The sequence below is a fragment of the Serratia sp. Z4 genome (assembly GCF_009900725.1).
GTDB classification, from domain to species: Bacteria; Pseudomonadota; Gammaproteobacteria; order Enterobacterales; family Enterobacteriaceae; genus Serratia; species Serratia nematodiphila.
Genome location: NZ_JAAABD010000001.1, coordinates 280,628 through 337,332 on the forward strand (window position 1 = coordinate 280,628; position 56,705 = coordinate 337,332).

Sequence of the window (56,705 nt, forward strand, 5' to 3'; positions counted from 1 at the left end):
AGCATCTGCCCGATCCTTTGCTACGCGTGAGCCGGGTTCACATTTTTGGGTGTGAACGTTCATTCTCAATTGTAGTGTAACCGACCGGAAAGACGCAAGATGAACGCGTGCTGCGATAAAAGGCGTTTAAGCGAACAGGTAGGATTTGATAAAGGCGGCGACGATCAGCACGCACAGCGCAACGGCGATCGCTTCGGCGGCGGTTTTCGGCAGGCTAAACATAGCGATTTCTCATCCAGTCAGGGGTACTGGATGAGATTATGCGCATGCAAGATTAAGGAAACATTAAGGCCTTATCGCCCGTTGACCCACATCACCAGCATAAAGGCCAGCAGCGTCATCGCCAGCGAGCCGGCCAGGTTGAGCAGCATGTTGGCCAGCGCCCAGCCGAAGCGGCCATCCTGCATCAGGTATACCACCTCCAGCGAAAAGGTGGAGAAGGTGGTCAGGCCGCCGCAGAATCCGGTGGTGATCAGTAATTTCCAGGTGGGATCCAGATGCGTCATGCGGGTGAAAATCGCCATCGCCAGGCCGATGATAAAACCGCCGATCAGATTGACCATCAGCGTACCGAGCGGAATGTGGGCGTTCAGCGGATTCATTTTCATACTTACCGCCCAGCGCAAAACGCTGCCGACGCCGCCGCCGATAAATACGGCCAGTAAAGAGCTCAACATGGGGCAACTACCTTTCAATCAGAGAAATTCACGAGGCTCGGAAAGGGACAGGCGTAACGCTACGCGCCTCTCTCCGAGAGGTTACGTAGACATCATCAGCCTGTGAAGGCGGTTAGGGAGGAATGTCATCTCCAGCGTGCCGCACGGCCTTTTTCGCCGCACCCGGTGGATGTTACACCTAATGCCGCCTATTTTGTAGTATCGACACTCTGCGAGGTAAAACGGATGGAAATCAGAACGGCGCGTCTGAGCGACCGGCACGCTATCGCTGAATTAATGGCGGCGCTGGATTATCCTGGCACCGAGGCGTTTCTGACACAGCGGATGCACCAACTTCTGGCGCACCCGGACGAGGCGTTGCTGGTGGCGGAGCAGGGCGAACAAGTGCTGGGCGTGTTGTCGCTGCATTTTCTGCCGCAGTTGGCGTTGGCCGGCGACATTGGCCGCATCAGCTATTTTTGCGTCGACGATCGGGCGCGCGGCGCGGGCGTAGGGCGGCGGTTGCTGGCGGCAGGCGAGGCGCTGGCGCACCGTCGCGGCTGCGATCGGCTGGAAGTCCATTGCCACAGCCGCCGCGAGCGGGCGCATGCGTTTTACCGGCGTGAAGGCTTTGTCGAAGCGCCGAAGTATTTTGCCAAGTTATTAAGTCAGTAAGTTACTCCCCTGGCGGCGCTGCCGTTTCCAGCCGGTTGCGGCCATTCTGCTTCGCCCGATAGAGCGCGCCGTCGGCCGCTTTCAGCCAGTCCAGATAGCCGCCCAGCGCGGGGTGGAAGTTAGCGATGCCGGCGCTGATCTGCAGCCGCAGCTGCGGCGCCTCCTTGAAGCTGACCGCGTCCAGCCGCTGCTGGATACGGCGCAGAACGATTTCCGCCTGTTCAGCGCTGGTGTTCGGCAGCACTGCGCCAAACTCGTCGCCGCCGTAGCGCCCGACGATATCCACGTTGCGCATGCCGATCAGCAGCTCTTCCGCCAACGCCGCCAGGGCTTCATCTCCCAGCGGATGGCCGAAGGTGTCGTTGATGGTTTTGAAGCGATCGATATCCATCAGGATCAGCGTGGCGTTGTCCTGGTAGCGGCGGCAGCTGTCGAACTGGCGATGCAGCAGGTGCTCCCAGTGGCGGCGGTTATACAGGCCGGTCAGCCCATCGCGGGTGCTGATGCGCTGCAGCTCCTGTTTCTTTTCCGCCAACCGTTTGGCGGTGCGGTAGGTCACCAGCCCAAGCAGCGTCGGATAAAGGTAGATCATCGGCAGGCACAGATAGATTTGCAGCGCCGTGCTGTGCGGGTGAAATGGGAAGCCGAGCAGCGCGGCGGTGAGCATCGCCGTAGCCAGTTGAATGGCCAATCCTTTGACAAACAGCGCTTTGCCGGCTGAAGCGATGTTATTCATGCTCATCATCGACAGGATGACGATGGCGGGCAGCGCGTTGAACGCCATCATCGCCGCCCAGAAGCCGCCGAAAGCGGAGTCGATCAACAGGTTGCGAATTTCGGCTTTGAACGGATCTTTGGCGCGGCAGGCCAGGCGGTACGCGAGATGCGGCCAGAGAAAGCCGTGAAAGGCCAGCAAGAGCCAGACCGCCGTGGGCGGAGCCAAGGGGTAGAGCGCGGCGCAAACGCAGATAAAGCCGAGCCCCAGACCGGCGACGCGGGGCAGATAGGTGCGTTTGGCGAAGCTGAGGCCGGATTTTCGGGCATCGAAAATGGGTGGAGCAATATACATCCGGCATCTCCCTGATAAGCATCACGGCAGAGTAGCATGCGGGTGATAAACTAAGAATAGTCTGGGATTCACGCCGTGAAGCCGTGTGGCATTCCTGCGACGGATCTCACTCTGTTACATGTTGCGGTTGTGCGAGCTGAAGGAAAGTCGCTAAATATTCGCAGGCAAGGTCAGTTTTTCTCGCTGTTCACGCAGCGCTCTATGATAAGAAGGTGAGTATGGAAGGTATCAGCATTACCAAACTTCTGGTGATTGCGGTGTTGGTGATTTTACTGTTCGGCACCAGCAAACTGCGCACGCTCGGCGCCGATCTTGGCGCGGCGCTGAAAGGCTTTAAAAAAGCCGTAGGCGACGACAGTACGCCGCCGGCCGCCGGCAACAATGCCGCCGAAAGCCAGTCCGCGCAGCAGAGCGTCGAGAAGAAAGACGTTTAATCTCGTCTGATGGCGCACAATAAAAAACGGATGCCTTGCGGACATCCGTTTTTTGGCGTTTTCGCCGTCTTTAGCGTAACAAACTATTACGCGTTATTTCACTTCCATCCCTTTGGCCTGCAGATCGGCGTGGTAAGACGAACGCACGAACGGGCCACAGGCGGCATGGGTGAAGCCCATCGCCATCGCTTCTTCTTTCATCTCGTCAAACTCGGCCGGGCTGACGTAGCGCTGCACCGGCAGGTGGTGACGGCTCGGCTGCAGGTACTGGCCCAGCGTCAGCATGGTCACGCCGTGGCGACGCAGATCGCGCATCACTTCAATGATTTCCGCGTTGGTTTCGCCCAGGCCAACCATCAGGCCTGATTTGGTCGGGATATCCGGGTGCGCTTCTTTAAAGCGCTCCAGCAGCTTCAACGACCACTCGTAGTTGGCGCCCGGGCGCACCTGGCGGTATACGCGCGGCACGTTTTCCAGGTTGTGGTTGAACACGTCCGGCGGCGTGGCGGTGAGGATCTCCAGCGCGCGATCCATACGGCCGCGGAAGTCCGGCACCAGCGTTTCAATTTTGATGTTCGGGCTCTTGGCGCGGATGGCCGAGATGCAGTCGGCAAAGTGCTGAGCGCCGCCGTCGCGCAGATCGTCGCGGTCAACCGAGGTGATCACCACATAACGCAGCGCCATGTCGGCGATGGTTTGCGCCAGCTTTTCCGGCTCGTTGGCGTCCGGCGCGATCGGGCGGCCGTGAGCCACGTCGCAGAACGGGCAGCGACGGGTGCAGATGGCGCCGAGGATCATAAAGGTGGCGGTACCGTGGTTGAAACACTCGGACAGGTTAGGGCACGAGGCTTCCTCACAGACGGAGTGCAGGCCGTTTTTACGCATGGCGGCTTTGATGCCCTGAATACGCGTTGAGTCGGCAGGCAGTTTGATCTTCATCCACTCGGGTTTACGCAACAGCTCCTGCCGTTCGGTGACCACCGTTTTGACCGGGATCAGCGCCATTTTGTCAGCATCGCGGTATTTGACGCCGCGTTCCATCTGAATTGGTTTACTCATAATCGTGCAGGTTCCAGTTACGAAGCTCGACCGTCTGGTAGCCGAGTAAATGAACAAATTCCTGTACCAGGATTGGGTGTATGTCTTCAATGCCAACGCCGGGCGCCAGCGCGCTGACCTGCGTCATCTGCATGCCGGCGTAACCGCAAGGGTTGATGCGTTGGAAAGGGCTGAGATCCATCGCCACATTCAGGGCCAGGCCGTGGAATGAGCTGCCTTTGCGGATCCGCAAACCCAACGAACAGATTTTCTGCTCCCCCACGTACACGCCGGGCGCATCCGGACGGGCGCGCGATGCGAGGCGGAAGTGGGCGAGGGTGTTGATAACCGTATCTTCTATCGCCGTGACCAATTGGCGTACGCCGACCTTATTGCGCTTCAGATCGACCATCACGTACATCACCTGCTGGCCCGGCCCGTGGTAGGTCACCTGGCCGCCGCGATCGCTCTGGACAACCGGGATATCGCCGGGCATCAGCACGTGTTCGGCTTTGCCGGCCTGGCCCTGGGTGAATACCGGGTGATGCTGCACCAGCCACAGCTCGTCCGGCGTAGTCTCGGTACGACTGTCGGTGAAGTTATGCATGGCTTGGGATACAGGCGCGTAGGGCTGCAACCCCAGCTGACGCAAAATGATCTTGTCTGGTTGCAAAAGAGTCATCGTCAGGTTACAGAAGTGGTAAAGCCATTATACCGGGCGCTCCGGCTGGCGGCCAGCCTTTCGCTGACCAAAAATGCGCAACCCGGGAAGACGCTGCGCCATCCCGGGTTGATAAGCAGGGTTTTATGCTGGAATTACAGCACCATGCGAACAATTTCAATGTTGCCCAACTCCTCGTACAGGGTTTCGACCTGCTCGATGTGAGTGGCGTTGATGGTGATGGAGACCGAGTGGTAGTTGCCTTTGCTGCTTGGCTTAACCTGCGGGTTGTAATCGCCCGGCGCATGGCGCTGCACCACTTCAACTACCTGGTCAACCAGCTCAGGCTGCGCCAGGCCCATCACCTTGTAGGTAAACGAGCAAGGGAATTCGAGCAGTTCGTTCAGTTTAGTTTTTTGCATGTGCGTGCGCTCCAGAGTGCTAGCTAATCTATAAATTATAACTCCCGCCGGGGCGGGAGTTAATGTTATTCAGTATATGGGGGCAATTTCGCCCGTTTCAACCGTTAACCGAACCAGTGGTGGAACATCAGTTTGATGTAGTCCACGATGCGGCTGAAGAAACCACCTTCTTTCACTTCGTTCATCACCACCAGCGGACGCTGGTCGATGGTTTTGCCGTCCAGCTGGAAGTTGATGCTGCCCACCACCTGGTTTTTCGCCAGCGGCGCGTGAATTTCCGGCGTGTTCAGCACATAGCTGGCCTTCAGATCTTTCATGCGGCCGCGCGGGATGGTCAGGTAAACGTCTTTATCCACGCCCAGCTCAACGCGATCGGCATCGCCGAACCAGACCGGCTCAGAGGCGAACTCTTTACCGACTTTCAGCGGCGCCACGGTTTCGAAGAAGCGGAAGCCCCAGGTCAGCAGTTTCTTGCTCTCGGCTTCGCGGCCTTTGTAGGTGCGGCCGCCCATCACGGCAGAGATCAGACGCATCTGGCCTTCGGTCGCCGAAGCCACCAGGTTGTAGCCTGCCGCGTCGGTGTGGCCGGTTTTGATGCCGTCGACGTTCAGGCTGTTATCCCACAGCAGACCGTTGCGGTTCATCTGGCGGATGTTGTTGAAAGTGAACTCTTTTTCTTTGTAAATCGCGTACTCTTCCGGCACGTCGCGGATCAGCGCCTGGCCGATCAGCGCCATGTCGCGCGCCGAGCTGTACTGGCCCTGGGCATCCAGGCCGTGTACCGTCTGGAAGTGAGTGTTCTGCAGGCCCAGCTTGCTGACGTAGGTGTTCATCAGGTTGACGAACGCATCCTGGCTGCCGGCGACGTAGTCGGCCATCGCCACGCAGGCGTCGTTACCGGACTGCAGGTTGATGCCGCGGGTCAGTTTGGAGACCGGCACGCGATCGCCCGGCTTCAGGAACATCAGCGAGGAACCTTTGAACACCGGGTTGCCGGTCGCCCAGGCGTCCTGGCCGACGGTCACCAGATCGTCCTGGCCGATTTTACCCGCTTTCAGCGCCTGGCCGATGACGTAGCTGGTCATCATTTTGGTCAGGCTGGCCGGATCGCGACGCGCATCGGCGTTCATCTCGGCCAGCACCTTGCCGGAGTTGTAATCAATCAGGATGTACGCTTCCGCATCGATCTGCGGGACACCTGGGATCATGGTTTTGATGTTAACGTCATCGGCATGTGCAACGGAGGCTGCGCTCATTGCGATAACGGTGCCGAGTGCGATGCTTTTGATTAAGCGAAAAGAAGTTACTTGTTTCATGATCGGGACTACAACATCCGTGAAAGTAAAGTTAAAAAACGAGCCACACTATAGCAGATGCGATCCCGGCAGGCATTATCCATTCATCTGACTAATTGCGGTTAGTGCCCTTTTAGCTGCAAGAAAATGTTTCAGCTAAATAACCGCTTAACAGCCGTGAATGCCCGCCGGGTTTAACGCTCAGGGTGCAGCAGTAACGAAAGACTGTTGTTGCGCTTCGCTGGCCAGGCGTTGTTGCAGTTGGGCCGCCTGCTGACGGCTGCTGAACGGGCCGAGCTGGACGCGGTAAACATTGCCGTTGGCCGCTACTTTGCCCGGTACGCCAAACTGTTGGCTCAGGCTTTGCTGCCAGCTCTGGGCGCGCTCGGCGCTGCTCAACGCACCGACCTGCACCACGTAGCCGCCGGAGGAGGAAGCGGCAGCCATGCCGGCAGCGGCAGCGCCGGCCGCGACCGGTGAGGCTACTGCGGCGGCTTCAGGCTCGGTACTTTCCAGCACGCCGGCCGGTAATGCGCTTGGCGCGCCGAGGAAACCACTGCGGCCGTTGGCGGCGTTGCCGGCATTCGCAGGCGCGTCGTCATCGGTGCGCAGGGTGCTGTTATCAATAGGGCGCACCGCCGCGCCGCTGGCGACCGGCACGTCCTGTTGGATCGGGGTGCCCATGCCGCTGGAGCCAAGATCCGGGCGCGCCGGCAATGCGTAGCTCTGTTTCGCCACGATGGTGCCGATGGTGCCAGGGCCGCTCAGCGTGCCGTCCGGCGCCACGTTGATGAAATCGACCTTGACCTTGGTGTTGTTGGACAGGTTGAGGCGATCGGCGGCGGCTTTCGACAGATCGATGATACGGCCCTTGGTGTAAGGCCCGCGATCGTTGACGCGCACCACCAACTGACGGCCGTTGGCCAGATTGGTGACGCGCACGTAGCTTGGGATCGGCAGCGTTGGGTGGGCCGCCGTCAGGCCATTAGGATCGAACTGCTCGCCCAGCGCGGTGGTGTTGCCGTTGGCCTCTTCGCCATACCAGGCCGCCAGGCCGGTCTGCGAGAAGTTCTGCGGATCTTTTACGATGCGGTAAGTATCGCCATTAACCTTATAATCCTGCATGTTATTAGGGTTATAGGGTTCATATTGAGGCTCGACGCCGCCGATTTCCACCACCGGGCCGTTGTACGGCTGCGGAGGGGCTTGCTGTTCCGTGGTCGGAGCGGTACAGGCGGAGAGCAACACCGCCGCGACGCCGATCCAAAGCCATTCCTTACGCATTACTCACCTCTTATAAACTTTTAGACAGCATTTTCCGATGCGTGTGGATCGACATGATGATGCCGAAACCGGCCATCAACACTATCAGCGCCGAACCCCCGTAACTGACCAGAGGCAAAGGTACGCCAACTACCGGCAAAATGCCACTGACCATACCGATGTTAACAAAGACATAAACGAACAAAATCAGCATCAAGCCGCCGACCATCACGCGGCCGAAGGTGGTTTGCGCCTTGGCGGCGATCATCAGCCCGCGAATGATCACCAGCAGGTAGAGCGCCAGCAGCACCAACACCCCGATCAGCCCCAGCTCTTCGGCCAACACGGCGAAGATAAAGTCGGTATGGCGCTCCGGCAGGAACTCCAGCTGCGACTGGGTGCCGTGCAGCCAGCCCTTGCCGGACAGGCCGCCGGAGCCGATGGCGATCTTGGATTGAATGATGTGATAACCGGCGCCGAGCGGGTCGCTTTCCGGATCGAGCAGCATCATCACGCGGTCGCGCTGATAGCCGTGCATCAGGAAGAACCACAGCACCGGGATAAAGGCCGCCAGCGCGACGGCGGCGACGGCGATCAGTTTCCAGCTCATGCCCGACAGAAACAGCACGAACAGGCCGGAGGCGGCGATCAGGATCGACGTGCCGAGATCCGGCTGCGCGGCCACCAGCAGCGTCGGCAGGAAGATCAGCACCAGCGCGATGGCGGTGTTTTTCAGCGAAGGCGGGCAGACATCGCGGTTCATAAAGCGCGCCACCATCAGCGGCACGGCGATCTTGGCGATTTCCGACGGCTGGAAGCGCACCACGCCGAGATCCAGCCAGCGCTGCGCGCCTTTACTGATCTGCCCGAAGGCGTCCACCAGGATCAGCAAAATCACGCAGAAGATATACAGATAGGGCGCCCAGCTTTCGTACACGCGCGGCGGGATCTGCGCCATGACGGCCATCACGATCAGCCCCATGACGATCTGCCCGATCTTGCGCTCCATCATGCCGATGTCCTGGCCGCTGGCGCTCCACATCACGAAGGCGCTGTAGACCAGCAGAGCCAGGATCAGCAGCAGGAACGTCGGATCAATGTGGATTTTGGTCCAGATCGAGCCTTTTTGTTGGCTTTCAGTCATGTTCTACCTTAGTCACCTTCTACGCCAGGCGGCAGCGGGGCCTCGCTTGGCAATTGCGTATTGTTGTCGCCCAGCAGAATATGGTCGAGGATCTGGCGGGTGATGGTGCCCACTGCCGGACCGGAGCCGCCGTTTTCCAGAATGATGGCGACCGACACCGTCGGGTTATTGAACGGCGCAAAGGCGGTCATCAGCTTGTGATCGCGCAGGTGCTCCGCCAGTTTATGGGCGTTGTAGGTTTCGTAACCGAAGACCTGTGCGGTGCCCGATTTCGCCGCGGCTTTATAAGATGCGTCCGCAAAGTACTTGCGCGCCGTCCCGTTCGGACGGTTGGCCACACCGTACATGCCGTCTTTGGCGATTTCCCAGAAGCCGGAGTGAATATCGCCGATCTGCGTGCTCTCTTCCTGTTTGAACGGCACCAGCGCGCCGTTGACGCGGGTGCTCTGCAGCAGGTGCGGCGTTTTGACGGTACCGTCGTTGATCAGGGTGTTCAGCGCCTTGGCCATCTGGATCGGCGTGGCGGTCCAGTAACCCTGGCCGATGCCCACCGGAATGGTGTCGCCCTGATACCACGGTTTTTTATAGCGTTTCAGCTTCCATTCACGCGTCGGCATCAGGCCGGAGCGCTCTTCGGCCAGATCGATGCCGGTGTACTGGCCGTAACCGAATTTGGTCAGCCAGCTCGACAGCCGATCGATCCCCATATCATAGGCGACCTGATAGAAGTAGGTATCCGCGGATTCTTCCAGCGCTTTGGTGACGTTCAGGCGGCCGTGACCCCATTTTTTCCAGTCGCGAAAGCGTTTTTCCGAGCCGGGCAGTTGCCACCAGCCGGGATCGAACACTACGGTGTTCTTGGTGATCACGCCGGCGCTGAGTGCCGACACGGCGATATAAGGTTTCACCGTTGACGCGGGCGGATAAACCCCCTGCGTGGCGCGGTTGATCAGCGGGCGATTCGGATCGTTCAGCAGACCCTGATAGTCCTTGCTGGAAATGCCGTCCACGAACAGGTTCGGATCGTAGCTCGGATTGGACACCATCGCCAGGATGGCGCCGGTGCGCGGATCGCTCACCACCACCGCGGCGCGGCTGCCAACCAGCAGCTGTTCGATATAGCGCTGCAGATCAAGATCGAGCGTCAGGTAGACGTCCTGGCCGGCGGAAGGCGGCTGCTCGTGCAATTGGCGGATCACCCGGCCGCGGTTGTTGACTTCAACCTCTTCGTAACCGGTTTTACCGTGCAGCGTGTCTTCGTAATAGCGTTCGATGCCCAGCTTGCCGATATCGTGGGTGGCGGCGTAGTTGGCCAGCTTGCCGTCTTTGTCCAGACGTTCAACGTCGCGGTCGTTGATCTTCGACACATAGCCGGTGACGTGGGTGAGGGCGGATCCGTAAGGATAGTAGCGGCGCTGATAGCCTTTCACTTCCACGCCGGGGAAGCGGAACTGATTGACCGCAAAGCGGGCGACCTGCACCTCGGTCAGCGCGGTTTTCACCGGAATGGAGACGAAACGGCGCGAGCGCTTGCGCTCTTTTTCGAAATTGGCGATGTCGTCGTCAGTCAGATCGACCACCGTGCGCAGCGCCTGCAGCGTGGCCTTGAGATCGTCGACCTTCTCCGGCATCAGCTCCAGCTGATAAATGGTGCGGTTGAGCGCCAGCGGGGTGCCGTTGCGATCGTAGATAATGCCGCGGCTGGGCGCGATGGGCACCAGTTTGATGCGGTTTTCGTTGGAGCGGGTGCGGTAATCCTCGACGCGGACCACTTGCAGATTATACAGGTTGGCGATCAGGATGCCGGACAGCACCAGGATGACCAGGAACGCCACCAGGGCGCGGCGTACAAACAGGGCGGATTCAGCCGTATAGTCGCGAAAAGGGTTACGTTCTATTTTCATCCCGCTGCTTTATTTCACTCTGTCACGGTCACCACCGGCTATTCCCGGTGGTAAGGATGATTTGTTGTAATACTCCAGGCGCGGTAGAGGCTTTCGGCCACCAGGACGCGCACCAAAGGATGCGGCAGCGTCAACGGAGAAAGTGACCAGCTCTGCTCGGCAGCGGCTTTGCAGGCGGGCGCCAGCCCTTCCGGGCCGCCGATCAGCAAGCTGACATTGCGGCCATCCTGCTTCCAGCGCTCAAGCTGCTGCGCCAGCTGCGGCGTTTCCCACGGCGTGCCTGGGATATCCAGCGTAACGATGCGGTTGCCTTTGCCCACCGCTGCCAGCATCTGTTCGCCTTCCTTGTCCAGAATGCGCTTGATGTCGGCGTTTTTGCCGCGTTTGCCGGCCGGGATCTCGGTCAACTCAAACGGCATGTCTTTGGGAAAGCGGTGCAGGTAATCCATAAAGCCGGTTTGCACCCAGTCTGGCATTTTGGTGCCGACCGCCACCAATTGCAGTTTCACCGCTTAGCTCCAGAGTTTTTCCAGCTCGTACAGGCGACGGCTCTCTTCCTGCATCACGTGCACGATCACTTCGCCCAGATCGACCACGATCCAGTCGGAGGCTTCCTGGCCTTTCATGCCGTACAGCTCCATGCCCGCGGCGCGGGATTCCTGCACCACGTGGCTGGCGATCGACATCACGTGGCGCGTTGAGGTGCCGGTGCAGATGATCATGCAATCGGTGATGCTGGATTTGCCCTGGACGTCCAGAGCGACAATGTCTTGGCCTTTCAGATCATCGATTTTATCGATGACGAAATCTTGGAGCGCTTTACCTTGCAAAGGTTCCCCCTCGGGTGTGTTCTGTTCAGTCGGCTGCGGCGGGCAAAATGCGCGCGCCGCGGCGTAACCGGATAATGGTTTCGGCAGGCTGCCGCTGAAAGCCAGCTAACTGGTGACTGCCCGGCCAGCTAAGGTTTCCGGGGTTTTCAGCGGATACCTGAAAAATAGCGGCGCAGTATATCACGCACCTTTCACTAGCGATATAAACCCTGCAACTCGATATAGCGCTGCACCGGGCGCGGCAGCAGGTCGTCGCAGTTGAGGCCCTGATGGCGGCGCTGGCGGATCTCGGTGGCGGAAATTTCCAGCTCCGGCGTATCGGCCAGATAGATATAGCCGTGCGGGCGACGGCTGAGCAGCGCCGGGTCGGCGGTGCGATGGCGTTCCAGCCACTGCTGCAGTTCCGGCGTGTCCATGCGATCGTTATAGCCCGGGCGCGCCAGCACCAGCAGGTGGCAGACGTCCAACAGCGCCTGCCAGCGGTGCCACTTATGCAGCGTCAGCAGCGAGTCCTGGCCAATAATAAACGCCAGCGGCTGGGCGGCGCCACGCTCTTTACGAATCGTTTCCAACGTCTCGATGGTGTAGGAGGGCGTGGTGCGGTGCAGTTCGCGATCGTCGACCGCAAACAGCGGGTTGCCGGCGATCGCCAGCTCGACCATCTTCAGGCGCTGTTGCGCATTGGCCTCCGGCTGCGGGCGGTGCGGCGGCACATGGTTAGGCAGCAGCGTGACGCGATTCAGGCCCACTTCGGCGGCCAGCGCCTCCACCGGCCGCAGGTGGCCATAGTGGATCGGATCAAAGGTGCCGCCGAACAGCGCGTGCAAAACGGTGGGGTGTTCCGGGTTAGTGGGCATCGCTAAAACTCGTGGCCAGGGGTTTGCCGCACAGCAGCATCGACAGGGTTTCCAGTTCCGGCCAGACCGACTGGCCATAGTCCTGCTTGAGGGTCAGCTCGATTTGCGTCAGCAGCTGTACCGCCTGCTGCAGCTGGGGGCCGGACAGGCGTTGCAACGCCTGGGTCACCAACGGGCGGCGGTTCTGCCAGACCTTGTGCTGATCGAACAGCGAGCGCAGCGGCGCAGACGCCATGCGGCGCTGCAGCGTCAGCAGCAGCAGCAGTTCGCGCTGCAGGGTGCGCAGCAGGATCACCGGCTCCACGTCCTCTTGCTGCAACTGCTGCAAGATATGCCAGGCGCGCTTGCTCTTGCCGGCCAGCAGGGCATCCAGCCAGTGGAACGGCGTGAAGTGGGCGGCGTCGTTCACCGCCTGCTCGACGCGCGGCAGGGTGAGCTTGCCGTCCGGGTGCAGCAGCGACAGCCGCTCCAGCGCCTGCGACAGCGCCAGCAGGTTGCCTTCGTAGCAGTAACACAGCAGCTGATTGGCAGCGTCGTCCAACTCCAGCTTCATCGCTTTGGCGCGCGCGGCGACCCAGCGTGGCAGCTGCGCCTGTTCAGGCGTCTGGCAACTGACGAGAGCGCCGTGCGGGCTGAGCGCCTTGAACCAGGCGCTGTTTTCCTGCGCTTTGGTGAGGCGCGGGCCGCGCAGGATCAGCAGAATATCCTCGTGCAGCAGCGTGGCGAGTTTGCTCAACTGCTCACCGATCGGCGCCGTCGGGCCGTTTTCCGGGAAGATCAGCAGCAGCGTCTGGCGGCTGGCGAACAGGCTCATCGCCTGGCAGATGCCGAAGATGGCGTCCCAGTCAGTATGGGCGTCGAGGGAAATGCTGTAGTGCTCGCTGAACTGCTGCTGTTGCGCGGCCTGCCGGAGTAAATCCTGGCTTTCCTGCAGCAGCAGCGGTTCATTGCCGCTCAATAAATAACAAGCGCGCAGCCCCTCTCGGAGCTGCGCGGCAAGTTGTTCCGGATAAATGCGGATCATTGTGCGGTTTGGCTTGCCGCTCGTTCGCCGACGGCAGCGGCTTTCTGCCGGTTCTCTTCTTCCGCCGCATGCACGGTCAGCAGTTTACGCACCAGTTGCTGCGCCGCCTGCTCACGCATTTCCTGGCGAATGATCTCCTGCTCGGAGTCCTTGGCCAGCGCGGTCAGCGGGTTGTCGAAGAACGAACGGAACACTTTCACCGACAGCGGATACAGGTCGTGGCCCGGGAGCAGCACCTGCGCCTGCACGGTCAGCACCAGCTGGTACTCGGCGGTTTTACCGTCCTGGAAGATCGAGGCGGTATCCTGGCTTTCCGTCGCGCCGACGATGCGCAGGGAAGGCACGTCTTTACGCTTCGGATCGCTGACGATGGTCACGGCGTTCAAACGCAGCTGCTCACGCACCGCGCGCGTCAATGGCCCGTAAGGATCCGAACTGTCCAGGATCAGCGTTTTCATTTCATTAGGCACCTGCGTGGTGCCACGCAGGTGAAAACCGCAGCCGGCGGTGACCAGCACCGCCAACCCCAGCAACAGCGTCAGAATACGTTGTCGCACAACTCCTCCTTGTGTTAACCCACAACCAGGTTAAGCAGTTTGCCCGGAACGTAAATCACTTTGCGAATCGTGACGCCGTCCAGATATTTAGCCACCAGATGCTCTTCGGCAGCGCGCGCGCGCACTTGCTCTTCGGTCGCATCGGCAGATACGGTGATTTTAGCGCGAACCTTGCCGTTCACTTGCACCACCACCAGCTTGGAGTCCTCGACCATCGCCTGTTCGTCGGCAACCGGCCATGGCGCGGTGTCCACGTCGCCTTCGCCACCCAGCGCCTGCCACAGGGTGAAGCACACGTGAGGGGTGAACGGATACAGCATGCGCACCACGGCCAGCAGCGCTTCTTGCAGCAGCGCGCGATCCTGCTCGCTCTCCTGCGGCGCGCGGGCCAGCTTGTTCATCAGCTCCATCACGGCGGCGATTGCGGTGTTGAAGGTCTGACGGCGGCCGATATCGTCGGTCACCTTGGCGATGGTTTTGTGCAGATCGCGGCGCAGCGCTTTCTGATCTTCGTTCAGCGACGCCACGTTCAGCGGCTGCACCGCGCCTTTTTCCACGTGATCATAGGCCAGTTTCCACACGCGTTTCAGGAAGCGGTTAGCCCCTTCCACGCCGGATTCCTGCCACTCCAGCGTCATTTCTGCCGGTGAAGCGAACATCATGAACAGACGCACGGTGTCCGCGCCGTATTTTTCCACCATCTCCTGCGGGTCGATGCCGTTGTTCTTCGACTTCGACATTTTGCTCATGCCAGCATAGACCAGTTCACGGCCTTGCGGATCCGTAGCCTTGATGATGCGGCCCTTGTCGTCGCGCTCGACGGTGGCGTCAACCGGGGATACCCAGACGCGCTCGCCGCTGTTGCCGGTGTAGTAGAAGGCGTCGGCCAGCACCATGCCCTGACACAGCAGGCGCTTGGCCGGTTCATCGGAATCCACCAGGCCCGCATCGCGCATCAGCTTGTGGAAGAAGCGGAAGTACATCAGGTGCATGATGGCGTGCTCGATGCCGCCGATATATTGATCGACCGGCAGCCAGTAGTTGGCGGCGGCCGGATCCAGCATGCCCTGGTCATACTGCGGGCAGGTGTAGCGCGCGTAGTACCAGGAGGATTCCATAAAGGTGTCGAAGGTGTCGGTTTCGCGCAGCGCCGGCTGGCCGTCGACGGTGGTTTTCGCCCACTCAGGGTCGGCCTTGATCGGGCTGGTGATGCCGTCCATGACCACGTCTTCCGGCAGGATCACCGGCAGCTGGTCTTCCGGCGTCGGCATTACGGTGCCGTCTTCCAGCGTCACCATCGGGATTGGCGCGCCCCAGTAACGCTGGCGGGAGACACCCCAGTCGCGCAGACGGTAGTTAACCTTACGCTGGCCTACGCCCTTGGCGACCAGTTTGTCGGCGATGGCGTTGAAGCCCGCTTCATTGTCCAGACCGTCGAACTCGCCGGAGTTGAACAGCGCGCCTTTGTCGGTCATCGCTTCGGCGCTCACGTCAGGCTGGCTGCCGTCGAGGTTCAGGATCACCGGTTTGATCGGCAAATCATATTTGGTGGCGAATTCCCAGTCGCGCTGGTCGTGCGCCGGCACCGCCATCACGGCGCCGGTGCCGTATTCCATCAGCACGAAGTTGGCGACCCACACCGGCAGCTTCTCGCCGCTCAGCGGGTGGACCACGAACAGGCCGGTCGGCATGCCTTTCTTCTCCATCGTCGCCATTTCTGCTTCGGCCACTTTGGTGTTGCGGCATTCGTCGATGAACTCGGTCAGCGCCGGGTTGTTGCGCGCGCCCTGTTGCGCCAGCGGGTGGCCCGCGGCGACCGCCACGTAGGTGGCGCCCATGAAGGTGTCCGGGCGGGTGGTGTAAACCGTCAGCTTCTCTTCGCTGTCCGCCACGTCGAAGGTGATTTCCACGCCTTCGGAGCGGCCAATCCAGTTGCGCTGCATGGTTTTCACCTGCTCCGGCCAGCTTTCAAGCGTGTCCAGATCGTTCAGCAGCTGATCGGCGTAAGCGGTGATTTTGATGAACCACTGCGGGATCTCTTTACGCTCGACCTTGGTGTCGCAGCGCCAGCAGCAGCCATCGATAACCTGTTCGTTGGCCAGCACGGTCAGATCGTGCGGGCACCAGTTCACCGCCGAAGTCTTCTTGTAGACCAGGCCTTTTTCATACAGCTTGGTGAAGAACCACTGTTCCCAGCGGTAGTATTCCGGCTGGCAGGTGGCGATTTCGCGATCCCAGTCGTAGCCGAAGCCCAGCAGTTTCAGCTGGTTCTTCATGTATTCGATGTTGTCGTAGGTCCACGGGGCCGGCGCGGTGTTGTTTTTCACCGCTGCGCCTTCCGCCGGCAGGCCGAACGCATCCCAGCCGATCGGCTGCAGTACGTTTTTGCCCAGCATGCGCTGATAGCGCGAGATCACGTCGCCGATAGTGTAGTTACGAACGTGGCCCATGTGCAGTCGGCCGGACGGGTAAGGCAGCATGGATAGGCAGTAGTACTTTTCCTTGCTGTCGTCTTCGGTAACTTTGAAAGTCTGCTTCTCTTGCCAGTGAAGCTGTACGTTCGATTCTATGTCTTCTGGACGGTATTGCTCTTGCATGGCGGCCGGTGGTCCTGTAGGTGTAAACCGTTGCCCCGGTCAGAGGCAACGCAATGAACATTTAGTATTCGTAGATCCGCATAGCATAGCTGATAAGACCTCCCGGCAACAACTCCAAGCGCCTGACTCGGCGCATTTAAAAAAAACGCCGTCATGACGCGGCTCACAACCTGCGGATCCCGCGTCTTGCCAAGTGACATCAGTCATTTACGGCTAAAATAAGAACAAGTAGCTTAGGGGGGATCCCTACAGCCAAGTCCGGCGCAGCGTTTATTGAGGAGAGTCTATGAACAAGGTTGCTCAGTATTACCGCGAATTGGTGGCATCGCTGAGCGAACGCCTGAAAAACGGCGAACGCGATATCGATGAACTGGTGGCCAGCGCGGAGCGGCGCTTGAACGAGGCCGAAGATTTGACCCGCGACGAAGTGCGGCAGGTGACGCAGGCGGTGCGGCGCGATCTGGAGGAGTTCGCTCGCAGCTATCAGGAGAGCCGGGACGAGTTTACCGACAGCGTGTTTATGCGCGTGATCAAAGAGAGCCTGTGGCAGGAACTGGCGGATATCACCGACAAAACCCAACTGGAGTGGCGCGAGGTGTTCAAGGATGTCAGCCACCACGGCGTTTACCACAGCGGTGAAGTGGTGGGGCTGGGCAATCTGGTGTGCGAGCAGTGTCACTACCATTTGGCGTTTTACACGCCGGAGGTGCTGCCGCTCTGCCCGAAATGCGGTCACGACCAGTTCCAGCGCCGGCCGTTTGAACCTTGATGACGTTCCCCGCCAGGGCGGGGAACGCTAAGGCCGGCGTTTAACGGAACAGTTTCTTCAGCAGGTTGCTCAGGAAACCGCCGCTAACGGTTGCCGGGGCAACGTCCGCCTGCGCCGGTGCGCTGGCCGGTACGGCGACGCCGGCCGGGATTTTCTGCACGACTGCGATGCGGCTGTCCTGGGCGGCTTTCTCCGCCGCTTCCGGGCCATAGGCGAAGCCTTCCGCCAGCACGAATTCAACGTCGGTGATGCCGATAAAGCCCAGGAACAACTTCACGTACGGCGTGATCAGATCCGTCGGCGTGTCGGCGTGGATGCCACCGCGGCTGGAGATGACGATCGCTTTCTTGCCCGTCACCAGCCCTTCGGCGCCGGCGGAGGTATAGCGGAACGTCTGGCCGGCGCGGGCGATAAGATCGAAGTAGATCTTCAGCTGCGTCGGGATGTTGAAGTTGTACATCGGGGCGCTGATGATCAGCGTGTCGTGCGATTTCAGCTCGGCAATCAGCTCATCGGACAGCGCCAGGGTGCTTTGCTGATGCGGCGTCAGCGGTTTGTCGCCGGCGGTAAAGCCGGCCATCACTTCACCATCCAGCTCCGGCAGCGTTGGGTTGGCCAAATCGCGCACGGTGAACGTGTCTTCAGGGTGAGTTTCACGCCATTGTTCAACAAAAAAATCGACTAATTTTCCAGACTGGGAATATTCACCCAGAATGCTTGATTTCAGGACCAGTACGCGGCTCATTGGCTTATCTCCAGGCGAAGGCTAATCGGTAACGATGTCAGTCGGTGTAAACGCATGGTAGAGGCAAGCCATGAACAGTGATAGCGCAAAAATTCGCTGAGTTAAATCAAAAAAGTTGAACGAGGGGCGCGAGCGCGCCCCGATAGGATCAATAACGCGCTACGCGCTCGGCCAGCAGATCGATAAAGCCCTCGCGGTTGATGCCGGTCAGCACTTCCACGTTGGCCGCGTTGCCGGTTTGCTGGAAATAGTCCACCACCGTCATGCCGACGGTGTATTCCCCTTTGGTCTCCACGCCGACCCAGCGTTCTACGCCGGTGAACAGCTGTGGCGCCAGCAGCCAGGCGATGGTGCAGGGATCGTGCATCGCTGCGCCGGGCAGGCCGCGCGGATGGCTGAGGTACAGCGGCAGATAAAAATCGAGCATCTCCGCGACCGCCTGCGCGACCGGATTGTCTATCTGACGAATGCGCTCGATATCCTGCGGCAACACCAGCGCCTGATGGGTGACATTCAGCCCGGCCATGGTCAGCGGCACGCCGGATTTCAGCACCATTTCGGCGGCTTCGGGATCGACGAAGATGTTGAACTCCGCCACCGGCGTAGTATTGCCGGCGTTCATGCCGCCGCCCATGAATACGATGCGCTCGATGCGGCTTTTCAACTCGGCATGCTGGGCCAGTAGCAGGGCGATATTGGTCATCGGGCCGGTCACCACCAGGGTTATCGGCTGTGGGCTGGCGCGCAGCAGGTCGGCGATCAGCTCGACGGCGCCGCGGGGATCGGGTTTGAGGGTCGGCGTCGGCAGGTGGGTGTTGCCCATGCCGGTTTTGCCGTGGACATAGTCGGCGATCACCAGCTCGCGCATCAGCGGGCCGCCGGCGCCGGCGGCGACCGGGATGTCCTCGCGCTGCATCAGGGTCAGCAGGCCCAGCGCATTATGCAGGGTTTTCTCCGGCGTCTGGTTGCCGGCGGAGGTGGTAATGGCTTTGACGTCCAGCTCCGGCGAACGCAGCGCCATGGCCAGCGCGATGGCGTCGTCGAGGCCGGGATCGCAATCGATGATAATAGGGCGGGGCATGTTCTTTCTCCTCTGTTTGTTATCCAGCGAGCATCGGATCAAAACCGGGGAGAAACAAGCGCTTTTAGTGCCGGGAGAAAAGATGCGCCCCTGGCGGGGCGCATCGAGAGCGTTTAGTGCAGGATCTTGGCCAGGAAGTCCTTGGCGCGATCGGACTCGGGGTTGTTGAAGAAATCGTCTTTGTTGCGGTCTTCGACGATTTTGCCTTCGTCCATAAAGATTACCCGATTCGCCACCTTGCGGGCGAAGCCCATTTCGTGGGTTACCACCATCATGGTCATGCCTTCGTTCGCCAGTTCGACCATCACGTCCAGCACTTCGTTGATCATTTCCGGATCGAGCGCCGAGGTCGGTTCATCGAACAGCATGGCGATAGGATCCATGCACAGTGCGCGGGCGATGGCGACGCGCTGCTGCTGGCCGCCGGACAGCTGGCCGGGGAACTTGTTGGCATGGGCGGAGAGGCCGACGCGTTCAAGCAGCTTCAGGCCCTTCTCGCGTGAGGCGGTCTTATCGCGCTTGAGCACTTTCACCTGCGCCAGCGTCAGGTTGTCGATAATGGACAGGTGCGGGAACAGCTCAAAGTGTTGGAACACCATGCCGACTTTGGCACGCAGCTGCGCCAAGTTGGTTTTCTTGTCGTTGACCGAGGTGCCGTTCACCAGGATGCTTCCCTGCTGGATCGGCTCCAGGCCGTTGACGGTTTTAATCAGGGTGGATTTGCCGGAACCTGAAGGACCGCAGACGACGACCACTTCGCCTTTTTTCACTTCGGTGGTGCAATCGGTCAACACTTGGAAGTGACCGTACCACTTGGAAACATTTTTCAGGGATATCATCAAACAGTCCTTTTCTTCAAATAGCTTACCAGCGCAGAGGCGGCGAGGCTGATAACAAAATAGACAAAACCGGCGAACAGGATCATTTCAACCTGGGTGCCGTCGCGTTCGCCGATGGTCGACGCGGTGCGGAAGAAGTCGGCCAGGCTCAGTACGTAAACCAGCGAGGTATCCTGGAACAGTACGATGCCCTGGGTCAGCAGCAGTGGCACCATGGCGCGGAACGCCTGCGGCAGGATCACCAGCCGCATGGACTGCCAGTGGGTCATGCCCAGCGCCAGCGCGGCGGAGGATTGGCCACGCGAGATGCTGATGATACCGGCGCGGATGATTTCCGAATAATAGGCCGCTTCAAACAGGGAAAAGGCTACCATAGCCGAGATCAGGCGAATATCGGTTTTCGGCGACAGCCCTAGAACCTGTTGTAATAAGCTTGGAACCACCAGATAGAACCACAGCAGCACCATCACCAGCGGCACCGAACGGAACAGGTTGACGTACAGGGTGGCGAACCAGCTTATCGGCTTGAACGGCGACAGACGCATCACCGCCAGCACGGTGCCCCACAGGATGCCGACCACGATGGCGGTCACGGTGATCTTCAGCGTGATCACCATGCCTTGCAGCAGATAAGGGAAGCTTGGGACGATCGACGCCCAGTCAAATTCGTACATTATTTACTCCCCAGGTTGCCAGGCAACTGCACTTTCTTTTCGACCAGACGCATAAACAGCATGATAACGGCGTTGATGCCGATATAAGCCAGCGTGATGGCGGTAAAGGATTCATAGGCGTGTGCGGAGTAATCCAACAGCTTGCCGGCCTGCGCGGCCATGTCCACCAGCCCGATGGTGGAGGCGATGGCGGAGTTTTTGACCAGGTTGAGCATCTCCGAGGTCATCGGCGGCACGATCACCCGGTAGGCGTTCGGCAGCAGCACGTAGCGGTAGGTTTGCGGCAGCGTCAGGCCCATCGCCAGCCCGGCGGCTTTCTGACCGCGCGGCAGGGATTGAATGGCGGCGCGAACCTGTTCGCAAACGCGGGCGGCGGTAAACAGCCCAAGGCAGAGCATGGAAGAAACGAAGAACTGCACGTTGGGATCCAGCTCGGTTTTGAACCAGGTGCCGATATTGGCCGGCAGCAGCTCGGGGATCACCAGATACCAGGTAAAGAATTGCACGATCAGCGGCACGTTGCGGAACAGTTCGACGTAACAGGTGCCGAGGGTGGAAAGAAAGCGGTTGGGCACGGTACGCAAGATACCGAACAGTGAACCGACGAAGAAAGCGATAATCCAGGCACAGACGGAGAGGGCCACCGTGACCTGAAAGCCGGACCAGATCCAGCCGAGGTAAGTGGTGTTCCCAAACGGGGCCTGCTGCAGGAAGATACCCCAGTTCCAATCTATTGACATAACAAACTCCGATAAACGGGCGCAGGGCGCCGAAGATTGATGACTTGATGAGCGCCGATCGCCGCGCGGCCAGTCTGGCTGGCTTGTTGTGTACGGGTGTCGGTGATGCGCCTTGGGGAAAATGAGGGAGGGGAACGGCCCCCCTCATTCCTGTCTGTCCCAGTCATCAACTGGGCCGGTTTGGCCTGGCGGCCGCGCCGGCTTTTGTTCTATTTAGTTCAACGCTTTGTCGTTTGGCTCTTTGAACAGTTGCTTCATGTCGTCCGACAGTTCGAAGTTCATGTTGAGGTTTTTCGGTGGAATAGGCTGCTTGAACCATTTCTCAAACCACTTGGCCGCTTCACCGGAGGTTTGCGCCTGGGCGATGGTGTCATCGACCAGCTTTTTAAACTCAGGATCGTCTTTGCGCAGCATGCAGCCGTAGGCCTCTTTCGACTGCGGCGTGCCGATGATTTCCCACTGATCCGGTTTCTTGGCCTTGGCGCGTTCGCCCGCCAGCAGGGCATCATCCATCATGAAGGCCACGGCGCGGCCGCTTTCCAGCGTGCGGAAGGAATCGCCGTGGTCTTTGGCGCTGATGATGCGCATGTTCATCTTGTCGCTGTCGTTCAGCTTGTTCAGCAGCACTTCGGAGGTGGTGCCGGAGGTGACCACCACCGGTTTGCCGGCCAGGTCTTTAAAGTCTTTGATGTCGGAGCCCTTTTTCACCAGCAAGCGGGTGCCGACCACGAAAATGGTGTCGGAGAAGGCGGCCTGTTTCTGGCGCTCGAGGTTATTGGTGGTGGATCCGCACTCGAAATCATAGGTGCCGTTTTGCAGCAGCGGGATGCGGTTCTGCGAGGTAATCGGCAGCATTTTCACCTGCAGATTCGGCGCATTCAGCTTTTTCTTAACGGCTTCAACGATTTGGTTGGAGTAGTCCTGAGAGTAGCCCACAACTTTTTGTTGGTTGTCGTAGTAGGAGAACGGCACTGACGATTCGCGGTGGCCGACAACGATCACGCCATTGTCTTTGATTTTCTTCAGCGTACCGGTCAGGTCTTCCGCATGCGCCACGCTACCTGCCGCACCGAGCAGCAGTAACGATAACGCCAATTTACGCATTTGCATGGTCCAACTCCTTTGCTGTTGTTGTGGCTCTGACTAAAGAGCGTCAGGTTAAATCGACTGTTTATTGCTCAAGTTATAAAGATAGTCTTATGAACTGAACGCTGTTAAAAAATAACCGATTGTGAACACCTTGAAACTAAAATGTTTCATTTTTTGAGACGCCGCGCGCACCAAATCAATGCAACAAAACGTCGGCGCACCCGCGCGGTGCGCTTAATGCACCCAAAATGTGCGCAGGTGCGACAAAACGTCAGCAAAAGTAAACCGGCGCGCGATGTCGCCATAGATAAAAGCAAGGAGTGTGCCAGCCGCGTTGATTTAACGACGTTTTCTGACTGAGGCGGGGATATTGACGGGAACGCGGGGCGCGGCGGGCGCGCCCCGGCGAAGAGGATTATTTGCGGCGCAAGCCCAACATCAGCGCCCAGCCGCCCAGCAGCAGGGTAATCACCCACAGCGGTGTGGCGCCGAAACGCGCATAAGGCGTGACGCCGGTGGTCGGCGTGACCTTCACTTCGAGCACCTGGCGGGTAAACTGCGGGATCTCGGCGATCACCTCGCCGTTCGCATCCACCGCGGCGGTGACGCCGTTATTGGTGCTGCGCAGCAGCGGCCGGCCGAGCTCCAGCGCCCGCATGCGCGCCATCTGGAAGTGCTGCCACGGGCCGATGGAGTGGCCGAACCAGGCGTCGTTGGAGATGGTCAGCAGGAAGTTGGTGTCCGGGCGGAAGTTATCGCGCACCTGCTGGCCCAGCACGATCTCGTAACAGATGGCCGCCGTCAGGTTGTAGCCGCGTACGCTGAGCTGCGGCTGCACGTAGTCGCCGCGGCTGAAACCGGACATCGGCAGATTGAAGAACGGCGCGATAGGGCGCAGCAGTTCACCCAGCGGCACGAATTCGCCGAACGGCACCAGGTGATGCTTGTTGTAGCGATCTTTGGCCGGGTAGCTGTACGGCGTCGGTTCGCCCAGCACGATGGCGCTGTTGTATTCCTGCACGCCTTGTGGGGTGGCGCGCGCATCGACGATGCCGGTGATCAGGCTGCTGTTCTTCGCCCGCATCAGGTCATCCATCATGGTCAGGAAGCCGTTCTGACGCGGCTCGAAGTCAGGGATGGCGGACTCTGGCCAGATGATGATCGGCGCCTTGCCCATGTAGGGGCGGGTTTCGTCCAGATAGGTTTGCAGCGTGCTGAGCAGAATGCTCGGATCCCACTTCATTGACTGGGGAATGTTGCCTTGCACCATGGCGACGTTCACCGCTTTCTCCGGCTGCGGGGTAAACCACTGCAGCTGGCGCAGCGGCCACGGCAACAGCAGCAGCGCGGCGGCGATCACGGCTGCCGACAGGCGCCGTTGATTGACGGCGTACACCAGCAGGCCGGCGATGGCCATCAGCACAAAGGTGATGGCGTCAACACCCAGCAGCGGCGCGATGCCCTTCAGCGGGCCGTTGATCTGGCTGTAGCCGAACTGCAGCCACGGGAAGCCGGTCAGCACCCAGCCGCGCAGGAATTCGGTCACCTGCCACAGCGCCGGCGCGGCGATGGCCAGCCGCCACCAACTGGTGGCCGGCCACAGGCGCGTCAGCAGCCCGGCGAACAGCCCGGTGTACAGCGACAGGTAAGCGGCGAGCAGTACCACCAGGAAGACGTTGACGGCGAACGGCATGCCGCCGAAATCGGCGATGCTGACATACACCCAGTTGATGCCGCTGCCGAACAGCCCGAAGCCCCAGACAAAGCCGAGCAGGGCGGATTGTTTGGTGGTGCGATTGAGGGTAACGGCCAGCAGGCCGAACAGGGAGACGATGGCCGCGGGCCAGAAGTCGTAGGGCGAGAACGCCAGCGTCCCGCCGGCACCTGACAACAGCGCCAGCAGGGCGCGAACCCGCTGGCGTTCAAGTAATGAGGCTTTAGCCATGTTGGATTTAATCTTCCAGTTTCGGTGGTGGAGAATCGTCCGGAATTTTTACATGAACCTGGATGATACGTCGACTGTCGGCCATGGCAACTTTAAATAGGTAACCTTCGATTTCAATGGTTTCCCCGCGCGCCGGCAGGTGGCCGAAGGCCTGCATCACCAGACCGCCGATGGTATCGACCTCGTCATCGCTGAAGTGGGTGCCGAAGGCTTCGTTGAAGTCTTCGATCGGGGCCAGTGCGCGCACGGTGTACATGTGGCGGCTGAGCTGGCGGATATCCAGATCGTCTTCGTCGTCATATTCGTCTTCGATCTCGCCGACGATCAGTTCCAGGATATCTTCGATGGTGACCAGGCCGGACACGCCGCCGAATTCGTCAATGACAATCGCCATGTGATAGCGCTGGGAGCGGAATTCTTTCAGCATCCGGTCGACGCGCTTGCTTTCCGGCACCACCACCGCGGTGCGCAGCACCTTGTCGATGCTGAACGGCTCGGAATCTGCGCGCATGAACGGCAGCAGATCCTTGGCCATCAGGATGCCTTCGATGTGATCTTTGTCTTCGCTGATCACCGGGAAACGCGAGTGGGCGGAGTCGATAATCACGTCCAGGCACTCTTCCAGCGTCTGGTTGCGCTTGAGCGTCACCATCTGGGAGCGGGGGATCATGATGTCGCGCACGCGCTGTTCGGCGATATCCATCACGCCTTCCAGCATGTCGCGGGTATCGGGATCGATCAGGTCGTTTTGTTCGGAATCGCGGATCAGCTCGACCAGATCGCCACGGTTTTTGGGCTCGCCGTGGAACAACTGGTTAAGGATAAGAGTAAAGAACCCCTTCTTGGGACTGGGGCTGTCATTGCTTTGTGAATGGTCGTCGCTCATGGCGTTTTCGTTACTGTCACTCATGTCAGAGTTAAGGGGCGTCAGCGACAGCCCCGCAGAGGGGCTGTAGGGTAAACGGCTGACGTCAGACGGGGTCTTTTTCCGCCAGGTACGGATCAGGATAGCCCAGTCCGTGCATGATTTCGGTTTCCAAAGACTCCATTTCTTCGGCTTCATCGTCTTCGATGTGGTCATACCCTAGCAGATGGAGGCTGCCGTGGACAACCATATGCGCCCAGTGGGCCTCCAGCGCCTTGCCTTGCTCAATCGCTTCCTGTTCAACCACCTGGCGGCAGATGATCAGATCGCCGAGCAGCGGCAGCTCGATGCCCGGCGGGGCTTCGAACGGGAAAGAGAGCACGTTGGTCGGCTTGTCTTTACCGCGGTAGGTCAGGTTCAGCTCGTGGCTTTCCGCTTCGTCCACCAGACGCACGGTCACCTCGGCCTCTTCCTGAAATTGCGGCAGCACGCCTTCCAGCCAGCGCTGGAAGGTGGCCTCGTCCGGCAGGCCGTCGCTGCTTTCACAGGCAATCTGCAGATCCAAAATCACCTGACTCATGGTGTCTCCTGCTCGGAGGCGGCGAGCGCCTCGCGCTTACGTTGTTCGGCAATCGCGTCTTTGCGTTTCTGTTCGGCCGCTTCCCAGGCCTCATAGGCGATGACCACGCGGGCCACCACCGGGTGGCGCACCACGTCTTCGCTGTGGAAGAAGTTGAAGCTCAGCTCTTCCACGTCCGACAGCACTTCCACCGCGTGGCGCAGGCCGGATTTCTGGTTGCGCGGCAGGTCGATCTGGGTGACGTCGCCGGTGATGACCGCCTTCGAGTTGAAACCGATGCGCGTCAGGAACATCTTCATCTGTTCGATGGTGGTGTTCTGGCTCTCATCCAGAATGATAAAGGCGTCGTTCAGCGTGCGGCCGCGCATATAGGCCAGCGGTGCGACTTCGATCACGTTGCGTTCGATGAGCTTCTCCACGCGCTCGAAGCCCAGCATTTCGAACAGGGCGTCGTACAGCGGGCGCAGATAAGGATCGACCTTCTGGCTCAGATCGCCCGGCAGGAAGCCCAGCTTTTCGCCGGCTTCGACTGCGGGGCGGGTCAGCAGAATGCGGCGAATTTCCTGGCGTTCCAGCGCATCCACCGCGGCGGCGACCGCCAGGTAGGTTTTGCCGGTGCCCGCCGGGCCGATGCCGAAGGTGATGTCGTGATCGAGAATGTTGGCGATGTATTGCGCCTGGTTAGGCGTGCGCGGTTTCACCATGCCGCGCTTGGTTTTAATGGTGACCGCCTTGCCGTAATCCGGCACGCTGTCGGCCACCTGTTCCAGCACCCGGCTCTCTTTGATCGCCAGATGGATTTGCTCCGGATCGATATCCGGGATCACGCCGCGAATCGGCGCGGTATCCACGTAAAGATGGCGCAGGATATCGGCGGCGGCGACCACGCACAGGTTCTTGCCGACCAGCTTGAAACGGTTGTCGCGGCGATTGATTTCGATGCCCAATCGGCGCTCGAGTTGCTTGATGTTGTCATCAAACGGGCCGCACAGGCTGAGCAAACGCTGGTTGTCTGCGGGCTCTAACAAAATTTCTTGTGTTGCGACGTTCAAACTATTCCTCTAGGTCACATCGGGCCTGGTTGATGTCACATAGCGCGTCCGGGACGCGCGCGTTCAGGACGAGCCTGAATACTCTCTTTCTTGAATTATTCATGGTGCGCCGCAACGGCGCAAGTTTACCGCTGATCTATCTGTGCGCCGTCGGCGGAATTCAAGGGAAGACAAGGAAAAAACGCGGCGGGGCGCAAAGCCCGCCGCGTCATCACAGGACAAGACAGCTGGGAATCAGTTCTTTTTCACGAATTCGGATTTCAGTTTCATCGGGCCGAAACCGTCGATTTTGCAGTCGATGTTGTGATCGCCTTCCACCAGACGAATGTTTTTCACCTTGGTGCCGATTTTCAGCATCGAGGAACTGCCTTTGACCTTCAGGTCCTTGATCACGGTGACCGCGTCGCCGTCCGCCAGCAGGTTGCCGTTGGCGTCTTTGACGATCAGCGCGTCCTGATCTTCCGCCGGGGCGCTGTCGCTCCACTCATGGGCGCACTCAGGGCAGATGAACAGGGCATTGTCCTGGTAGGTGTATTCGGAGTTGCACTTCGGGCAGTGTGGGAGTTGCATGTTATGTCGCCTCTTCAACAATAAAAAAATAAAAAAGAACATCACCGGGCGCGGACGCCCGGCGGAGAAACGGTAAGGAGTAGCGCGAACGGGCGGCGATAAGGCGGCCGCCGCGGCGTCAGGGCTGGTAAATGCCGACGCCCAGCGCGTTTTCTTTGCGGGTACGGGCGATCACCGACTGCGGGGATTCATGTACGCGCAGATCCATCTGCTGCTCGGTGCGCACCACTGCGCCACGCAGGGTGTTGGTCAGCACCTCGGTAATTTCCACGTCGACAAACTGGCCGATCATGTCAGGCGTGCCTTCGAAGTTTACCACACGGTTGCATTCCGTGCGCCCGGCCAGTTCCATCACGCTTTTGCGCGAGGTGCCTTCCACCAGAATGCGCTGGACGGTGCCGAGCATGCGGCGGCTGAACTGCAGCGCCTGCTGGTTGATGCGATCCTGCAGAATGTACAGCCGCTGCTTTTTCTCTTCTTCGCTGACGTCGTCAACCATGTCCGCCGCCGGGGTGCCCGGGCGCGACGAATAGATGAAGCTGAAGCTGACGTCGAAGTTGACGTCGGCGATCAGGTTCATGGTCTGTTCAAAGTCGGCCTGGCTCTCGCCCGGGAAACCGACGATGAAATCGGAGCTGAGCTGAATGTTCGGGCGCGCCTTGCGCAGCTTGCGGATAATCGCCTTGTACTCCAGCGCGGTATGCGCGCGTTTCATCATGGTCAGGATGCGATCCGAACCGCTCTGCACCGGCAGATGCAGGAAGCTGACCAGCTCCGGCGTGTCTTCGTACACCGCGATGATATCGTCGGTGAACTCGATCGGGTGGCTGGTGGTGAAGCGAATGCGATCGATGCCGTCGATGGCCGCCACCAGGCGCAGCAGTTCGGCGAACGAGCAGATATCGCCGTCATGCGTGGCGCCGCGGTAAGCGTTGACGTTTTGGCCGAGCAGGTTGACCTCGCGCACGCCCTGCGCCGCCAGCTGGGCGATTTCGAACAGCACGTCGTCGCTCGGACGGCTCACTTCTTCACCGCGGGTGTAAGGCACCACGCAGAAAGTGCAGTATTTGTTGCAGCCTTCCATGATCGACACGAACGCGGTCGGGCCTTCGGCGCGCGGTTCCGGCAAACGGTCGAATTTTTCGATCTCCGGGAAGCTGATATCAACCACCGGGCTGCGGGTGCCCTGAACGTGGTTGATCATTTCCGGCAGGCGGTGCAAGGTCTGCGGGCCGAATACCACGTCGACGCACGGCGCGCGGCTGCGGATCAGTTCCCCTTCTTGCGAGGCCACGCAACCGCCGACCCCGATGATGACAGACGGGTTCTTTTCTTTCAGCAAGCGCCAGCGCCCCAGCATGGCGAAAACTTTCTCCTGCGCTTTTTCACGGATCGAGCAGGTGTTCAGCAACAGCACGTCCGCTTCTTCGGCGTTTTCGGTCCACTCGAAGCCGTGCGTGCTGTTCAACAGGTCGGCCATTTTCGATGAATCGTACTCATTCATCTGGCAGCCCCAGGTTTTGATATGTAGTTTTTTCGTCATTGACTTGCCATTACTCAGTGCGGAGCGAAAGTTGCGTTACGCGACATGCAGGGCGCGTATTGTAATCATTTGCCGCCGTTGTGACCAGCGCGGGGGAAAATGGCACGCAACCTGAAGCCGAAGCGAAAATCCGGTACACTGCGCAAAACGCCATGCCGGGTGGGATGGCGAGCATTCACACAGAAAACATAGCCAATATGAAGACATCTCAAAATCGGTATGACGCGGTGGTGGTGGGCGGCGGCATGGTCGGCGCGGCGGCGGCCCTCGGGCTGGCGCAGGCGGGCTGGTCGGTGGCGTTGCTGGAACATCAGGCGCCGCAGGCGTTCGAGGCGCAAAGCCCGCCGGATCTGCGCATTTCCGCTATCGGCTGCACCTCGGTGGGGCTGCTGAAACAGCTCGGCGCCTGGCCGGCCGTGACGGCGATGCGCACGGCGCCGTATCGCCGGCTGGAGACCTGGGAATGGGCATCGTCGCGGGTGGCGTTCGACGCGGTGTCACTGGGGTTGCCGGAGCTGGGCTTTATGGTGGAAAACCGTATTCTGCAGTTGGCGCTGTGGCAGCAGTTCGCGCAGTGCGCCAACCTGACGTTGCTGTGCCCCGCCAGGCTGCAATCGCTGCAGCGGGCGGACAAGGCCTGGCAGTTGACGCTGGACAGCGGTGAAACGCTGCAGGCGCGGCTGGTTATCGGCGCCGATGGCGCCAACTCGCAGGTGCGCAAGCTGGCGGCGATCGGCACCAACGGCTGGCAGTATCGTCAGGCGTGCATGTTGATCACCGTCGATACCGGCGCGCCGCAGCAGGATGTGACCTGGCAGCGCTTCTTCCCGTCCGGGCCGCGCGCCTTCCTGCCGCTGTACGACAGCTGGGCATCGCTGGTGTGGTATGACAGCCCGCAGCGCATTCGCCAACTGCAGGCGATGCCGCCGGCGCAGCTGGAGCGTGAGATCGCCACCGCTTTTCCAGCGCGGCTGGGCCCGGTCAAGGTGCACGCCGCCGGATCGTTCCCGTTGACGCGGCGTCATGCGCAGCGTTACGTGCTGCCGGGGTTGGCGCTGCTGGGGGATGCGGCGCATACCATCAACCCGCTGGCCGGGCAGGGCGTCAATCTGGGATATCGCGACGTGGATGCCTTGCTGAGCGTGTTGAGCGAGGCGCGGGAGCAGGGAGAGGACTGGAGCAGCGAGGCGGTGCTGCTGCGTTATCAGCGCCGTCGCCGTACCGACAATCTGCTGATGCAGAGCGGCATGGATCTATTTTATACCGCCTTCAGCAATAATCTGGCTCCGCTGAACGTGGCGCGCAATCTGGCGCTGATGGCCGCGCAGCGGGCGGGCAAGCTGAAAGAACATGCGTTGAAGTACGCGTTAGGATTGTAACCGACAGGGCTCAGCGGCGGCTGGGCCTATTAAGGATGGCTGAACGCCAGACAGCAAAAAGCCCGCCGAAGCGGGCTTTTCTAAATATGGCTGGGGTGCCAGGATTCGAACCTGGGTATGCTGGTATCAGAAACCAGAGCCTTACCGCTTGGCGACACCCCAATTATGGTGGCTACGACGGGATTTGAACCTGTGACCCCATCATTATGAGTGATGTGCTCTAACCAGCTGAGCTACGTAGCCGATGTTACTTTTTACTTCTTTGATTTGCAAGCAGTTTGTTATGGCTGGGGTACCTGGATTCGAACCAGGGAATGCCGGTATCAAAAACCGGTGCCTTACCGCTTGGCGATACCCCACCTGCAAACAAATCTTATGTTGAAACCCCGTTCCCGAAAGAATATGGCTGGGGTACCTGGATTCGAACCAGGGAATGCCGGTATCAAAAACCGGTGCCTTACCGCTTGGCGATACCCCATCAACATACTGCGCCGACGATGAAGAGAAATGGTGCGGGAGGCGAGACTTGAACTCGCACACCTTGCGGCGCCAGAACCTAAATCTGGTGCGTCTACCAATTTCGCCACTCCCGCAAATGCAAAAAAGAGATGGTGGCTACGACGGGATTCGAACCTGTGACCCCATCATTATGAGTGATGTGCTCTAACCAGCTGAGCTACGTAGCCCTCTTTTTTTGCTTTGCCTTCATCGGCGTTGCGGGGCGCATTATGCGTATATGACCGATTTGCGTCAACAAGTTTTTTCCCGAAAAAGCGCCCGGAAGCGCCGTTTGTCTGGGTTGTGAACATTATGGCGATAAAATCGGCAATTCAGGCAGTTGGCGGGCGGAAAAGGCAACAAAAAGGCGGGCCAAAAGGCCCGCCCCAAGGGAAAACGCCGCGCGTTTATTTATAGGCGGCCTGGTGCACGCCGACGGCGCGGCCGGAAGGATCGTCCATCTTCTTGAACGATTCATCCCATTCGATGGCCTTGGCGGACGAGCAGGCGACGGACGGGCCGCCCGGCACGCATTCGGCGGCGCTCGGCAGCGGGAACAGCTCTTCGAAGATCTCGCGGTACAGGTAGCCTTCTTTCGAGGTCGGCGTGTTGTACGGGAAGCGGAAACGCGCGGTTTCGAGCTGTTGATCGCTGATTTGCTGCGCAGCCACCTCTTTTAGCGTGTCGATCCAGCTGTAGCCGACGCCGTCGGAGAACTGCTCTTTCTGGCGCCAGGCCACGCTGGCCGGCAAATAGGACTCGAAACATTCGCGAACGATGTGTTTTTCCATTTTGCCGTTGCCGCACATTTTATCTTTCGGGTTGATGCGCATCGCCACGTCGAGGAATTTCTTGTCCAGGAACGGCACGCGGGCTTCGACGCCCCAGGCGGACATCGCCTTGTTGGCGCGCGCGCAGTCGAACATGTGCAGCGCCAGCAGTTTGCGTACGGTCTCTTCGTGGAATTCGCGGGCGTCCGGCGCCTTATGGAAGTACAGGTAGCCGCCGAACACTTCGTCCGCGCCTTCACCGGAAAGCACCATCTTGATGCCCATCGCCTTGATTTTGCGCGACATCAGGTACATTGGCGTCGAGGCGCGAATGGTGGTGACGTCGTAGGTTTCGATGTGATAAATCACGTCGCGGATGGCGTCCAGGCCTTCCTGTACGGTGAAGTGGATTTCATGGTGCACGGTGCCCAGATGGTTGGCCACCTCTTGCGCGGCGCGCAGATCCGGCGAGCCCTCCAGGCCTACGGCGAAGGAGTGCAGCTGTGGCCACCAGGCCTCGCTGCGTTCCTGATCTTCCACGCGGCGCGCGGCGTACTTCTTGGTGATCGCCGAAATGACCGAGGAATCCAGCCCGCCCGACAGCAGCACGCCGTAAGGTACGTCGGACATCAGGTGGCTTTTCACCGACTCTTCCAGCGCGGTGCGCAGGGTGGCGGCGTCGGTCACGTTGTCCTTGACGCTGTCGTAATCGAACCAATCGCGGCGATAATATTCACGAATCTCACCGTCCTGGCTCCACAGGTAGCTGCCGGCCGGGAATTCCTTGATGGTGCGGCACACCGGCACCAGCGCTTTCATTTCCGAGGCGACGTACAGGTTGCCGTGCTCGTCGTGGCCCATGTACAGCGGAATGATGCCCAGGTGATCGCGGCCGATCAGGTAGGCGTCTTTTTCGGTGTCATACAGGGCGAAGGCGAACATGCCTTGCAGATCGTCGAGGAAGTCCGGGCCTTTCTCCTGGTACAGCGCCAGGATCACTTCACAGTCGGAACCGGTCTGGAACGCGTAGCGTTCGCTCAGCTGTTGGCGCAGCGCCTGATGGTTGTAAATTTCGCCGTTGACCGCCAGAACGTGGGTGTGCGCAGCGTTGTACAGCGGTTGAGCGCCATTGTTGACGTCGACGATCGACAGGCGTTCGTGAGCCAGAATGGCTTTGTCGCTGGCGTAAACGCCGGACCAATCCGGGCCGCGGTGGCGCATCAGACGTGACAGTTCCAGCGCTTTCTTACGCAGTTCAACGGGATCGGACTTCAGATCGAGCACACCGAAAATAGAACACATACAACTCTCCTAACGGGCTTTTATGACTGTGATGTTGTTTTTTACTGTTATGGGCAGCATTGCCGATTTATCAGCGATAACCCGGTTTTGCTGCGCTGTGGTTATGAAAATGCGCCAAAAGCTGCGGGAGATGCAAGCGTTTTAGCCATGCGTTGAGAAATAGTTGTTTGCTTAGGTGTGGTTTTTAACGGATGTTCAGTTATCGACGTGAAAAATTATCGATTATGCAATTTTTAGCGTGATGGCGGGATTGCCGGCCAGTTTGGCCGGCAATCGATTAGCGATTAGGCGATGAGCTGCCACAGGGTGAAGGCGGCGTCCGGCGTCCAGCCGGCGTTGGAGGTGTGCGCCTGGATACAGGTATATTTCTTGCCTTTATAGCTCACCACGTCGCCAGCCTTGTAGCTGTGGTTGTTCTGCCACTCGGGCACCCCCGGATCGGGCGGCGTGCCGTCGTTGGCGGTTTTGACCGCCAGCGCGCTGCTCGGCAGCGAGGTATTGCCCTGGCTATCGGTTGCGGTAACGAAGTAGCTGTACTGGGTCGCCGGCGTCAGACCGCCGTCAGCCAGCGACAGACCGGCGGTCTGGCCGATCGAGTTGCCGTTGCGGTAGACGGTGTAACTGGCGATCGGGAAAGCGCCGGTGGCGGCGGCCCAGCTCAGTTTCAGCGAGGTGGCGCCCAGTTCGGCGACCGTCAGCGCCGTCGGCGCATTAGGCTTTCCCGGCGGCGGGGTGACGCCGCCCTGAATCAGCGGCGCATAGCGGGTTTTGAACTCCCAATTGTAGGCGACGCCGGCTTTGCTCTTGCCGTTATCCCAGTTGATTGACCAGGTCATCAGGCCCTTGATCGACAGGTTTTTGGCGTCGAGACGCGAGAAAGCGTTATACACCGCCTGTTTGTTGACCACGTAGCCGGTGGCGGCGGCATCGTTGTTGCTTGGCAGGCCGATGACGAATTTCGCCGCCGGGATCTTCGCATAGCCGCGGGTGCCGGTAACCAGGCTTTCCGTCAGGTAGTAGAGGAAGTCCTCTTTCATGGCGTCGTTATTCTGCGTGATCCAGGCATTGAGTTCATCCACCCAAATACCGTCGCCGCCCTGGTTATAATATTGCGGCGCGATAAAGTCGTAATAGCCTTCGAGGGCATTAATATAATCCAGGTAGGTGCCGTTGGTGCGTAAATACGGGAATTCCGGCGCCATGCTGATAATAAAATTTTTTCCCTGCGCGGCGTAATGGTCTTTTACTTTTTTCAACGCCGCAGGCAAGACGGTTTTATTATTGGCGGCGCCGATCGCCGCCTGTTCCAGATCGATATCCAGGCCGTCGAAGCCATAGACTTCCACCAGGCGAATAATCTCGTCTTTCAGCTTGTCTTCGTCGCCGGTTTTCAGCTCGATATGCGCGTCTGCGCCGCCGAGGGAGATCAGCACCGCGCGGCCCTGGCTGTTCAGCACGCCCACCTGGCGGCGGAACTCGGTGTCGGACAGGTTGTAAGGCTTGAAGGTCGGGATGCCCTGGCCTTTCATAAAGGCGACGGCCACCACGTTGTACTCGGTGGGAATGTCGGTCAGGTTCATATTGGCGAACTGCCCTTGCTGGTAGCCGTCACTGGCGCCGGCGGCCCAGTTGTGCCAGAAACCCATCAGGATCTTTTTATTGGCGATAGACGGCATAATGGCCGCGTCATCGGCGGCGACGGCATTAATAGTGTTATTTGTGCTCATGGTAGCCTCATTAATTAGGGGTAAGGGTTTTCCGCTCGCCGGCAATATCAGCTATTGGCGGGGCGTAACGTTATAATGAGGATTTTTAACGCAGGCAGGCTGAAACCTTTTACGGCCATGAACGAATTAAATTCAAACTGACGCTGGGGGAGAAGGAAATAACGGCGGCCGGGCGGCCGCCATGGTCGCATCAGAAGATGGTGATATCGGCGACGGAAGGGTAAACGTAGCTCGGGCGGAACGGCATGGTTTCGATGTCGCTCAGCGTGGAGACGCCGGACAGCACCAGCACGGTTTCCAGGCCGGCCTGGAAGCCCGCCAGAATGTCGGTGCGCAGGTTGTCGCCGACGATCACCGTCTCTTCCGAGTGCGCCTGCATTTTGTTCAGTGCGGCGCGAATGATCCACGGGCTGGGCTTGCCGACATAAAACGGCTTGCGGCCGGTGATCTTCTCGATGGGCGCGCACAGGGCACCGCAGGCCGGCGAGAAGCCGTGGCCGTGGCTATCCGGATTAGTCGCGATAAAGCGCGCGCCGTTACTGACGAAGTAGGCGGCTTTGTGCATCATGTCCCAGTTGTAAGAGCGGGTTTCACCGACGATCACAAAATCCGGGTTGATGTCGGTGATGGTGAAACCGGCTTTGTACAGCTCATGGATCAGCGCGCCTTCGCCGACCACATAGGCTTTTTTACCTTCCTGACGGCGCAGGAAGTCGGCGGTGGCCATCGCCGAGGTATAGAACGCGCTCTCCGGCACTTCCAGCCCGGCGGCGGCGAAGCGGTTCGCCAAATCCTGTGCGGTCTGTGATGGGTAGTTGGTCAGCACCACCAGCGGCATGCCTTGTTCCTGGATGCGCGCCAGGAACAGATCGGCGCCGGGCACCGGCGTATTGTCATGCAGCAGCACGCCGTCGATATCGCATATAACGTTTTTGATTTTCATTTGTCGCTGTTTCTCATGATTACGGCAGGCAAGAAGTGACGATAACACACCTGCCAGAAGCGGCGGATCAGCTTTCCAGCAATCGCTGCAAGAGCACGCCGTTGAGCATCGCGCGTTTGGCCAGGGCGAAAGCGCCGATCGCCGAGCGATGATTGAGTTCGGAGGTCACCACCGGCAGATTTTTGCGGAAGTCCTTCAGCACCTGGGTATTGATGCAGCTCTGGATCGCCGGCAGCAGCACCTTGTCCGCTTCGGTGATCTCACCGGCGATCACCACCTTCTGCGGATTGAACAGGTTGATGGCGATGGCCACCGCCTTGCCCAGATAGCGGCCGACGTGTTCGATCACTTCGCTGGCCAGCAGATCGCCGCGGTTGGCGGCCTTGCAGATGGCGTTGATGCCGCAGTCTTCCAGCGTCAGTTTGCTCGGGTAGCCCTGGCTCAGCAGCTGGCGCACGCGCTGTTCGATCGCCGCGTTGGCGGCCACCGTCTCCAGGCAGCCGAAGTTGCCGCAGTGGCAGCGTTCGCCGAGCGGATCGATCTGGATATGGCCGATCTCGCCGACGTTGCCGTTGTTGCCGAGAAAAATCTGCCCGTTGACGATGATGCCGGCGCCGGTGCCACGGTGCAGGCGCACCAGAATCGAGTCTTCACAGTCGCGGGTGGCGCCGAAGTAGTGCTCCGCCAGCGCCAGGCTGCGGATGTCGTGGCCGACGAAGCTGGTGACGTTGAAGCGCTGCTGCAGGTTGTCTACCAGCGCCCAGTTGCTGACGCTGATGTGCGGCATATAGCGCACCACGCCCAGCGCCGGATCCACCAGGCCAGGCAGGATCACCGCGATGGCGATCAGTTCGCGCAGGCGGCGCTGGTTCGCTTCAATGAATTGGGCGATGGCGGCAAACAGCGCATTCTCCAGCGTTTCCTGGGTGCGTTCCGGCAGCGGATAGTGTTCTTCACTGAGCGACTTACCGCTCATGTCATACAGCGTGATGGTGGCGTCGTGGCGGCCGAGGCGCACCGCGACGGTATGGAAATGACGGGTTTCCGACACGATGGAGATCGCGCGGCGGCCGCCGGTGGAGGCTTGCTGATCGACTTCTTTGATCAGCCCGCGCTCCAGCAGCTGGCGAGTAATCTTAGTGACGCTGGCGGGGGCGAGCTGGCTGAGTTCGGCGATTTGAATGCGCGAGATCGGGCCCTGTTGGTCGATCAGGCGATAAACTGCCGCGCCGTTAAGTTGTTTGACTAAGTCAACGTTCCCTATTTGTGCTTGTCCGCCAGTGCTCATCAATAATGTTACTCGCTGTTCATTGAATTAAACCTCGTTACCGTTAACGAGCGTTTTGGTGATCTTGAAATCACGGGTGAAGGCGGTCAGGTTAGCCACCTTGCCGGCTTCGATGGTGCCCAGACGGCGATCGGCGCCGATCGCGCGCGCCGGGTACAGCGTCGCCATGCGCAGCGCTTCGTCCAGCGCGATGCCGATATGCTCGACGCTGTTTTGCACCGCTTCGATCATGGTCAGCGCGGAACCGCTCAGGGTGCCGTTCTCATCCACGCACAGCCCGTCCCGATAGTATATTGTTTTACCGGCGAAAATAAATTGGTCAATATCTGCACCCGCCGGTGCGGTCGCGTCGGTGACCAAGACCAATTTATCACCTTTCAGGCGTTTGGCGTTACGGATACTCGCCCAGGCCACGTGATGGCCGTCGGCGATGATGCCGGTATAGACCTCCGGCGTATCGAAGATAGCCCCCATCAGCCCCGGTTCGCGGCCGGTGATATACGGCATGGCGTTGTACAGGTGGGTGGCGAAGCTGATACCGGCGGCGAAGCCGGTGCGCGCCTGATCGTAGGTGGCGTTCGAGTGGCCGGCGGAGACCACGATGCCGGCCTCGGTCAGCTGCTTGATAAAGTGCGGCTCAACCATTTCCGGCGCCAGCGTCACCTTGGTGATCACGTCGGCGTTGGCGCACAGGTAATCGATCATGTCCTGGGTCGGCTTGCGAATGAACGCCGGGTTGTGGGTGCCTTTTTTCACCGGGCTGAGGTACGGCCCTTCCAGGTGCAGGCCCAACGCCTGATTTTGGTGCTTTTTCAGATAAGCGCGCATCACGTCGACGCTGTGCTTCATGAATTCGTCGCTGCTGGTGATCAGCGTCGGCAGATAGCTGGTGCAGCCGGATTTCTCATTGGCGCGCTGCATGATCTCCAGCGTTTCTTCCGAGATCGCTTCCAGCGAATCGTTGAACTGGACGCCGCCGCAGCCATTCAGCTGCACGTCGATAAGCCCGGGGGCCAGGATGGCGCCACCCAGGTCGCGCGTTTCGATGCCGGCGGGCAATTCAGCCACCGGGCAGACTTTCTCGATCAGCCCATCAGCGATAATGACTGCATGGTCATCAAGTACGTCGTGGCCGGTATAGATTCGGCCGTGGGTTAAAGCGAACATCGTAGCCCCCTGCAAAGATTAAAGACTTTTCACGCTTTCCGCTTCTAACTCGCGGAAGTATTTGACGGTTTTGACTTTCAGTTCCATGGTGGCCGGTTCGTCGCACACCACCACCGCTTTGGCGTGCAGCTGCAGGCAGCTGATGGTCCACATGTGGTTGATGTTGCCTTCCACTGCGGCTTCCAGCGCCTGCGCCTTGGCGTGGCCGGTGACCAGGATCATCACTTCTTCCGCGTCCAGCAGCGTGCCCACGCCGACGGTCAGCGCATATTTCGGCACCAGGCTGACGTCGCCGCCGAAGAAGCGCGAGTTGGCGATGCGGGTGTCTTCGGTCAGCGTTTTGATGCGGGTGCGCGAAGCCAGGGACGAAGCCGGCTCGTTGAACGCGATATGGCCGTCGATGCCCACGCCGCCCATGAACAGGTTAATTTTGCCGTAAGACTTGATCTTCTCTTCGTACTGGCGGCACTCGGCGTCGACATCCGCGGCGTTGCCGTTCAGCAGGTTGATGTTTTCACGAGGAATATCAACGTGATCAAAGAAGTTGCGGTACATGAAGGTGTGGTAGCTTTCCGGGTGTTCCTGCGGCAGGCCAACGTACTCGTCCATGTTGAAAGTCACAACATGCTTAAAGCTTACTTCACCTGCTTTGTGCATCGCAATCAGATGTTTGTAGGCTTCCAGCGGCGTGCCGCCGGTAGGCAGGCCGAGTACAAACGGGCGCTCTGCGGTTGGCTTGAATGCGTTGATGCGTTGAACGATATGACGCGCGGCCCATTTGCCGACTTGTGCGGTATCTTTCAGTGGGATAAGTCTCATCTAACACCTCTTGGGATAAGTAAACTAAAGCTATACTGTACGGGCCTGCGGGAGTCCTAAGCGTAACCCAGCTTTATGATTCTCGCGTGAATCGTCCGTCCGGTTGATTTTTTGAATGATAAAATAAGTTTTGTGTGATGGCCAGCAATCTGGGAGGTAAAGACTACTTTTTGGTGATATTTATCACAAAAAGGGAGGTTTTAATTTGCGATACAAAATAAATTTTTTACACTCGGCATGAGTGATACGTGCCATGCGTTGTTTCTAAAAAGGTAGTGAGAGCTCCAAATAAACTACTAATAGGGTCCGTCCGCGGACAACATAGGGGGAAAAGGTGAACATTCTTAGTTATTTGCAAAAGGTGGGACGGGCGCTGATGGTGCCGGTCGCCACGCTGCCCGCCGCCGCCATCTTGATGGGCGTCGGGTACTGGATTGACCCTGTTGGTTGGGGCGGCGACAACGCGCTCGCCGCTTTCTTCATTAAATCCGGCTCCGCTATCATCGACAACATGTCGGTGCTGTTCGCTATCGGCGTGGCCTACGGCATGTCCAAAGACAAGGACGGCGCCGCCGCGTTGACCGGCTTCGTCGGCTTCCTGGTGCTGACCACCCTCTGTTCACCGGCCGCCGTGTCGATGATTCAGAAGATCCCGCTGGATCAGGTGCCTGCCGCGTTCGGCAAGATCCAGAACCAGTTCGTCGGTATTCTGGTGGGCATCATTTCCGCCGAAGTGTACAACCGCTTCAGCGGCGTCGAGCTGCCTAAGGCGCTGTCGTTCTTCAGCGGCCGCCGCCTGGTGCCGATCCTCATCTCCTTCCTGATGATCCTGGTCGCTTTCATTCTGATGTACATCTGGCCGGTGATCTTCAACGGTCTGGTGAACTTCGGTGAACACATCCAGAAAATGGGCTCGGTCGGCGCGGGCATCTATGCCTTCTTCAACCGCCTGCTGATTCCGGTTGGCCTGCACCACGCGCTGAACTCGGTGTTCTGGTTCGACGTGGCCGGCATCAACGATATTCCTAACTTCCTCGGTGGCCAGCAGTCGATCGAAGCCGGTAAAGCGGTTGTCGGCATCACCGGCCGTTATCAGGCGGGCTTCTTCCCGATTATGATGTTCGGTCTGCCGGGTGCGGCGCTGGCCATTTATCATTGCGCGCGTCCTGAGAACAAAGCCAAAGTGGCGGGCATCATGCTGGCGGCCGCGTTCGCCGCCTTCTTTACCGGTATCACCGAACCGCTGGAATTCTCCTTCATGTTCGTGGCGCCGGTGCTGTATGTGATCCACGCCGTGCTGACCGGTATCTCGGTGTTCATCGCCGCCAGCATGCACTGGATCGCCGGTTTCGGCTTCAGCGCCGGCCTGGTCGATATGGTGTTGTCGTCCCGCAACCCGCTGGCGACCCACTGGTACATGCTGATCCCGCAAGGCTTGGCGTTCTTCGTCATCTACTACGTGGTGTTCCGCTTCACTATCAACAAGTTCAACCTGATGACCCCGGGCCGCGAGCTGGCGGTTGCCGGTGACGAAACCGACGGCTACGACGTCAACGTCGACAGCAACGCCGGTAAAGACGAGAACGAAACCACCACGCTGGCCCGTCGCTACGTCGGCGCGATCGGCGGCTCCGACAACCTGACCGGCATCGATGCCTGCATCACCCGCCTGCGTCTGAATGTGAAAGACTCCGCGCTGGTGAACGACGCGTTGGCGAAACGCCTCGGCGCATCGGGCGTTATCCGCCTGAACAAGCAGAGCGTGCAAGTGATCGTCGGCACCCGTGCCGAACTTATCGCCAGCGCGATGCGCAACGTGATCGCGGCCGGCCCGGTAGCGGCAGCGGCGGCTCCGGCGGCGGCCCCTGCTGCAGAAGCCAAACCGCAGGCGGTGCCGAACGCACCGAAAGCCGCGTTTGAAACGCTGGTGGCGCCGGTAACCGGTGAAGTGGTGGCGCTCGATCAGGTGCCGGACGAAGCCTTCGCCAGCAAGGCGGTAGGCGACGGCCTGGCGATTCGCCCGACCGACAACATCGTGGTGTCGCCGGCTGACGGCACCGTGGTGAAAATCTTCAATACCAACCACGCCTTCTGCCTGGAAACCGACAAGGGCGCTGAGATCGTGGTGCACATGGGGATCGACACCGTCGCGCTGGAAGGCCAGGGCTTCAAACGCCTGGTGGAGGAAGGCGCGGAAGTGAAAGCCGGTCAACCGATTCTGGAACTGGATCTGGATTACCTGAACGCCAATGCGCGTTCGATGATAAGCCCGGTGGTAGTCAGCAATTCTGACGACTATGCCGGCCTGGCGGCGCTGGCCAGCGGCTCGGTGGTCGCCGGTCAGACCAAGCTGTACGAGATCCAGAAATAAGGCTGTTTTTACCTGAGTAGTACCCGGGGCCGGTCACGCATCATGGCGGAGTTTGCCCCGACTTGGCGGGAAGAGAGCGATCTCTTCCCGCTTTTTTTATCCCATTTCGCTCCACGGCGGTGCGCTGCGCGCCGATGGTGCAATATGCCGCATTTTTCGTGAAACAAACGGTTGTTTCCAGACGTGGCTTGTTGGATCATAGGCGGTTATGTGTAGCGCTTTGCATTGAGGAACAGTGAAATGAGTGAGGCTGAAGCCCGCCCAACCAATTTTATCCGTCAGATCGTCGATGAAGATCTGGCGTCGGGGAAACACACGTCGGTACATACCCGTTTCCCGCCGGAGCCTAACGGTTATCTGCATATCGGCCACGCCAAGTCCATCTGCCTGAACTTCGGCATCGCCAAGGACTATCAGGGCCAGTGCAACCTGCGTTTCGATGACACCAACCCGGTGAAAGAAGACATCGAGTTCGTGGAGTCAATCAAGCACGACGTGGAGTGGCTGGGCTTTGAGTGGAGCGGCAACGTTCATTACTCCTCAGACTATTTCGATCAGCTGCACCAGTATGCGGTTGAGCTGATTACCAAAGGGCTGGCCTACGTCGATGAGCTGTCGCCGGAGCAGATCCGTGAATATCGCGGCACCCTGACCTCGCCGGGCAAAGACAGCCCGTACCGCGACCGCAGCGTGGAAGAGAACCTGGCGCTGTTCGAGAAGATGCGCAACGGCGAGTTCGCCGAAGGCGCCGCCTGCCTGCGCGCCAAGATCGATATGGCTTCGCCGTTTATCGTGATGCGCGATCCGGTGCTGTACCGCATCAAGTTTGCCGAACACCACCAGACCGGCAACAAATGGTGCATCTACCCGATGTATGATTTCACCCACTGCATTTCCGATGCGCTGGAAGGGATCACCCATTCGCTGTGCACCCTGGAGTTCCAGGATAACCGCCGTCTGTATGACTGGGTGCTGGATAACATCACCATTCCTTGCCACCCGCGGCAGTACGAGTTTTCGCGTCTGAACCTCGAATACGCCATCATGTCGAAGCGCAAGCTACACCAACTGGTGGCCGAGAAGATCGTCGAAGGTTGGGATGACCCGCGCATGCCGACCGTCTCCGGTCTGCGCCGCCGCGGTTATACCGCCGCCTCGATTCGCGAGTTCTGCCTGCGCATCGGCGTGACCAAGCAAGACAACAACGTCGAGATGGTGGCGTTGGAATCCTGCATTCGCGACGATCTGAACGAGAACGCCCCGCGCGCCATGGCGGTGCTGGATCCGGTGAAAATCGTCATCGAGAACATGGGCGACGCGGTGGAAATGGTCACCATGCCTAACCACCCGAACAAGCCGGAAATGGGCAGCCGCGATGTGCCGTTCAGCCGTGAGATCTATATCGATCGCGCCGACTTCCGCGAAGAAGCCAACAAGCAGTACAAGCGTCTGGTGCTGGGTAAGGAAGTGCGTCTGCGCAATGCGTACGTGATCAAGGCCGAGCGCGTCGAGAAGGACGAAGCGGGCGAGATCACCACCATCTTCTGCAGCTACGATGCGGAAACGCTGAGCAAAGATCCTGCCGACGGCCGCAAGGTGAAGGGCGTGATCCACTGGGTGTCCGCGGCGCACGCGCTGCCGGCGGAAATTCGCCTATACGATCGCCTGTTCAGCGTGCCTAACCCGGGCGCGGCGGAGGATTTCCTCTCCACCATCAACCCGGAATCGCTGGTCATCAAGCACGGTTTCGTCGAGCCGAGTCTGGCGGCCGCCCAGCCGGAGAAGGCCTACCAGTTCGAGCGTGAAGGCTACTTCTGTGCTGACAACCGTTACTCGTCGGCCGAGCATCTGGTGTTTAACCGCACCGTTGGTCTGCGTGACACCTGGGCGAAAATCGAAGGCTAATCTTATTCGCCTTGGAAATTAATGAATCAGCGCGGCTTAGGCCGCGCTTTTTTTATGTCTGCCATTGAGCAAATCATCTATTCCTGCAGCGTTATTCCGGGCTGTGCTTAATTAACCGCGGTGCGTTAATCAATAAGTTTTCTGATATTGGACTTAATAATCTTAATTTTTACTTATATATTCGTGATGCGAATTAATTTCATTTGGAGAGCGCTCTCAATTTTTATTGTCTGAATGACGGATTTGGTCAGGCTGAAACCATTAATCGTCTCTTGTTGACCTCGTATCTCAATTTATTCTGATTTAATTGAATTTTTTATTCGACACCTTCCATGAACACCGGCGTAACAAAATCTCACTGATATGTGCTCCTTGTCATATTTTGACAAATCTCCCGCATTTTTCATTTGATAATTCGCGTCGCGAAAAATAGTCTGTCTGTAGCAATTAGTGCTGTGGGAATAACATCTCGTCGGCAATTTTTTTTACCCGTTCGGGTTTTTTATTGGCAGTCGTGCAGGGCAGTGGTGAACACAGGCGGCTGCAACTTTTAAGTTAAGTCAAAGAGGAATTTCAATATGGGTACGCACGGTGCTCAGCGTAAAACGCTGGCGCTCGCAGTCGCGGGCGCGCTGTTGGGAACAGGGTTTGCCATGGCGCCTGAGGCGAAAGCCGCAGGGTTTATCGATGATTCCACGCTGACCGGCGGCATCTATTACTGGCAACGTGAGCGCGACCGTAAAGATCTCAATCCGGACAGCAAGGATTACAACCAATACACCACCAACCTGTCGCACTCTACCGCCAACCTGAGCCTGGATTTCGCCTCGGGCTACGCCTGGGACATGTTCGGCTTGGATGTCGGTGCCTTTACCGCCATCGAGCTGGCGGAATCCAGCGCCAGCGGCCACCCTAACGAGATCGCGTTCTCCTCAAAAAACCGTACCTACGACGAAGACTATTCCGGTGACAAAGGCGGCGTCAGCCTGTACAAAGCCGCCGCCAAGTTCAAATACGGCCCGGTCTGGGCGCGCGCCGGCTATATTCAGCCGAGCGGCCAAACCCTGCTGGCGCCGCACTGGAGCTTTATGCCGGGCACCTATCAGGGCGCCGAGGCCGGCGCCAAGTTCGACTACGGCGATGCCGGCGCGTTGAGCTTCTCCTACATGTGGGCCGACAAATACAAGGCGCCGTGGCATATCGAGGTGGACGACTTCCGCCAGAACGATAAGAAAACCCGCGTCTCCTACCTGCACTCGCTGGGCGCCAAGTACGATTTCAAAAACGATCTGGTGCTGGAAGCCGCCTTCGGCCAGGCCCAGGGTTACGTGAATCAGTACTTCACCAAGGCGTCTTACAAATTCGATGTGCTGGGCAACCCGCTGACCACCAGTTACCAGTTCTACGGTGCGGAAGATCGCATCAGCGACAAGAACGATCCGAACAGCATCTACGACGGGCTGGCCTGGCTGCAGGCGCTGACCTTCGGTTACACCACCGGCCAGTTCAACTGGCGTCTGGAAGGCACCATGGTCAAGGCGGAAGGCAACCAGGGTTTCTTCCTGCAGCGCATGACCCCGACCTACGCCTCGTCCAACGGCCGCCTGGACGTGTGGTGGGACAACCGCTCCGACTTTAACGCCAACGGCGAGAAAGCGGTGTACGCCGGCGTGATGTATGACCTCAGCAACTGGAACCTGCCGGGCATGGCGGTCGGCGGCTCCTACGTTTACGCCTGGGACGCCAAGCCGAGCACCAACCCGATCTACGATCAGAGCCAGCGCCTGAAAGAGAGCGCCTGGAGCCTGGACGCGATGTACACCATCCAGGAAGGGCGCGCCAAGGGCACGCTGATCAAGCTGCACTACACCCAGTATGACAACCACACCAACATCCCGAGCTGGGGCGGCGGTTACGGCAACATCTTCCAGGACGAGAAAGACGTCAAGTTCATGGTCATCGCGCCATTCACCATCTTCTGATGCGTTCCCCGGCCTCGTCGCCGGGGGCAGTTAAGGGAATTCAACGATGAAAAAAATCATGCTGATGTTGGCGGCCGCCGCGGCCTTGAGCGCCTGCGCGCAACCCGCCGCGCCGCCGGAAGACGCCAAATTGAAGCAGGCTTACAGCGCCTGCATCAACACCGCCGAAGGTTCGCCGGAGCGTCTGCAGCCCTGCAAGGCGGTGTTGAACGTGCTGAAACAAGAGAAACAGCACCAGCAGTTCGCCGCGCAGGAAACGGTGCGGGTGATGGATTATCAGAACTGCATTATGGCGGTGCACAGCGGTAACGGTCAGGCTTACGACGCCAAGTGCGGCAAGCTGTGGCAAGAAATTCGCGATAACAATAATTAAGAAGGACGAGAAGATGAACGCATTCAAACTGAGCGCACTGGCCGCTTTGACGGCAACGATGGGATTCCTGGGCGGCATGGGTAATGCCATGGCCGATCAACAGCTGGTGGATCAGCTGAGCCAGCTGAAGCTGAACGTGAAAATGCTGGATAACCGCGCCGGCGAAAACGGCGTGGATTGCGCGGCGCTGGGCGCCGACTGGGCCTCATGCAACCGGGTGTTGTTCACCCTCAGCAACGACGGGCAGGCGATCGACGGCAAGGACTGGGTCATCTATTTCCACAGCCCGCGCCAGACCTTGCGGGTGGATAACGATCAGTTCAAGATCGCGCATCTGACCGGCGATCTGTACAAGCTGGAGCCGACCGCCAAATTCAGCGGTTTCCCTGCCGGCAAGGCGGTGGAAATCCCGGTGGTCGCCGAATACTGGCAGCTGTTCAGAAACGACTTCCTGCCGCGCTGGTATGCCACCTCCGGCGACGCCAAGCCGAAAATGCTGGCGAATACCGACACCGAAAACCTGGACCAGTTCGTGGCGCCGTTCACCGGCGATCAGTGGAAGCGCACCAAGGACGACAAAAACATTCTGATGACGCCGGCTTCGCGCTTTGTCAGCAATGCCGATCTGCAGACGCTGCCCGCCGGCGCGCTGCGCGGCCAGATCGTGCCGACACCGATGCAGGTGAAAGTGCACGCACAGGACGCCGACCTGCGCAAAGGGGTATCGCCGGATCTGAGCACGCTGGTCAAGCCGGCGGCGGACGTCGTCAACCAGCGCTTCGCGCTGCTGGGCGTGCCGGTTCAGGCCAACGGTTACCCGATCAAGACCGACATCCAGCCGGGCAAGTTTAAAGGCGCGATGGCGGTGCCGGGCGCTTATGAGCTGAAAATCGGTAAGAAAGAGGCGCGGGTGATCGGCTTCGATCAGGCCGGGGTGTTCTACGGGTTGCAGTCGATCCTGTCGTTAGTGCCGAGCGACGGCAGCGGCAAGATCGCCACGCTCGACGCCAGCGATGCGCCGCGCTTCCAGTATCGCGGCATTTTCCTTGACGTGGCGCGCAACTTCCATAAGAAGGACGCGGTGCTGCGCCTGCTGGATCAGATGGCGGCTTACAAGCTCAATAAATTCCACTTCCACCTGAGCGATGACGAAGGCTGGCGCATCGAGATCCCCGGTTTGCCGGAGCTGACGGAAGTCGGCGGCCAGCGCTGCCACGATCTGAGCGAAACCACCTGCCTGCTGCCGCAGTACGGCCAGGGGCCGGACGTCTACGGCGGCTTCTTCAGCCGTCAGGACTATATCGACATCATCAAATACGCCCAGGCGCGCCAGATTGAGGTGATCCCGGAGATCGACATGCCGGCGCACGCCCGCGCGGCGGTGGTCTCTATGGAAGCGCGCTACAAGAAACTGCATGCCGCCGGCAAAGAGCAGGAGGCCAACGAGTTCCGCCTGGTGGATCCGACCGATACCTCCAATACCACCTCGGTGCAGTTCTTTAACCGCCAGAGCTACCTGAACCCGTGCCTGGATTCCTCCCAGCGCTTTGTCGACAAGGTGATTGGCGAGATTGCCCAGATGCATAAAGAAGCCGGGCAGCCGATCAAAACCTGGCACTTCGGCGGCGATGAGGCGAAAAACATCCGCCTGGGCGCCGGCTATACCGACAAGGCGAAACCGGAGCCGGGTAAAGGCATCATCGACCAGAGCAACGAAGACAAGCCGTGGGCCAAGTCGCAGGTTTGCCAGACGATGATCAAAGAAGGCAAGGTGGCCGACATGGAACACCTGCCGAGCTACTTCGGCCAGGAGGTCAGCAAGCTGGTGAAGGCGCACGGCATCGACAGAATGCAGGCCTGGCAAGACGGCTTGAAAGACGCCGAGAACGCAAAGGCGTTCGCCACCTCGCGCGTGGGCGTCAACTTCTGGGATACGTTGTATTGGGGCGGTTTCGATAGCGTCAACGACTGGGCCAACAAAGGGTATGAAGTGGTGGTCTCCAACCCGGACTACGTCTACATGGACTTCCCTTACGAGGTGAACCCGGACGAGCGTGGTTACTACTGGGGCACCCGCTTCAGCGACGAGCGCAAGGTGTTCAGCTTCGCGCCGGACAACATGCCGCAGAACGCGGAAACCTCGGTCGACCGCGACGGCAACCACTTTAACGCCAAAAGCGACAAGCCGTGGCCGGGCGCCTACGGTCTGTCCGCTCAGCTGTGGAGCGAAACCCAGCGCACCGATCCGCAGATGGAATACATGATCTTCCCGCGCGCGCTGTCGGTGGCGGAACGCGCCTGGCACCGAGCCGGTTGGGAGCAGGACTATCGCGCCGGCCGTGAATACAAAGGCGGGGAAACCCACTTTGTCGACACCAAGGCGCTGGAGAAAGACTGGTTGCGCTTCGCCAATATCCTGGGCCAACGAGAACTGGCCAAGCTGGACAAAGGCGGCGTCGCTTACCGTCTGCCGGTGCCGGGCGCGCGCGTGGCGGGCGGCAAGCTGGAAGCGAATATCGCGCTGCCGGGATTGGGCATCGAGTACTCCACCGACGGCGGTAAGCAGTGGCAGCGCTATGATGCCAAGGCCAAACCGGCGGTCTCCGGCGAAGTACAGGTGCGCTCGGTCAGCCCGGACGGTAAACGTTACAGCCGCGCCGAGAAGGTCTAAGCCCGGCACATCGGCCTGTCGTCATGGCGGCGGGCCGCTTAACGAAGGGGGAATGCGTTCGCCCCCGCGCGTGCCGGCGTGGGGCGGATGTTGAAGTGAGAGCAGTACGTGGAGTCGCAGTGCCGCTGCAATTGTAGTATTTCATGACATGATCTTTCCCCGGCTTGCCCGGGGATTTTTTTGCCCGTTGTACGGCGGGCATAAAAAAACCGCCTCAATGTGAGGCGGTTTCTCATAGCCGGTGAGGCTTATTTCTTGTCGTGCAGCGATTCGTCTTCGCGGCAGTCACCGGTTTCACAGTGGCCGTACAGGTACAGACTGTGGTTGGTAAGCTTGATGCCGTGCTGCTTGGCGATATCACGCTGGCGCACTTCGATGGATTCGTCGCTGAATTCGATCACTTTGCCGCAGTCCAGGCAAATCAGGTGATCGTGGTGATGCTGTTGGGTCAGCTCGAACACGGACTTGCCGCCTTCGAAGTTGTGACGTGTCACAATGCCCGCATCGTCAAACTGGTTCAGTACGCGATAAACCGTTGCCAGGCCGATCTCTTCGCCCATATCAATCAGTTTTTTGTACAAATCTTCCGCACTGACGTGATGGCATTCCGGATTTTGCAGTACTTCCAGGATTTTGAGTCGCGGAAGCGTGACTTTTAAGCCGGCCTTCTTCAATGCGATGTTGTTGTCGGTCATGCGAATTCAGTCCTGTTACTATGCTAATCAAGTTGAGGCGTACTCGCCTGTGGCATCGGTCGGCACAAAGAGTTAATGCGTCTCATTATAGAACCGGTTGTACTAAATGGAAACCGCCGGTTGTTAACAAAGATATAATTGCACTATTGCATGTTTTGCATGCAACGCCTTGATGGATGGGATAAACCGATATCTCAGTCTACCGTGACGGGGTGGGAAGTTACAAATCTGTAGCTTCTATCGCAGCAATCCCTGTTGCCGATGACGGCCCTGTCGGCACACTATGCACTTTACAGGGCCTTTGTTCAACCTTTCGCCAGTCCCGGCGTTTAGCCGACGATATCGGCCAGGCTCAGCTCTTCGACAATCTGTTTGACCCAGGCGTCGACGCGCTCATTGGTCAGCTCCGGCTGACGGTCTTCGTCGATCGCCAGACCGATGAAGTGGTTGTCGTCCGCCAGGCCTTTGGAAGCTTCGAAGTGGTAGCCTTTGGTCGGCCAGTGGCCCACGATGGCCGCGCCGCGCGGTTCGATGATGTCGCGGATGGTGCCCATCGCGTCACAGAAGTATTCCGCGTAGTCTTCCTGGTCGCCGCAGCCGAACAGCGCCACCAGTTTGCCGTTGAAATCGACTTCTTCCAGCGTCGGGAAGAAATCGTCCCAGTCACACTGCGCTTCACCGTAGTACCAGGTCGGGATACCCAGCAGCAGGATATCGAACCCTTCCAGGTCTTCTTTGCTGCTTTTGGCGATGTCGTGCACTTCAGAGACGTCGTCGCCAAACTGTTTCTGGAGAATTTTCTGGATCATTTTGGCAATGTTTTCGGTATTGCCAGTGTCGCTGCCAAAGAAAATGCCTACAGTAGCCATATCGCGTATAACCTTTAAATTCAATTAATTGCATTACTCGGCGCCGGCACTGCCGCCGATTAAAATGATGCCATGGCAAGAGCCTTTCGCCACGGTGGCGGGCGCCGACAGGCGCAGTCTCTTACCGGTAAATGCGTATCATGCCAGAAAGTGGCGCCGGGGTTTTATCGCATTTATGCGATGCCGAAGGATGAAGAAAAGCGTGGTCGATCCGGCGTTGTCCTTAACGCCGCGCCGCGCGTGCGGCCGAAGAGATCAATGTTCCGGCTGTTCTTCCGCCAGTTGCGCCAACAGCATCTGCTCGATGAGTTCGCTGCGGCTGATGTTGCGCTGTTCCGCCAGTTTGTTCAGGGCGTCCACCGCATCCGCGTTGATTTTCAGCTCTACGCGCCGCAATCCGCGCACTTTATCGCGCCGTAACTGATTGCGCTTATTGATTCTAAGCTGTTCATCGCGGGAAAGCGGGTTGGTTTTCGGGCGCCCCGGACGGCGTTCATCTGCGAACAGATCCAGCGTCGTGCGATCCGTTTGTTCTTTTGCCATAGGTAGCGGTACTGCAAGGGAGTTTGCATCAAAAAGCGCTCGCACGCTTCCGGAGGCATCGGTTAACACACTTCGGGCCAATAAACCCTAACCCAAATTTACCCCCGAACCGGCGTTCGCGAACGCGCTGGCGCGGCGGCAAAATTATAGCGCGCCATATTACCCCAGCAGATGGAGCGGCGACAATGCCTAACTGCGGGCTAAACGCGCTAAGCCGTTATCTTTAGCGCGTTTTTTCGCCAGGTGAGCGCGTTTTTCAGGCTTCGCCGAGGAAACGGTGGATGGCGCGCAGCACCGCTTCCGGTTTTTCGGCGTGCACCCAATGGCCGGTGCCGGCGACGACGTGCGCGCGTGCCTGCGGGAATTGGCGGGCGATGTCTGCACGGTAGCTGTCCTGCACGTACGGCGACAGGCCGCCGCGAATGAACAGGGTCGGGTGTGGCCAGGCCGGGACTTCCTGCCAGCCGGTGATGTCTTCGTAGCGTTCGATCAGCACCGGCAGGTTGAAGCGCCATTCACCGTTATGGAAGGACTTCAGCAGGAACTGGATCACGCCTTCTTCCTGCAGGTAGTCGCGCATCAACTGGGCGGCCGCCTGGCGCTGGGTAATGCCGGCGGCGCTGACGGCCTTCAGCGCGGCGAAGATCTCGTCATGGCGTCGGGTCTGGTAATCCACCGGCGCGACGTCGATGACGATCAGCTTGGCGATGCGCTCGGGCGCGATGGCGGTCAGCGCCATCGCCGCTTTGCCGCCCATCGAGTGGCCGATGACGATCGCTTTCTCCAGCTGCAGTTCGTCGAGCAGCGCCAGCAGATCTTGCGCCATGGCGGGGTAGTTCATGTCGTCGGCGCGCGGGGAGAGGCCGTGGTTGCGCAGATCGACCTTGATCACACTGTGCTGTTTATGCAGATCGCGCGCCAGCACGCCCAGGTTGTCGAGATTGCCGAACAGCCCGTGGATCAGCAGCACCGGCAGCGCGTCTGACTCGGCGGCCAGCAGTTGATAATGTAATTTCATGGCGAAGTTCATACAGAGAGAGATTCAGATTAGGGTATCATGATTGAATCGCACGATGAATCATGCGGAATTTTCGCGGCGCGGGCTTGGCAGTGCCGGCTATAGGTATTAGTCTGCATTTGCCGTCTGGAGGCACATTGTTGTGTTCGCCCCAGCGCTTTTAACCTTATAATCCCATGGCTTGAATGCAGGATCTGGCTTCAGGTTCTAAGTAGAAAAAACAGTATTGGATAAAGATGAAAACTATTGAAGTCGACGAAGAGCTTTACCGTTATATTGCCAGCCACACGCAACACATCGGTGAAAGCGCGTCCGATATTTTACGCCGCATGTTGAAATTCACCGCCGGGCAGCCGGCGCGCGCGTTGCCTGCCGCCAGTGCGTCGCAGTCCGTCGAGCTGGAAAAAGCGGCGCCGGTTCAGCGCCCGCGCGATCGCGTACGCGCCGTGCGTGAACTGCTGCTGTCGGATGAATACGCCGAGCAGAACAAAGCGGTCAACCGTTTCATGCTGGTGCTGTCCACGCTGTACACCCTCGATGCCGCCGGTTTTGCCGCCGCCACCGAGGCGTTGACCGGCCGTACCCGCACCTATTTCGCCGGCGATCAGCAGACCCTGCTGGCCAACGGCACGCATACCAAGCCGAAGCATGTGCCTGGCACCCCTTACTGGGTGATCACCAATACCAATACCGGCCGCAAGCGCAGCATGATCGAACACATCATGCAGGCGATGCAGTTCCCGGCGGAACTGATCGAGAAAGTTTGCGGTACCGTCTAATTTAGCGAACAGCCCGTCATGATGGCCGTGCGCGACGTATTTGCCCGGTCACCGACAGGGATGAGGGAGATATGTCGATGGCGAATAATCCACGTGCCGGGCAGCCCGCCCGCCAAAGCGATCTGATCAACGTAGCCCAGCTGACGTCGCAGTACTATGTGCTGCAACCGGAAGCCGGCAATGCCGCACATGCGGTGAAGTTTGGCACCTCCGGCCACCGCGGCAGCGCGCAGCGCCACAGCTTCAACGAAGCGCACATCCTCGCCATCGCTCAGGCGATCGCCGAAGTTCGTCATCAGCAGGGCACCACCGGCCCGTGCTACGTGGGTAAAGACACCCATGCGCTGTCCGAACCGGCCTTTATTTCCGTGCTGGAAGTGCTGACCGCCAACGGCGTCGATGTGATCGTGCAGGAAAACAACGGCTTCACGCCAACGCCGGCGGTATCGCACGCCATTCTGTGCCACAACCGCCGCGGCGGCGCGCAGGCCGACGGCATCGTCATTACGCCGTCCCACAACCCGCCGGAAGACGGCGGCATCAAGTACAACCCGCCGAACGGCGGTCCGGCTGACACCAACCTGACGTCGGTGATCGAAAAGCGCGCCAACGAACTGCTGGCGCAGCAGCTGAAAGGCGTTCAGCGCCAGTCGCTGGACAAAGCCTGGAACAGCGGCCACCTGCACGCCAAAGATCTGGTGCAGCCTTATGTCGAAGGCCTGGTTGACGTGGTCGACATGCCGGCCATTCAACGCGCCGGCCTGAAACTGGGCGTGGATCCGCTCGGCGGCTCCGGCATCGCCTATTGGCAGCGCGTGGCGGAACACTACAAGCTGGATCTGACGCTGGTGAACGACTCCATCGATCAGACCTTCCGCTTTATGCACCTGGATCACGACGGTATCATCCGCATGGACTGCTCGTCCGAGTCGGCGATGGCCGGCCTGCTGGCACTGCGCGACAAATTCGATCTGGCGTTCGCCAACGATCCGGATTACGACCGTCACGGCATCGTCACGCCGAAGGGCCTGATGAACCCGAACCACTATCTGGCGGTAGCCATCAACTACCTGTTCCGGCATCGCCCGCAGTGGGGCGCCGATGTGGCGGTAGGTAAAACGCTGGTGTCCAGCGCGATGATCGATCGCGTGGTGGCTGACCTGGGCCGCAAGCTGGTGGAAGTGCCGGTTGGTTTCAAATGGTTCGTGGACGGCCTATTCGACGGCAGCCTGGGCTTCGGCGGCGAAGAGAGCGCCGGGGCCTCGTTCCTGCGCTTCAACGGCCAGCCTTGGTCGACCGACAAAGACGGCATCATCATGTGCCTGCTGGCGGCTGAAATCACCGCGGTAACCGGTGAAAATCCGCAGCATCACTATGACGATCTGGCCAAGCGCTTCGGTGCGCCAAGCTACAACCGCATCCAGGCGCCGGCAACCCATGCGCAGAAAGCGGCGCTGTCCAAGCTGTCGCCGGAGATGGTCAAGGCCAGTACGCTGGGCGGGGACCCGATCACCGCGCGTCTGACCGCAGCGCCGGGCAACGGCGCGTCGATCGGCGGCCTGAAAGTGATGACCGACAACGGTTGGTTCGCGGCCCGTCCTTCCGGTACCGAAGAGGCATACAAGATCTACTGCGAGAGCTTCCTCGGGGCGGAACACCGCGAGAAAATCGAGCACGAAGCGGTCGAGATCGTCAGCGAAGTGCTGGCTTCCGCTAAATAATCGTTGTTCTCGTCTGATAAAAAGCGCTGTTTTTACAGCGCTTTTTTTATGCCTGTAATTTAGATATATCTTTTTCACGGCACGCGCTTGCGCATTTAGATATATCGATCTAGATTAGCGTTATCGACGCTGTTTAGATATATCTAAACAACCTCGTATTGATGTTCACTGTTAAAGCGAGGTATCACCCTATGTTTCATCGATTAGGTTTACACCGGCATCATCACCATCATGAATGTGAAGAGGGGCGCCGTCATCGCGGTGGGCGCCATCACTTCGGCGGCGACGGCGAAGAGCATGGCCGTGGCGGGCGCGGCGGCCGGGGCGGGCGTCATCGTCTGTTCGAACACGGCGATCTGCGTCTGGTGTTGCTGGCGCTGGTGGCGCGCAAGCCCAGCCACGGGTACGAGTTGATCAAAGCAATAGAAGAAGCTTCTTCCGGCCTGTATGTGCCGAGCCCGGGGGTGATTTACCCCACGCTGACGCTGCTGGAAGAGCAGGATTTTCTCGAACCGTTCACCACCGGCAACGGCCGCAAAAGCTACCGCATCACCTCGGCGGGCGAGGGCGAGCTGCAAAAGCATCAACAGGTGGTTGAGGTCATTCTGGCGCGTCTGGCGGGCGCCGGCCGCGAGCATCATCGGCACGGCAACCTGGCGGAAGGCATTTACGACGCCATGAACCGTCTGCGCAGTCTGCTGCGCGGCAACGTGATGCGCGCCGATCTTACGCCGCAGCAGGTGGAGCGCATCAACGCCGCACTGTTGACCGCCGTGGCGGCGATCGAAAGCGAAATGCACATTCAACCCACGCAGCAGGAGGAGAACTGATGCCCGGCCACCGTTTTAACATTACCGTTGAAGCCCTGAGCGACCGCCAGGGCAACCCCGTCGAGAAGGCACCGCTGAGTTTTGAGGTGACCAACCATGACGATATTCTCGAGATCGTCGAGCGCATTCGGGCGCGTGACGATCTGAACTTCGGCCCTGAGCAGAGCGCGGCCTTCGCCGTGGGGTTGAAACTGTTCTCCGAAGTGATGATCGAAAACCGCAAACACCCGGTGTTCGCTCCGCTGCGCGAGGCGTTCAAGGAATTTATGGTCGGATTGAAGAAGGGCCCGGTGGCGTAACGGCGCGGCAAACCGCGCCCGTCGGGGTTAAGGCATGAAACGGTAGCCGACGCCGGTTTCGGTCAGCAGGTGTTTGGGCCGGGCCGGATCGGCTTCCAGCTTCTGCCGCAGATGGCCCATGTAGATGCGCAGGTAGTGGCTGTGTTCCACGTAGTTCGGCCCCCAGACGTGGCTCAGCAGCTGGCGTTGGGTAATCACCTTGCCGGCGTTGGCCAGCAGCTCCGCCAACAGGCGAAACTCTATCGGCGTCAGGTGCAGATCTTCGTCGTTGCGCAGCACCCGGCGATTGACCAGATCGACGGTGATTTCCGAAAAGCTCACCAGCGGGCTTTCCTGCTGGCTGGCGGAGTGACGGCGCAGCGCGACCCGCACCCGCGCCAACAGTTCGCCGATGCCGAACGGTTTGCTGAGATAGTCGTCGGCGCCGGCGTCCAGCGCGGCGATCTTGTCCTCTTCGGCGTTGCGCGCCGACAGCACGATCACCGGAATGGCGCTCCACTGCCGCAGATCGCGGATGTAGCTCAGCCCGTCGCCATCCGGCAAGCCCAAATCCAGGATGATCAGATCCGGTTTGCGCGTGCCGGCCTCAATCAGCCCACGCTGCAGGGTTTCACTTTCAAACACCCGCAGGCCTTCGCTCTCCAGCGCGGTGCGCACGAAGCGGCGGATCTCTTTTTCATCTTCAACAATCAGAATGTTGGTTGGCGTTATGCTCACGTTTCCCCTGCGTTGATTACAGATCGAAGGCGTCGCCGTCGATCTCGGGCGGTTTTTCCAGCGGCAGCACGAAGCGGAAGCTGGCGCCGCCGTTGGCGCCGTTTTCCGCCCAGATGCGGCCATCATGCACTTCAATAATGGCACGGCAAATGGCTAACCCCAAGCCGACGCCGGGGATCGCCGACTCTTTATTGCCGCGTGAAAACTTGTCGAAAATCAGCTGCAGCTGATCGGCGGGGATGCCGGGGCCGTTATCCCAGACCTCGACTTCCAGCCACTCGGGCAGCGTGCGGGCGCGAATGCCGATGGTGGCCTCGGCGCCGGCGTATTTATTGGCGTTTTCCAACAGGTTGGTGAACACCCGTTCCAACAGGCTGCCGTCGCAGTTGACCAGGATCTGTTCCGGCGGCAGCTCGACCACGATCGGATGCTGGCTGAGCAGCGGCTCCAGCATGTGCAGCGAGGCGCCGACGATCTCTTCCAGCGACTGCCACTCTTTACGCAGGCTGAAACCGCCGGACTGGATGCGCGCCATATCCAGCAGGTTGTTCACCAGCCGGGTGGTGCTCAGCACCTGCTGGCGGATCTGGCTGGCCTGGGTGGCGTGATTGGAGCCTTCGGCCGCCAGGTCCAGCGTGAGAATTTCCGCCTGGCCGAACAGCACGGTCAACGGGGTGCGCAGATCGTGCGACAGCGCCGCCAGCAGCGAGTTGCGCAGCTGCTCGCGTTCGGCGTCCAGCTTGGCTTCTTCGGCGCTGCGCGCCAGGTGCAGCCGTTCCAGCGCGCTGGCGATCAGCACTGCGAAGGTTTGCAGCAGCCGCTGTTGTTCCGGCACCATCAGCTGGCGCAGGTTGTTGGGTTCGATCGCCAACAGCCCGAAGGTCTGTTTGGGGGTATTGAGCGGCAGCAGCTGGTAAGGCACGCCGGGCAGAGTGTCGGTGCCGGCGCCGGCCGGCAAGCCTTTATCGAAACTCCAGCGCGCGATGGCTTCGTCTACCGACAGCAGCCCGCCTTCCTCGCCGATCATTTGCTGCAGCCGGCCGTCTTCCTGCGGCAGCAGCAGCACGGTTTTCGCCTGGAAGCTGCTGGAGAGGAAATGACGGCTGGTGTTGGCGATGTCG

Annotated in this window: 53 protein-coding genes, 6 tRNA genes and 1 riboswitch (2 of these 60 running past the window's edge); of the genes, 13 read left to right on the forward strand and 46 right to left on the reverse strand. The window is 59.3% G+C overall.

All coding sequences use genetic code 11. The features are described from left to right. Window positions 1-5 carry the start of a TetR/AcrR family transcriptional regulator gene (locus tag GT753_RS01395; RefSeq protein ID WP_021504627.1) on the reverse strand. Its footprint begins 592 nt before the window's first position, so only the first 5 of its 597 coding nucleotides appear in the window; it begins with the start codon at window positions 3-5; the stop codon falls past the left edge of the window. Window positions 6-293: 288 nt separating this feature from the next. Further along, window positions 294-677 carry a fluoride efflux transporter CrcB gene (gene crcB / locus GT753_RS01400; RefSeq protein WP_004940022.1) on the reverse strand — a complete coding sequence of 128 codons (384 nt, stop codon included), beginning with the start codon at window positions 675-677 and terminating at the stop codon, window positions 294-296. Between the two features lie 79 nt (window positions 678-756). After that, window positions 757-819, reverse strand: a riboswitch (Fluoride riboswitch). An 83-nt stretch (window positions 820-902) separates the two neighbouring features. On the opposite strand from crcB, the gene GT753_RS01405 reads away from it, so the two are divergent. Further along, a complete protein-coding gene (locus tag GT753_RS01405) occupies window positions 903-1,331 on the forward strand; it encodes a GNAT family N-acetyltransferase (protein ID WP_021504626.1) in 429 nt (142 codons plus the stop codon). Window position 1,332: 1 nt separating this feature from the next. Here the strand turns inward: GT753_RS01405 and GT753_RS01410 are convergent, their stop codons facing one another. Next, on the reverse strand, window positions 1,333-2,400 hold the full coding sequence (locus GT753_RS01410) for a diguanylate cyclase (RefSeq protein ID WP_075685620.1): 1,068 nt from the start codon (window positions 2,398-2,400) through the stop codon (window positions 1,333-1,335). Window positions 2,401-2,618: 218 nt separating this feature from the next. Between GT753_RS01410 and tatA the strand changes: the two genes are divergently transcribed. Then, window positions 2,619-2,834: a Sec-independent protein translocase subunit TatA gene (tatA, locus tag GT753_RS01415; RefSeq protein ID WP_004940019.1), complete on the forward strand. Its 216-nt coding sequence runs from the start codon at window positions 2,619-2,621 to the stop codon at window positions 2,832-2,834. Between the two features lie 93 nt (window positions 2,835-2,927). Here tatA and lipA read toward each other — a convergent pair whose 3' ends face one another. From lipA to leuS, 13 genes are all read right to left on the reverse strand, one after another. After that, the gene (lipA, locus tag GT753_RS01420; protein ID WP_004940018.1) at window positions 2,928-3,893 is read right to left on the reverse strand and encodes a lipoyl synthase; all 966 of its coding nucleotides are present in this window, start codon (window positions 3,891-3,893) and stop codon (window positions 2,928-2,930) included. After that, window positions 3,886-4,554: a lipoyl(octanoyl) transferase LipB gene (gene lipB / locus GT753_RS01425; RefSeq protein ID WP_015376934.1), complete on the reverse strand. Its 669-nt coding sequence runs from the start codon at window positions 4,552-4,554 to the stop codon at window positions 3,886-3,888. The genes lipA and lipB overlap by 8 nt, the downstream gene beginning before the upstream one ends. Before the next feature lie 134 nt (window positions 4,555-4,688). Continuing rightward, window positions 4,689-4,955 (reverse strand): DUF493 family protein YbeD, encoded by a 267-nt coding sequence (ybeD, locus tag GT753_RS01430; RefSeq protein ID WP_004940012.1) that lies wholly within the window; start codon window positions 4,953-4,955, stop codon window positions 4,689-4,691. A gap of 104 nt (window positions 4,956-5,059) precedes the next feature. Then, window positions 5,060-6,271, reverse strand: coding sequence for a D-alanyl-D-alanine carboxypeptidase DacA (gene dacA, locus GT753_RS01435; RefSeq protein WP_004940010.1), 1,212 nt, complete (start codon window positions 6,269-6,271; stop codon window positions 5,060-5,062). Window positions 6,272-6,451: 180 nt separating this feature from the next. Then, the gene (gene rlpA / locus GT753_RS01440; protein WP_160125195.1) at window positions 6,452-7,534 is read right to left on the reverse strand and encodes an endolytic peptidoglycan transglycosylase RlpA; all 1,083 of its coding nucleotides are present in this window, start codon (window positions 7,532-7,534) and stop codon (window positions 6,452-6,454) included. Between the two features lie 10 nt (window positions 7,535-7,544). Then, complete coding sequence (gene mrdB / locus GT753_RS01445) at window positions 7,545-8,657, reverse strand: peptidoglycan glycosyltransferase MrdB (protein WP_004940006.1); 1,113 nt, start codon at window positions 8,655-8,657, stop codon at window positions 7,545-7,547. An 8-nt stretch (window positions 8,658-8,665) separates the two neighbouring features. Then, a complete protein-coding gene (gene mrdA / locus GT753_RS01450) occupies window positions 8,666-10,561 on the reverse strand; it encodes a peptidoglycan DD-transpeptidase MrdA (protein WP_004940004.1) in 1,896 nt (631 codons plus the stop codon). A gap of 38 nt (window positions 10,562-10,599) precedes the next feature. Next, window positions 10,600-11,070: a 23S rRNA (pseudouridine(1915)-N(3))-methyltransferase RlmH gene (rlmH, locus tag GT753_RS01455; protein WP_004940002.1), complete on the reverse strand. Its 471-nt coding sequence runs from the start codon at window positions 11,068-11,070 to the stop codon at window positions 10,600-10,602. A gap of 3 nt (window positions 11,071-11,073) precedes the next feature. Next, window positions 11,074-11,391 carry a ribosome silencing factor gene (gene rsfS, locus GT753_RS01460; protein WP_015376937.1) on the reverse strand — a complete coding sequence of 106 codons (318 nt, stop codon included), beginning with the start codon at window positions 11,389-11,391 and terminating at the stop codon, window positions 11,074-11,076. A gap of 194 nt (window positions 11,392-11,585) precedes the next feature. Next, complete coding sequence (gene nadD / locus GT753_RS01465) at window positions 11,586-12,248, reverse strand: nicotinate-nucleotide adenylyltransferase (RefSeq protein ID WP_076740489.1); 663 nt, start codon at window positions 12,246-12,248, stop codon at window positions 11,586-11,588. Beyond that, window positions 12,238-13,272 (reverse strand): DNA polymerase III subunit delta, encoded by a 1,035-nt coding sequence (gene holA / locus GT753_RS01470; protein ID WP_015376939.1) that lies wholly within the window; start codon window positions 13,270-13,272, stop codon window positions 12,238-12,240. Before holA ends, nadD begins: the two co-directional genes overlap by 11 nt. After that, window positions 13,269-13,829, reverse strand: a complete 561-nt coding sequence (gene lptE / locus GT753_RS01475) for an LPS assembly lipoprotein LptE (protein WP_049242706.1) — start codon at window positions 13,827-13,829, stop codon at window positions 13,269-13,271. Before lptE ends, holA begins: the two co-directional genes overlap by 4 nt. A 14-nt stretch (window positions 13,830-13,843) precedes the next feature. Then, window positions 13,844-16,426, reverse strand: coding sequence for a leucine--tRNA ligase (leuS, locus tag GT753_RS01480; protein ID WP_031299996.1), 2,583 nt, complete (start codon window positions 16,424-16,426; stop codon window positions 13,844-13,846). Window positions 16,427-16,712: 286 nt separating this feature from the next. Between leuS and GT753_RS01485 the strand changes: the two genes are divergently transcribed. Further along, a complete protein-coding gene (locus GT753_RS01485; protein WP_004939988.1) occupies window positions 16,713-17,195 on the forward strand; it encodes a zinc ribbon-containing protein in 483 nt (160 codons plus the stop codon). A 40-nt stretch (window positions 17,196-17,235) separates the two neighbouring features. On the opposite strand, the gene GT753_RS01490 is transcribed toward GT753_RS01485, so the two are convergent. From GT753_RS01490 to miaB, 12 genes are all read right to left on the reverse strand, one after another. Then, a complete protein-coding gene (locus GT753_RS01490) occupies window positions 17,236-17,940 on the reverse strand; it encodes an FMN-dependent NADH-azoreductase (RefSeq protein WP_015376942.1) in 705 nt (234 codons plus the stop codon). A 148-nt stretch (window positions 17,941-18,088) separates the two neighbouring features. Next, complete coding sequence (rihA, locus tag GT753_RS01495) at window positions 18,089-19,021, reverse strand: pyrimidine-specific ribonucleoside hydrolase RihA (RefSeq protein ID WP_015376943.1); 933 nt, start codon at window positions 19,019-19,021, stop codon at window positions 18,089-18,091. Between the two features lie 113 nt (window positions 19,022-19,134). Next, on the reverse strand, window positions 19,135-19,860 hold the full coding sequence (locus GT753_RS01500) for an amino acid ABC transporter ATP-binding protein (protein ID WP_015376944.1): 726 nt from the start codon (window positions 19,858-19,860) through the stop codon (window positions 19,135-19,137). Next, complete coding sequence (gene gltK / locus GT753_RS01505; protein ID WP_004939982.1) at window positions 19,860-20,534, reverse strand: glutamate/aspartate ABC transporter permease GltK; 675 nt, start codon at window positions 20,532-20,534, stop codon at window positions 19,860-19,862. The genes GT753_RS01500 and gltK overlap by 1 nt, the downstream gene beginning before the upstream one ends. Next, on the reverse strand, window positions 20,534-21,274 hold the full coding sequence (locus tag GT753_RS01510; protein ID WP_004939979.1) for an amino acid ABC transporter permease: 741 nt from the start codon (window positions 21,272-21,274) through the stop codon (window positions 20,534-20,536). The genes gltK and GT753_RS01510 overlap by 1 nt, the downstream gene beginning before the upstream one ends. Before the next feature lie 213 nt (window positions 21,275-21,487). Then, on the reverse strand, window positions 21,488-22,384 hold the full coding sequence (locus tag GT753_RS01515) for an amino acid ABC transporter substrate-binding protein (RefSeq protein WP_004939976.1): 897 nt from the start codon (window positions 22,382-22,384) through the stop codon (window positions 21,488-21,490). Between the two features lie 394 nt (window positions 22,385-22,778). Further along, complete coding sequence (gene lnt / locus GT753_RS01520; RefSeq protein WP_015376946.1) at window positions 22,779-24,308, reverse strand: apolipoprotein N-acyltransferase; 1,530 nt, start codon at window positions 24,306-24,308, stop codon at window positions 22,779-22,781. A 7-nt stretch (window positions 24,309-24,315) separates the two neighbouring features. Next, window positions 24,316-25,194, reverse strand: a complete 879-nt coding sequence (corC, locus tag GT753_RS01525) for a CNNM family magnesium/cobalt transport protein CorC (RefSeq protein ID WP_004939973.1) — start codon at window positions 25,192-25,194, stop codon at window positions 24,316-24,318. An 85-nt stretch (window positions 25,195-25,279) separates the two neighbouring features. Beyond that, the gene (gene ybeY, locus GT753_RS01530) at window positions 25,280-25,753 is read right to left on the reverse strand and encodes an rRNA maturation RNase YbeY (RefSeq protein ID WP_004939970.1); all 474 of its coding nucleotides are present in this window, start codon (window positions 25,751-25,753) and stop codon (window positions 25,280-25,282) included. Continuing rightward, the gene (locus GT753_RS01535) at window positions 25,750-26,805 is read right to left on the reverse strand and encodes a PhoH family protein (RefSeq protein WP_004939969.1); all 1,056 of its coding nucleotides are present in this window, start codon (window positions 26,803-26,805) and stop codon (window positions 25,750-25,752) included. Before GT753_RS01535 ends, ybeY begins: the two co-directional genes overlap by 4 nt. Window positions 26,806-27,039: 234 nt before the next feature. Continuing rightward, on the reverse strand, window positions 27,040-27,375 hold the full coding sequence (locus GT753_RS01540; protein ID WP_004939967.1) for a zinc ribbon domain-containing protein YjdM: 336 nt from the start codon (window positions 27,373-27,375) through the stop codon (window positions 27,040-27,042). Between the two features lie 118 nt (window positions 27,376-27,493). Beyond that, complete coding sequence (gene miaB, locus GT753_RS01545) at window positions 27,494-28,918, reverse strand: tRNA (N6-isopentenyl adenosine(37)-C2)-methylthiotransferase MiaB (RefSeq protein WP_033633929.1); 1,425 nt, start codon at window positions 28,916-28,918, stop codon at window positions 27,494-27,496. A gap of 197 nt (window positions 28,919-29,115) precedes the next feature. Between miaB and ubiF the strand changes: the two genes are divergently transcribed. Beyond that, on the forward strand, window positions 29,116-30,297 hold the full coding sequence (gene ubiF, locus GT753_RS01550; protein WP_021504618.1) for a 3-demethoxyubiquinol 3-hydroxylase: 1,182 nt from the start codon (window positions 29,116-29,118) through the stop codon (window positions 30,295-30,297). 87 nt (window positions 30,298-30,384) lie between these two features. Here ubiF and GT753_RS01555 read toward each other — a convergent pair. The 12 genes from GT753_RS01555 to nagB all read right to left on the reverse strand — a co-directional run bounded on the left by GT753_RS01555 (window position 30,385) and on the right by nagB (window position 38,811). Beyond that, window positions 30,385-30,459 (reverse strand) — tRNA-Gln (locus tag GT753_RS01555). A 4-nt stretch (window positions 30,460-30,463) separates the two neighbouring features. Further along, window positions 30,464-30,540: transfer RNA gene (locus tag GT753_RS01560), tRNA-Met, on the reverse strand. A gap of 41 nt (window positions 30,541-30,581) precedes the next feature. After that, a tRNA-Gln gene (locus GT753_RS01565) sits at window positions 30,582-30,656 on the reverse strand. 44 nt (window positions 30,657-30,700) lie between these two features. Further along, window positions 30,701-30,775: transfer RNA gene (locus GT753_RS01570), tRNA-Gln, on the reverse strand. 30 nt (window positions 30,776-30,805) lie between these two features. Next, a tRNA-Leu gene (locus tag GT753_RS01575) sits at window positions 30,806-30,890 on the reverse strand. A gap of 16 nt (window positions 30,891-30,906) precedes the next feature. Then, window positions 30,907-30,983 (reverse strand) — tRNA-Met (locus tag GT753_RS01580). Window positions 30,984-31,202: 219 nt separating this feature from the next. After that, window positions 31,203-32,867 carry an asparagine synthase B gene (gene asnB / locus GT753_RS01585; protein WP_015376949.1) on the reverse strand — a complete coding sequence of 555 codons (1,665 nt, stop codon included), beginning with the start codon at window positions 32,865-32,867 and terminating at the stop codon, window positions 31,203-31,205. A 284-nt stretch (window positions 32,868-33,151) separates the two neighbouring features. Next, window positions 33,152-34,594 (reverse strand): carbohydrate-binding protein, encoded by a 1,443-nt coding sequence (locus tag GT753_RS01590; protein WP_160125196.1) that lies wholly within the window; start codon window positions 34,592-34,594, stop codon window positions 33,152-33,154. A 190-nt stretch (window positions 34,595-34,784) separates the two neighbouring features. Further along, window positions 34,785-35,537, reverse strand: a complete 753-nt coding sequence (locus tag GT753_RS01595; protein ID WP_004939957.1) for an HAD-IIA family hydrolase — start codon at window positions 35,535-35,537, stop codon at window positions 34,785-34,787. Window positions 35,538-35,604: 67 nt separating this feature from the next. Continuing rightward, window positions 35,605-36,825 carry an N-acetylglucosamine repressor gene (locus tag GT753_RS01600; protein WP_004939956.1) on the reverse strand — a complete coding sequence of 407 codons (1,221 nt, stop codon included), beginning with the start codon at window positions 36,823-36,825 and terminating at the stop codon, window positions 35,605-35,607. A 27-nt stretch (window positions 36,826-36,852) separates the two neighbouring features. After that, entirely contained in the window at window positions 36,853-37,992 is a 1,140-nt protein-coding gene (gene nagA, locus GT753_RS01605) for an N-acetylglucosamine-6-phosphate deacetylase (protein WP_015376951.1), read from the reverse strand. 18 nt (window positions 37,993-38,010) lie between these two features. After that, window positions 38,011-38,811 carry a glucosamine-6-phosphate deaminase gene (gene nagB, locus GT753_RS01610; protein ID WP_004939952.1) on the reverse strand — a complete coding sequence of 267 codons (801 nt, stop codon included), beginning with the start codon at window positions 38,809-38,811 and terminating at the stop codon, window positions 38,011-38,013. A gap of 334 nt (window positions 38,812-39,145) precedes the next feature. Here nagB and nagE point away from each other — a divergent pair, with 334 nt between their 5' ends. The 5 genes from nagE (at window position 39,146) to GT753_RS01635 (ending at window position 48,113) form a co-directional block, all read left to right on the forward strand. Next, on the forward strand, window positions 39,146-41,182 hold the full coding sequence (gene nagE, locus GT753_RS01615) for an N-acetylglucosamine-specific PTS transporter subunit IIBC (RefSeq protein ID WP_031299992.1): 2,037 nt from the start codon (window positions 39,146-39,148) through the stop codon (window positions 41,180-41,182). Window positions 41,183-41,422: 240 nt separating this feature from the next. Then, window positions 41,423-43,087 (forward strand): glutamine--tRNA ligase, encoded by a 1,665-nt coding sequence (gene glnS, locus GT753_RS01620; RefSeq protein ID WP_015376953.1) that lies wholly within the window; start codon window positions 41,423-41,425, stop codon window positions 43,085-43,087. Between the two features lie 578 nt (window positions 43,088-43,665). Continuing rightward, window positions 43,666-45,069: an OprD family outer membrane porin gene (locus tag GT753_RS01625; protein WP_004939945.1), complete on the forward strand. Its 1,404-nt coding sequence runs from the start codon at window positions 43,666-43,668 to the stop codon at window positions 45,067-45,069. A 46-nt stretch (window positions 45,070-45,115) separates the two neighbouring features. Next, the gene (chiQ, locus tag GT753_RS01630; protein WP_004939944.1) at window positions 45,116-45,442 is read left to right on the forward strand and encodes a ChiQ/YbfN family lipoprotein; all 327 of its coding nucleotides are present in this window, start codon (window positions 45,116-45,118) and stop codon (window positions 45,440-45,442) included. Window positions 45,443-45,455: 13 nt separating this feature from the next. Continuing rightward, window positions 45,456-48,113 (forward strand): beta-N-acetylhexosaminidase, encoded by a 2,658-nt coding sequence (locus GT753_RS01635; protein ID WP_076740484.1) that lies wholly within the window; start codon window positions 45,456-45,458, stop codon window positions 48,111-48,113. A gap of 248 nt (window positions 48,114-48,361) precedes the next feature. On the opposite strand, the gene fur is transcribed toward GT753_RS01635, so the two are convergent. The 4 genes from fur to ybfF form a co-directional block, all read right to left on the reverse strand. After that, entirely contained in the window at window positions 48,362-48,808 is a 447-nt protein-coding gene (gene fur / locus GT753_RS01640; RefSeq protein ID WP_004939939.1) for a ferric iron uptake transcriptional regulator, read from the reverse strand. A 329-nt stretch (window positions 48,809-49,137) separates the two neighbouring features. Further along, entirely contained in the window at window positions 49,138-49,677 is a 540-nt protein-coding gene (gene fldA, locus GT753_RS01645) for a flavodoxin FldA (RefSeq protein ID WP_004939938.1), read from the reverse strand. 255 nt (window positions 49,678-49,932) lie between these two features. Next, entirely contained in the window at window positions 49,933-50,220 is a 288-nt protein-coding gene (ybfE, locus tag GT753_RS01650) for a LexA regulated protein (protein WP_004939936.1), read from the reverse strand. A gap of 256 nt (window positions 50,221-50,476) precedes the next feature. Continuing rightward, the gene (gene ybfF / locus GT753_RS01655; protein ID WP_015376956.1) at window positions 50,477-51,250 is read right to left on the reverse strand and encodes an esterase; all 774 of its coding nucleotides are present in this window, start codon (window positions 51,248-51,250) and stop codon (window positions 50,477-50,479) included. 224 nt (window positions 51,251-51,474) lie between these two features. Here ybfF and seqA point away from each other — a divergent pair, with 224 nt between their 5' ends. From seqA to GT753_RS01675, 4 genes are all read left to right on the forward strand, one after another. Further along, window positions 51,475-52,017 (forward strand): replication initiation negative regulator SeqA, encoded by a 543-nt coding sequence (gene seqA / locus GT753_RS01660; protein ID WP_015376957.1) that lies wholly within the window; start codon window positions 51,475-51,477, stop codon window positions 52,015-52,017. 77 nt (window positions 52,018-52,094) lie between these two features. Beyond that, window positions 52,095-53,738, forward strand: coding sequence for a phosphoglucomutase (alpha-D-glucose-1,6-bisphosphate-dependent) (gene pgm / locus GT753_RS01665; protein ID WP_041922314.1), 1,644 nt, complete (start codon window positions 52,095-52,097; stop codon window positions 53,736-53,738). Window positions 53,739-53,929: 191 nt separating this feature from the next. Then, window positions 53,930-54,568 carry a PadR family transcriptional regulator gene (locus GT753_RS01670; protein ID WP_160125197.1) on the forward strand — a complete coding sequence of 213 codons (639 nt, stop codon included), beginning with the start codon at window positions 53,930-53,932 and terminating at the stop codon, window positions 54,566-54,568. Beyond that, window positions 54,568-54,867: a DUF3861 domain-containing protein gene (locus tag GT753_RS01675; protein WP_015376960.1), complete on the forward strand. Its 300-nt coding sequence runs from the start codon at window positions 54,568-54,570 to the stop codon at window positions 54,865-54,867. Before GT753_RS01670 ends, GT753_RS01675 begins: the two co-directional genes overlap by 1 nt. 27 nt (window positions 54,868-54,894) lie before the next feature. Here GT753_RS01675 and kdpE read toward each other — a convergent pair whose 3' ends face one another. Together kdpE and kdpD are read right to left on the reverse strand one after the other, a co-directional pair. After that, entirely contained in the window at window positions 54,895-55,584 is a 690-nt protein-coding gene (gene kdpE / locus GT753_RS01680; RefSeq protein ID WP_019454051.1) for a two-component system response regulator KdpE, read from the reverse strand. 16 nt (window positions 55,585-55,600) lie between these two features. Further along, on the reverse strand, window positions 55,601-56,705 hold the final stretch of the coding sequence (gene kdpD, locus GT753_RS01685) for a two-component system sensor histidine kinase KdpD (RefSeq protein ID WP_015376962.1). It continues 1,592 nt past the right edge of the window; only the last 1,105 of its 2,697 coding nucleotides appear in the window; the start codon falls outside the window, past its right edge; the stop codon is at window positions 55,601-55,603.

Excerpts from the sequence above, each read along its gene's own strand:
- pgm (WP_041922314.1), top strand. The coding sequence starts at position 52,095 with ATGGCGAATAATCCACGTGCCGGGCAGCCCGCCCGCCAAAGCGATCTG.
- dacA (WP_004940010.1), bottom strand. The coding sequence starts at position 6,271 with ATGAAACAAGTAACTTCTTTTCGCTTAATCAAAAGCATCGCACTCGGC.
- crcB (WP_004940022.1), bottom strand. The coding sequence starts at position 677 with ATGTTGAGCTCTTTACTGGCCGTATTTATCGGCGGCGGCGTCGGCAGC.
- GT753_RS01405 (WP_021504626.1), top strand. The coding sequence starts at position 903 with ATGGAAATCAGAACGGCGCGTCTGAGCGACCGGCACGCTATCGCTGAA.
- mrdA (WP_004940004.1), bottom strand. The coding sequence starts at position 10,561 with ATGAAAATAGAACGTAACCCTTTTCGCGACTATACGGCTGAATCCGCC.
- GT753_RS01540 (WP_004939967.1), bottom strand. The coding sequence starts at position 27,375 with ATGCAACTCCCACACTGCCCGAAGTGCAACTCCGAATACACCTACCAG.
- GT753_RS01670 (WP_160125197.1), top strand. The coding sequence starts at position 53,930 with ATGTTTCATCGATTAGGTTTACACCGGCATCATCACCATCATGAATGT.
- nagB (WP_004939952.1), bottom strand. The coding sequence starts at position 38,811 with ATGAGACTTATCCCACTGAAAGATACCGCACAAGTCGGCAAATGGGCC.
- corC (WP_004939973.1), bottom strand. The coding sequence starts at position 25,194 with ATGAGCGACGACCATTCACAAAGCAATGACAGCCCCAGTCCCAAGAAG.
- glnS (WP_015376953.1), top strand. The coding sequence starts at position 41,423 with ATGAGTGAGGCTGAAGCCCGCCCAACCAATTTTATCCGTCAGATCGTC.
- GT753_RS01600 (WP_004939956.1), bottom strand. The coding sequence starts at position 36,825 with ATGAGCACTGGCGGACAAGCACAAATAGGGAACGTTGACTTAGTCAAA.
- leuS (WP_031299996.1), bottom strand. The coding sequence starts at position 16,426 with ATGCAAGAGCAATACCGTCCAGAAGACATAGAATCGAACGTACAGCTT.
- GT753_RS01590 (WP_160125196.1), bottom strand. The coding sequence starts at position 34,594 with ATGAGCACAAATAACACTATTAATGCCGTCGCCGCCGATGACGCGGCC.
- ybfF (WP_015376956.1), bottom strand. The coding sequence starts at position 51,250 with ATGAACTTCGCCATGAAATTACATTATCAACTGCTGGCCGCCGAGTCA.
- GT753_RS01635 (WP_076740484.1), top strand. The coding sequence starts at position 45,456 with ATGAACGCATTCAAACTGAGCGCACTGGCCGCTTTGACGGCAACGATG.
- nagA (WP_015376951.1), bottom strand. The coding sequence starts at position 37,992 with ATGTTCGCTTTAACCCACGGCCGAATCTATACCGGCCACGACGTACTT.
- GT753_RS01625 (WP_004939945.1), top strand. The coding sequence starts at position 43,666 with ATGGGTACGCACGGTGCTCAGCGTAAAACGCTGGCGCTCGCAGTCGCG.
- ubiF (WP_021504618.1), top strand. The coding sequence starts at position 29,116 with ATGAAGACATCTCAAAATCGGTATGACGCGGTGGTGGTGGGCGGCGGC.
- fur (WP_004939939.1), bottom strand. The coding sequence starts at position 48,808 with ATGACCGACAACAACATCGCATTGAAGAAGGCCGGCTTAAAAGTCACG.
- GT753_RS01510 (WP_004939979.1), bottom strand. The coding sequence starts at position 21,274 with ATGTCAATAGATTGGAACTGGGGTATCTTCCTGCAGCAGGCCCCGTTT.
- GT753_RS01490 (WP_015376942.1), bottom strand. The coding sequence starts at position 17,940 with ATGAGCCGCGTACTGGTCCTGAAATCAAGCATTCTGGGTGAATATTCC.
- tatA (WP_004940019.1), top strand. The coding sequence starts at position 2,619 with ATGGAAGGTATCAGCATTACCAAACTTCTGGTGATTGCGGTGTTGGTG.
- GT753_RS01595 (WP_004939957.1), bottom strand. The coding sequence starts at position 35,537 with ATGAAAATCAAAAACGTTATATGCGATATCGACGGCGTGCTGCTGCAT.
- GT753_RS01675 (WP_015376960.1), top strand. The coding sequence starts at position 54,568 with ATGCCCGGCCACCGTTTTAACATTACCGTTGAAGCCCTGAGCGACCGC.
- lipA (WP_004940018.1), bottom strand. The coding sequence starts at position 3,893 with ATGAGTAAACCAATTCAGATGGAACGCGGCGTCAAATACCGCGATGCT.
- ybeD (WP_004940012.1), bottom strand. The coding sequence starts at position 4,955 with ATGCAAAAAACTAAACTGAACGAACTGCTCGAATTCCCTTGCTCGTTT.
- lnt (WP_015376946.1), bottom strand. The coding sequence starts at position 24,308 with ATGGCTAAAGCCTCATTACTTGAACGCCAGCGGGTTCGCGCCCTGCTG.
- seqA (WP_015376957.1), top strand. The coding sequence starts at position 51,475 with ATGAAAACTATTGAAGTCGACGAAGAGCTTTACCGTTATATTGCCAGC.
- mrdB (WP_004940006.1), bottom strand. The coding sequence starts at position 8,657 with ATGACTGAAAGCCAACAAAAAGGCTCGATCTGGACCAAAATCCACATT.
- asnB (WP_015376949.1), bottom strand. The coding sequence starts at position 32,867 with ATGTGTTCTATTTTCGGTGTGCTCGATCTGAAGTCCGATCCCGTTGAA.
- GT753_RS01515 (WP_004939976.1), bottom strand. The coding sequence starts at position 22,384 with ATGCAAATGCGTAAATTGGCGTTATCGTTACTGCTGCTCGGTGCGGCA.
- rihA (WP_015376943.1), bottom strand. The coding sequence starts at position 19,021 with ATGCCCCGCCCTATTATCATCGATTGCGATCCCGGCCTCGACGACGCC.
- chiQ (WP_004939944.1), top strand. The coding sequence starts at position 45,116 with ATGAAAAAAATCATGCTGATGTTGGCGGCCGCCGCGGCCTTGAGCGCC.
- GT753_RS01485 (WP_004939988.1), top strand. The coding sequence starts at position 16,713 with ATGAACAAGGTTGCTCAGTATTACCGCGAATTGGTGGCATCGCTGAGC.
- holA (WP_015376939.1), bottom strand. The coding sequence starts at position 13,272 with ATGATCCGCATTTATCCGGAACAACTTGCCGCGCAGCTCCGAGAGGGG.
- fldA (WP_004939938.1), bottom strand. The coding sequence starts at position 49,677 with ATGGCTACTGTAGGCATTTTCTTTGGCAGCGACACTGGCAATACCGAA.
- rlpA (WP_160125195.1), bottom strand. The coding sequence starts at position 7,534 with ATGCGTAAGGAATGGCTTTGGATCGGCGTCGCGGCGGTGTTGCTCTCC.
- gltK (WP_004939982.1), bottom strand. The coding sequence starts at position 20,534 with ATGTACGAATTTGACTGGGCGTCGATCGTCCCAAGCTTCCCTTATCTG.
- GT753_RS01500 (WP_015376944.1), bottom strand. The coding sequence starts at position 19,860 with ATGATATCCCTGAAAAATGTTTCCAAGTGGTACGGTCACTTCCAAGTG.
- nadD (WP_076740489.1), bottom strand. The coding sequence starts at position 12,248 with ATGCCCACTAACCCGGAACACCCCACCGTTTTGCACGCGCTGTTCGGC.
- miaB (WP_033633929.1), bottom strand. The coding sequence starts at position 28,918 with ATGACGAAAAAACTACATATCAAAACCTGGGGCTGCCAGATGAATGAG.
- ybeY (WP_004939970.1), bottom strand. The coding sequence starts at position 25,753 with ATGAGTCAGGTGATTTTGGATCTGCAGATTGCCTGTGAAAGCAGCGAC.
- lipB (WP_015376934.1), bottom strand. The coding sequence starts at position 4,554 with ATGACTCTTTTGCAACCAGACAAGATCATTTTGCGTCAGCTGGGGTTG.
- GT753_RS01410 (WP_075685620.1), bottom strand. The coding sequence starts at position 2,400 with ATGTATATTGCTCCACCCATTTTCGATGCCCGAAAATCCGGCCTCAGC.
- ybfE (WP_004939936.1), bottom strand. The coding sequence starts at position 50,220 with ATGGCAAAAGAACAAACGGATCGCACGACGCTGGATCTGTTCGCAGAT.